Origin of the sequence: Rhizobium leguminosarum, from assembly GCF_019798305.1 — a bacterium.
Taxonomy (GTDB): Bacteria; Pseudomonadota; Alphaproteobacteria; order Rhizobiales; family Rhizobiaceae; genus Rhizobium; species Rhizobium leguminosarum_U.
The window spans coordinates 107359-162963 of the sequence record NZ_JAAXDD010000015.1; the positions used below are offsets into that span (position 1 = coordinate 107359).

Consider the following 55605-nt stretch of genomic DNA (forward strand, 5'->3'; position numbering starts at 1 on the left):
AAGATTTACGCCGATACCTATGCGGGCGACGGCATCCGCATCAACAACGTGCTGCCAGGCTGGATCGACAGCCTGCCGCCGACGGAGGAGCGCCGCGACAGCGTGCCGATGAAGCGCTACGGCACCAGCGCCGAAGTGGCGGCGACGATTTCCTTCCTGGTTTCCGAAGGGGCAGGCTATATCACCGGCCAGAGCCTCAGGATCGACGGCGGCCTTACCCGGTCCGTCTGACAGGATCGCTTTCAACGCCCAAGGAAAACAGCGATATGCTTCAACTGGAACGTCAAGGCCGGCGAGATAAAGAACGCGGAGGCGACAGAGTGAATCTCGCCGAGGTCGATGCATCGGCCTGGGCCGAGCTGGAAGCTGCTGCCGCCGACCCGCAGTCGGCCTTCCGCTACCTGAACCTCTGTTCGGTCGATTCCTACGGCCGGCCGCAAGCCCGCATGGTGGTGCTGCGGCGTGTCGATGTGGCGCGACGCCTCCTGGAAATCCATACGGATGTCAGAAGCCCTAAATGGCAGGAAATATCGGCCGATCCTCGGGTCACCATCCTCGGCTTTGGCCCGCAGCCGAAAGTGCAGCTTCGCCTTCAGGGATCGGCCGAACTCCATGGACCGGCAAGCGAACGCGCGGCCGAAGCCTGGAGCTTGCTGCCGCTGTCGACGCGTAGCACCTACATGGGCGGGCCGCCGGGCGACGAAATCGGCGAGCGGCCGGCAAGCGAGGCGGCCGTCACAGACGCCGATGGACAGGCCTTCTTCGGGGTGCTGATATTCCGGGCCGAGACGCTGGACTGGTTCCAGCTGCGCCACGCCGAGAACCGACGCGCAGTCTTTGCCTACGATCATCTGGGCGCGCAGACCTCCTCCCGCTGGGTCAACCCCTGAACGCCAGACGACATCGACGCCGCCCGTCGGTTCGCATCGTCCGCCACATCCGGATGATGGGCAAATACGCAGGGCACAGGAATGGGAAAGCGAGACTGTCGGTTGGATTGCAAGCCAGGCGATTTTCCTCAAGACCTGGGAGACCGAACAATGTGTCGACCGCCTGTTCTGACGCACCCTTTGACGCGCGGCTTAGCAGCTTAGCCGCTCAGCCTTCGAGCGAACATGATGCTCCAGCCATGCGACAGCGAAGCTGCAGATCGCGGCCGCGTCGACCAGCACCGATCCGTCTCCGACCAGGCCTTGCGCACCCTGCCCGCTGGCCAGAAACGCCCGCACGATCCGGCCGAAATAATCGTCGTCAAGGCCCAGCACGACCGGGTCGCTTGTGTCGAACTCTTCCAGCATCCGCCACACCACGCCGGCCGATGTGGCAAAGGGCGCCTCGTAGCGGCGGAGGCGCTTGTTCGGAATTCGCGCCAGGTGTTCTGCATGGTGGAGCAGCGTCATGTTGTCGAGCGGAGCTCCGGCCATTAGAACCTTGCCGCCTGCCGCCACCAGCCTGCCGAGCGGCGATGTCTCTCCGTAGCCGTAATCAGGCGGGTGGTCGGCGGTGAGCCAATCCGCGCGCGCGCCGATCGCCGCGACCGATGCGCCCGGATTGCCGCTGCGTCTTGCCCCTGAGGTCGTTCGAATGAATTCGGCGAGCACGCCATTATCGCGGGCAGCACGGGAAACAGCCGGATCGAACGGCGCGATATGGGCGCGCCATTCCGGCGGGACGCAGCCATTTTCATCCAGCAACGCATCATAGTCACCGTTCCAGTCGGTATAGGCGACGATGGTGCCGGCAGGCCACACGGCATCGCGAAGCGCTTCGATCAGTACATCAGGCCCGTTGAGCAGCCGCCCCACCCGCTTCATCGCGGCGTGGACCATGACCATGTCGCCGGCGCGAATGCCGAGACTGTCGAGATCCCTGGCCAGCGAGAGGCGAGTATGAATGCGCGGAACGATCATCGGCAGATGATCGTAGGGGTCGCGTGCGGGAGTCAAGCGATCGCGACCCTGCCCTGATATTCACCTTCAGCCGACGACCGCGGTGCACCTGCGTTCGGACTCGTTGCGGCAGGCGCTACGCACATCTTATTCTGGTGGTCCCACGTCACATATAGTCGCGGAGCGTGTGTCACGCTGATTTCACGCGATTTCGACGGTGGATTTTACTAGGTTTCTTCACGGCTTCGCCGGCACGATTTGGTTGGGACGCATGTCTTCTGGATCGCGTTTCGGACAGCGCCGGCCGCCGAAATGGCAAAGAGTTTTCGTGCCGATCAAGTATTGTCCTCGAGGATGAGCGGCGGTCGGTCATTTTCATTGGTCATGCTGCAGTGCAGGAGGCAGCTGAAGATGCAATTTCTGGTCCATTCAAAGACGATCGCCGAACTTGAATATGATAGCGAGACCTGCGTCTTGCGGGTGCTCTACAAAGACGGGCGAGTGAGCTCTGTTGCTGATGTCGCTCCCACGCTGCTGATGAAGATCGTCGCGCGGGTTCCCGTCGAGAAATCTCCTTATCTCATGCAGACCGCGATCTAAGACCTCTGCGAAAAGTCACGACCGTCGGAAAGGACGGGTAGCGCCGTTCTGATCCGCAATGAGTCGCCGGCCTGTTTGGAGCGTCGCCACCGCCCGCTTCTGCGGGCATCATGCTTTAGTAAAGTGTCCTTCGGTAGGCTTGTTCCAGGTCTTCGTCCATCTTTCGCATTTCATCCCCGTCCTTCGGCGCCCCTGTCGTCTCATCCAGAATGATCTTCATGAGCGAGGGCATCTCGGTGCGGTCCTGGAAATGATCCGGGCTCCACAAGCGGGACCGTCTGAACGCCTTGGCGCAATGCATGAAAACTTCGCTGACCTTGACGATGATAGCGAGTTTTGGGAGACGATCGGCAACGCTCATGCTCGCCAACAGTTGAGGATCATTGGTCAGACTTGCCCGCCCGTTGACGCGCAATGTGTCGTCGAAACCGGGGATAAGAAACAACAGCCCGACGTTCGGGTTGGCGATGATGTTGCTTAGGGTATCAAGACGATTGTTGCCAGGTCGATCCGGGATCGCCAGCGTGCGCTCGTCAAGAACCTTGACGAACCCCGGAGGGTCGCCGCGAGGACTGACGTCGGCCTTTCCCTCCGAACTCTGCGTGCCGATGCAGAAGAACGGCGAGCGCCGAATGAATTCCTGCGCGTGCTCGCCAAGAGAATTCTGACACTTCACGATTGCCAGAGCGTGGGTCGGCTCGAACAGCGCCCGAAGCGACTGCTCATCGGCGATGGCAAAATCTGGATTGAGTTGTAAGGTCGTCATGTTCCCCTCCCGAAACCCCTCTCATCGCATGGCCGAACTGCAGGTCCGGAACTCGCAACACTCGTCTTCGCCCGCAAGCCATGGATCTGATGTACGTACCTCAAAACTTATACACGAGTTCGTATCCGGGATCAATGCGGGATTGATCGCCGCATCGCAAGGCAAGCCGCGCTGATAGGGCCGGAACAGGAGGAGATTATGAGGTTCGGCCCCGGCGTGACGTCCAACGTCTGGAACACCTCCTCCGTCTCTCGGTCGACGACGACATCCCGGTATCGGCGATCGACGCCCAAGGCCGACGCTTCGTGCTTCGTGAAGGTGTAGTCCTTTCGGGTGAGCAGCGGAACCGCCGAACCCTCAGGCGGTTTGAGAGCCGGTCGCTCGGCTGGTTTTCACCCCGAAAACCGCTGTCTCCTGCTAAGCCGGGCGGCCGCCCCGGCTTAGCAGGAGACGGTCCTCTTGACCGATGTTGCGGATCCTCCAATTGAAAGAGGACGACAGCTCACCTGCTTCACCGATGCTTGCAGCGCCCGCGCCCGGCTTGCAAATCGATCACGGCATCGAGGCTATTTCCAAGAATTTCTGCCAAAATTCTCTTTTCCGTTCAACATGCTAACAGATTTCGGGCCCGTTTTATTCCAGGTCGCACATACCGCCTTGCCCGCGTCCCTCCCCCCCTTCCAGGTACGGCATAACGTGCTGCCAGAAATGTGCCACACGCCGTCAATAGAGATTACCTCTCCGGAATCGAGTTTAACCTGACCATGTGCGGTGCCGTCCTTGAGCACAGAAAGCTCCCCACTGTAGCCCTCTTCTGGGCCGCCCAGCGCAATCACTTTGCCGTCTGAAAGCAGGGCCTGAAGCTCCTTTCCTATCATCGCGGTAGCAGCAATAGCTTGGGTTCCGAGAAACATCATAGATAGTCCAGTCAGTATAGTCCTGTGCATTGGCCGATTTCCCCCACTTCCGTCAAGCACAGTTTCTATCCGAGATATTTGAACTGCAAGTCATCTCTTGTAATTAGCTAAAACTCGCTTTGCCGGAAAAGCCAAGTCTCGTGATAGTTTGATAGTTTTCGGCAGATTTCTTAAAAAGTTAGTTCATAGGTTATTGTTTTATTGAAAACTCATGATTTATGTTCGAAATAGTTTGTGCAGCGCAATTAATTCGCCGTCCCAGAAGACATCCCCTTTCCTGATCCCCGCTCCAGCGGGGTTTTTCTTCTCTGAACTCAGCGTTGCGCAAGTACAGATTAACCCAAGCATCGGTGCGGAAGCGCACAGGAACCTTTTCGACCAATCGCTGTTTGGCCATAAGGATCGTACAGGTGGCCCCAATCCCGGGGCCGTCCGCCATCCCTTCCTTCCTGTACGATCCGTCCCTTCCAGATTGCCCCGTTTCGGCGGGGCTCGTTTTTTTGATCCGGGGCGAGCAACGTGCAACCAGCCCACTCCGCCGGTCGAGATGTCGCGCTCGAGATTGGCGGATTTGACAGCTGATATGCAGCAGCAGGAATTGGCGGCTGCGAAGACCTCGATTTCGAGTTCAAGCTGGCCGCGCGCTATCATGTCGAAGTCATCCCTGAACGCCTGGTTGGATACAGGCAGTATCCGGGCAACATGTCGTCCAATCACCTGCAAATAGGCCAAAGCGCTCTGGTAGTTGTCAGGCGTTCGCTGGCCGCAAATGCTCCGCTTCCAAAATACGCAACGAAAAGCGCAACCGACGCTACCGAGAAGTATGCATTTAGGGAATTTCGACAAGCCAGGAACACATCTCTGTCCATCTGGCTGTAATGGCTAGTCGTTGCCAAGCGGCGGCCCAGTGAAACGAAGGTGGTGCCTGCCGGCAGATTCTGCGATGCGATCCATATCCTGCGGAATCTGAAACTTGCCTGCCGCCATATCGGCAAAAAAATCTTCGAATCCCCCCGGCGTCAGGATCACCAGATGGCGCGAAGGCATGCCACCGATAACCCGGAAGGTATGCTCCATTCCGCGTGGCACGAAGACAGTTTCGCCGGCCTTCTTCGTGAACCTGTCGCCTTCCACCCAGAACTCGCACAAGCCGGAAAGAAGGACAAAGGTCTCGTCCTCTCTTTCATGGATGTGTCGCGGCGGCCCGCTTCCGACGGGAGACAGGCTGTCGACGATGGACATCGCTCCGCCAGTTGCTGCATTCGTTAGAATAGGCCGGTAAGAAACACCGAGCCATTCAATGGTATCGGGGCATTCCAGTAGATCAATCATCGTTTCCTCCTTGGTTGGGATGAAACGAAAGCGCTTTCGTGTTGTGGTTTTTACCATTCTATCCATTATTAAGAAAATCGTTTGATCATATAGAAACTATCGGTGAAATGAATTTCGCGACCTTTGATCTCAATCTTGTACGTGTGCTCGACGCCTTGTTGCGGGAAGGGTCGACCGTGAAGGCCGGTGAGAAACTGGGAATGTCTCAGTCAGCGGTTTCCGGCGCACTTTCAAGACTGCGTCATGCGCTCGATGATCAGCTGTTCGTCCGTCATGGCCAAGGTTTGCGCCCGACGGACTATGCAAGAGGTTTAGCCATGCCTCTTCGTGAGACGCTCGACAGGATGGAGGCGCTGTTCAGTGGCACCTCTTTTGATCCCGGTAGCGCCAGCCTCACTTTCAAGCTTGCAGGAAGCGATTTCTTTGCGGAGATGCTGATGCCGCGGCTGGCGCGTGAGATTCACGAACGTGCTCCGGGTATTCGGGTGCAATTGGTCGACCTCGTCCCAAACAGCTACATCGACTCTCTTGAGCGGTATGAAGCCGACATGGCTCTCATTCCTGATGCAGAATTTCCAGACTGGATCGACCGACGTGCGCAATTCCGGTCGTCCTTCACAACTATCGCCCGAAAAGGAAACGCAGCAATCGAAGCGGCCGGAATAAAATCTGGCGCAACCTTGCCGATCGATCTTTTTTGCGATCTCGGGCACATCCTCTTCTCGCCTGAAGGAAAAACAAAAGCCATGGGTGATGCGGCACTGGCCAAGATTGGACGAACTCGGAAGGTGGTCATGACGGTTCCTGTTTTCTTCGGCGTCTGCCGAGCTGTGAGCGAGAGTGATCACATCGCACTCGTCCCTCGACAATTGGCAGAGCGCTTGGCGGATCTTTTCGGGCTCTCCCTCTATAACGCTCCCATGCCGCTTCCGCCGGCCCTCATCGTCGGCGTGTGGCACAAGCGCTCGACAGGGAACCCCGGCCATCGTTGGATTCGGAATCTGATCGCCGAGATATTGCTGCCACTTAATGTCGGCGAGCAGCCCCTGCCAAATGAAGTGCGCTGACGGTTCTTTCCCGCGTCGATCGGCAAGAACGAGCCCATGCTCCAATACATATCGAAGCTGACGTGAACGTCGGATTTCGCGCAGCTGCACAGATGAGAACGCTGCTGAAGGGTCCTTTAAGCTTGCGTAGGAACTCCGTCCAGATCGGCCCAGTTTCGCAGGTGCCGATTTCCATGCCTACGACGTCGCGTCGGCCACACGCAGCGCCCAACCTCGGCGCCTAGAGGGGCAACAATCGCTTTCGTCTCGTGGCCATACAGCAAACGGTCAAGATCCACTGCGAATGAACAGGCCGAAATTCGACCCGCAAATTGCCCCTTCCGCCGTCGAACGACCGGACGAGACCACGCAATTTCGACGTCACCTGATGCGGCTGATAGAGGTGGATGCCAAGCTGAGTTCAATCCTTGAGCCCCTGGCGAACGGGTTCGCTCCGGCGGCTATAAATCACAAGCCCCGTCTCCGCAGCCGGACGCGAAAAGCAGACATTTGAGCCGGCATCCCAGCGGTGGTTTCGTGGAGGCCAGAGGGCGGCCGTTGCAAGCCGCCCGCAACATAGCTTCGGCTACTTCGCCATTGCGGCTCTAGCCGCCTCGATTTGCGCCTTGACGGCGTCGAGGTTGAAGCTTGCGCCTTTCTGCATCGGCGGGAATTCGATGGCGGTTTCCGCCAGCTTCCCGACTTCCTGCTGGACAAACACGAAGCGCCAGAATTCGAACATGAACCATTCGTTGAAATACCCCTGTGCGCCGTCCAGCGTTCCGTTTGCGGGCGTGCCCAGGCGTTCGAAGGGATCGAGGCGCAGGTTCGTGATTGAGGGCGCGTCGACGTGCTCCTTGGCTCCGAGCCAGCCATTCGGCTGCTCGATAAAGCGATACTTGTAGTCATCGATACGCACCGCGCCCAGCGTGCTTTCGCCAAAATAGAAGATCTCGTGGCGCTTCGACGGGCCCTTGCCAGTGAGCAGATCTAACTGGTTGTAGCCATCGAGATGGTTCTTATAGGTCCGGTCTCCGATCTGCTTTCCCTTCAACAGTTCGTCCGTGATGTTCGGATTTCCGGCAGCGGCCACGAAAGTCGGCAGCCAGTCCAGTCCGGAGATCAGGCCATTCTCCACAGTTCCGGCAGGAATCTGGCCGGGCCAACGAATGAACGCCGGCACGCGGAAGCCGCCCTCGTAGATCGTACCCTTCTGCCCCCGAAAGGGGGTGTTGCCGCCGTCCGGCCACGTGAATGTCTCCGTGCCGTTGTCGGTGGTGAACAGGACGATGGTGTTGTCGTCGACGCCTAGATCCTTGAGTTTCTGCATCACCAGGCCGACGTCGTCGTCGAGTTGAGCCATGCCGGCTTCCTGGAGCGACCAGCCATTCTGCGCAGTCCGCAGCGCCTCATACTTCGGCGAAAGATGAGTGATGACGTGCATGCGGGTGGGATTGAGCCACAGGAAGAAAGGCTTGTTCTCCGCCTTGGCCTTCTCCACGAACTTCAAGGCTTGGTCGCGGATCTCGTCGTCCACCGTTTCCATCCGCTTCGGATAGAGCGTGCCGGCGTCTTCGATTCTCTGCTTGCCGACCTTCCCCCAGCGCCCGTCTACGGTCGCATCGTCTGTTGTCGTTGCCCAGCTATGGACCATGTTGCGCGGCCCGACTTTGTCCAGCAAGTCCTGCGGGTAGTTGGGATGCGCGGGATCTTCCATTGCGTCGAGGTGATAGAGATATCCGAAGAACTCGTCGAACCCGTGAACCGTCGGCAGGAACTCGTTGAGGTCGCCAAGATGGTTCTTGCCGAACTGGCCGGTGGTATAACCCATGTCCTTGAGGGCAGTCGCCAACGTCACGGCTTCCGCCGGTAGGCCGGTCTTGGCACCTGCCTGTCCGACGGTGGTCATGCCGGTACGGATCGGAAGCTCACCTGTGATGAAATTCGCCCGGCCCGCCGTGCAACTCGCCTCGGCGTAATAGTCGGAGAACAGCATGCCCTCGGCGGCGATCTTGTCGAGGTTCGGCGTACGGCCGGCCATCAAGCCGCGGTGATATGCACCGATGTTCCACATGCCAATGTCGTCGCCCATGACGACGACGATGTTGGGCTTTTGCGCTTCTTGTGCCTGCGCCGGGACAAGCGCGCCCCAGAGAACAGCCGAAGCAGCCAGTGCTCCGATGCCGTAGATGATCTTGCGATACATGTGACTCCTCCGTTGTGATTTCCGGCCGAACGATGAACCATCCGAACGCACGGCAGCAAAATTCAACGAGCGCCGCAGTCGCGTATTCACTCTGAATTCTATCGAAACAACTGGAGCAATTTCAGTATTGGACGCCCTTCAATTGGGAACGGCGCCGCCCAAGCGTGAGGTCCCTTTTGTTTGCGAAAGGAAACTCACAGCGCGCAGCCTACCTGATGGCGGTCCGCTGCGATATTGGACCTTGGGGCAGCCGTGGCCGTTCCTTTTCTTGAAAGGAAACAGATATTTCTTTCGACACTCGCTGTTCGCGTGCCGATAGCAGGCAAGTTGGCGGTAGAGCAGGTCGCCTGAATTCGTGACTTGTCACAAAGACAAGTGGTCGACCCGAAGCAGCGCCGCCCGCGTCAGAAGCCCTCACGGAGCGCAAAATCATCGATATCAGACAGGCTCAACTGAAGCCCGCGCTACTCCTGTCGGCGCGAGCGTCAGCCCGACCCCCTATCATCATGGTGGGCCGCCGCGACTTCCTGCCGATTGTCGTGCTTGCCATGTTTGGAGAAGGCCCATTGGACCCGAGAGCGATCGCTATTCCGTTATTAGTTGACTAACATACTCAAGGATTGTGCGCGCTTCGGGCAATTTTCTGCCAATCCGAAGCGCGATCATGACCCCTGTCGACCTCTTTTCCGAAATCGCTCGCGCCGATGATCGCGCCGCACTTGTCTTCGCCGATGGACGGACGCTCTCCTACGCCGAACTCAACGCCCGAACGCTGCGTTTTGCCGAGCGGCTGGGACGGGCGGAAAAGCGGCTTATTGCGATTTCGGCGGAAGTCTCGGAACATGTGATCGTCGCATATCTCGGCGCGTTGCGTGCGGGTCATGCGGTGGCCATGCTGCCACCCTGCGACGACAGGCTGCGGCGAGATTTTCTTTCAGCATTTCAGCCCGATTTCACCTTGCGGTCAATCGACGGCCGCTGGCGCCTCGTCGAGGAAGTCCGGTCTGGAGATGGCACCGAGCCGCTTCATGCCGATCTCGCGCTCCTGCTCATGACCTCCGGCAGTTCGGGCGCTGCAAAAGCAGTTCGCCTTTCCTACGCCAATCTCGACGCCAATGCCCGTTCGATCGCGTGCTACCTCGAACTCTCGTCTGCCGACAGAGCTGCCTTGATCCTGCCGCTTCACTATTCCTACGGTCTCTCTGTCGTCCATTCCCACCTTGTTGCCGGTGGCAGCATCTTCATTCCAGGCGTCTCGGTAGTCAGCGACGATTTCGTGAAGATCATCGGCGAAAGCGGCTGCACCAATCTTTCGGGCGTGCCTTATTCCTATGAACTGATGGAAAAGACGCGTTTCCGGACAAATGAGCTCAAGGCGCTGCGTTTCATGACGGTGGCCGGCGGACGGCTGACACCCGAGCTTATTCGACTCTACCGAGACCACATGCGCGTCAGGGGCGGCCGCTTCTTCGTCATGTACGGCCAAACCGAGGCATCGGCCCGCATTGCCTTTGTGCCGCCGGAAAGCCTGTCGGACAATGAAGAGCGGATCGGCGTTGCCATTCCCGGCGGCAGCTTGAGCCTCGTCGATGATGAAGGACATCCGCTCGACCGATCGGGTGTCGCAGGAGAACTCGTCTACACCGGCCCAAACGTAATGATGGGCTATGGCACGGATCGCTCAGATCTCGCTCGAGGCGCCGAGGTCACGGCACTGCACACTGGCGACATCGCCATGCGCGACGAACCGGGTTTTTTCCGAATCGTTGGACGCAAGAGCCGCTTCGCGAAAGTCGCGGGGCTCAGGATAGGCTTCGATATCATGGAGCAGGTTTTAGCTGAGGAGGGGATTGCCGCCGCACTCGTGGGTGACGATGAAGGTCTGCAGGCTCATGTGACCGATGCGCGTGTGGCTGAACGGGTGCGGCGGATCCTCGTCGAGGCGAGCCATCTGCCCGCGAATCTGGTTTCCGTCCTCGAGCGAAGGGACCTTCCCAGACTTGCCTCCGGCAAAATCGACTATGCCCGCCTCACCGAGGAGATGCTGGAAACACGCAAGAAAAGCCACGCAGCAGCCGTCAGCACGCTGGATGCCTATGCGCGCGTGTTCTACCCACATGCGGTGAACCGCAACGACAGCTTTGTCTCGCTCGGCGGCGATTCCCTTCGCTTCCTGCAATTGACGATGGAACTCGACTGCCTTGGCGTCGCACTGCCGGAAGGCTGGGAGCACAGGCCGATCGCGGAGTTTGACATGTGGCCGCAAGTCACACCCTCAAGCCGTATCGCAGAGATCAGGGCGCTGCCAACCGATCTGGTTCTGCGGACGATCGCCATCCTGCTCGTCGTGGTGCATCACGAGATGCTGTGGCCAATTCCCGGTGGATCGGGAGTGATGCTGCTTCTCGTCGGCTTCAGCCTGGCCCGCTTCCAATCAGGCCATTTCCTCACCGGCAACTTTCGACACGCGCTGCGGCCGGCGATCAACGTTCTCATTCCCTACTTCCTCATTGTCGTCGCTTACGCGCTGGTCTGGCGGGCGGTTCCCTGGGCCTCGATCACCCTCACCGGCAATTTCGGCTATGCGGAGCCGGCGCGTCACGAGATGGTTCCCTTTCTCTACTGGTTCATCGAAGCCTATGCGCAGACGCTGCTGGTGTTCTCGCTGATTTTCGCAGTGCCTGCTGTGCGCAGGCTCGCGCGGGCGCAACCCTTTGCCTTCTCGCTCGTCTTACTGGGACTGGCAATCCGGCGCGTTTTTCTCTGCCGCTGCTCATCGAGATAGGCCAGCGGCAGATTTTCACGATCTATTGGGGTCTTCACCTCGGCATCTTCGGCTGGTGTGCCGGCATGGCCGGCAAGCCGGTGCAACGGATCATTCTGGCGGCGGTTGCTGCGGCGGTGCTCGGCTATCTCGCCTTCTGGGAAACAGTCTGGATCGGAACGACGATCAAGTATCTGACGATCTTCGCGGCACTCATTGCCCTTCTTTATATGCCGCGCATTCGCTTGCCTGCGTACATGGGCCGCCTGATGACCCTGATCGCAGTCTCTGCATTCCCCACTTACCTGCTGCACCGCTTCGTACCGGAACTGCTGATGACGCCGGCATCGGGCGCGCTGCCTATTCCAGTCTTTCACTTGCTGGCGATCTCCGGCGGCCTGGCGGTGGGCGTCATCGTCAACAAAAGCTGGGCGCAACTCCGGAACGGAATGGCAATGGCGCGAAACTCGGTCCGCCTCACGCAGCTCTATCGCCGCAGCGCCCCTTTCTTGAACGGCGCAAACGCTAACAGCAACCCGACCAACATTGAACGAACGGTGGCTGGCGGAGCGCCTCATAGCGCATGAGCTGAAGTGGCTATCGCGATGTTGGAGCGTGGTTCTGCTGCAGCGATTGAGCGGGCCGCGATACGAAGTCGACGCGCGCCCAACGGCAACCGCGGTGCCCGATGCCTTCAATTCCTCGCACCTCCCGCCACGACAACACCGTCTGGACAGCGCATTCGTGAGATTTAAGGATGCCCGGTGAACTGCGGCGGTGATGCCGCTTCGTGGACCGCTACGGGCGGCAAAGTCACGATATCAGACAGGGCGAACAAAAAGTGTTCAGTCGCTCCTGCAATGCCTCTCTGGACGTTTTCTAAAGTCTTGCCATGTCTGTCGAATAGCCTGTCGACAGGCGACCGATGGCTTTTCAGCCCGAGGAAATGGAGGGAGCAGCTTGACAGCCATTACGATAGCGATCGTGGACGACCACCCTCTTTTTCGAGAAGGGGTGAGCCGCACTCTGTCCGAAATGGAGGATTTCGTCGTTGTCGGTGAAGGGGCAAGTGCCGATGACGCGGCCACGCTGGCGGTGTCCCAAAGGCCAGACGTCCTTCTGCTCGATGTGTTCATGCCCGGAGGAGGGATCGAAGCGATTTCCGCGATTGTGGTGCGAAGCCCAGAGACAAAGGTCCTGATGCTGACCGCCTCGGAGGAAGTCGACCCCCTTCTCGCGGCGCTACGCCGAGGGGCAGCGGGATACGTTGTCAAGGGTATCGGATCACGCGGACTTGCAGACGCCATCCGAACGGTCGTTGGAGGCTCGAGATTCATCTCGACGACCATGCGGGCCAAGATAGTCGAAAAAAGTCTCTTCGGCAGACCGGCTTCACTGACTCCCCGCGAAACCGAGGTGATAGAATTGGTAGCCGAAGGACTTTCAAACAAGCATATCGGGCGCCGCCTGAATCTGCAGGAGAAAACGATCAAGCATCACATGACCGAAATACTGCTCAAGCTTGGCGCCAGCAATCGGACGGAAGCTGCAATCAGATGGCGCCAAGGCGACTAGTCTTTACTGCTTAACACAAGCGTCAGAGGAGCGAAGTCCTCCCACCTCTAATCGGACGAGGAGCATTTCCGGATCCGTTGCGGACATCGGACGCTCGACAGTGGTCGATAACTTGACGCGTCATCAGGGAGGTTTTGACTGGAACTCAGCGACATCGCTAAAACCTCCCTGATGTCCTTTCAACAAGGATCAGGAGAATTTAAGCCGGATCGTGCCTAGGGAAAGCTGGACTTAAGTCCGGCTGGCGACGTCAGGACACGCTGCTCATATGTCATGAGAGGTAACGTGAAGGTCCGTGGAGGGGCGGATAGGAGGAGAATATGAAGTTCGGCCCCGATAACTACAATCACGAAGAGCGCTGCTCGCAAGGCCATAGTTCGGCGTCGACGATCGCGACAATCGAAGCAGCCCTTTCCGCTGATCCGGATATCGACAGCAGTGCCATCGAGATCAGGATGCTCGGTCCTGTCGTCCTGCTCGAAGGCTACATAAGCAACGCCGCAGACCGCGAGAAAGCCATCTCGCTTGCTGCGATGTTCGTCGGCGAGGAGAACGTCCAGGATCGGATGCTGAGCCGTTTTCCAACGCAGTAGACAGCCGAATCCTACGGCTCGGACCAACGTCTGACCAAGCCCGGCATGAGGTCCTACGTCTGGAACACTTCCTCCATCTTTCGGTTTGGCTTCGCCGCGGATACCCGGGATCAATGCGCCGGCGGCAGAGTTACACTGCGGACCGGCTTAGAGTATTTCCGTTTTTCTTCAAATCACGAAAATACTCTATCTCTTTGTTTTCACGCAATTCCGGACGCAAAACCGCTATGCATTTTTACTGGATTGCTCTAGCCGCGACGCCATCGCGCGTGCAATCTCCGCAGGGGTTCGTCAGGAATGGCGAAGACGGAACTGACGTTGATCTCGCAGAGAACGTAGGTGTCGTTGCCTGCAGCGTCCGGTGACCCGTAAAGGAAATCGGCGTCCCAGATAATCGGCAACGACGCTTCCTCGATCCCAAGCGTCGACATCATTTCCGGCGTCCACTCACGTTCCATTCTTGTCCTCAAGGTCTGGAACGGTTCTGCGGATGCTGGATGCATGATCCGCGGACCGGGCTGAAGTGGTTCCCGACCCGGTCCTGACGGTGGCGTCACCAGCGCCTTGACCAGCTGTTGTCCGAAGCCCACGACCCTGCCTCCAGACATGTAGCAGCGGATCATGCCCTCGGGCAGACGGGACTGAATCGGCTGATCGACGATGCAGCCATCCTCGGTGAAGTAGGTATCGCAGCGGGAAATGAAGTCGGACAGGTCGATGGTTTCAGGGACACTGCCTGATTTCGCTTCCAGCACACTGATCAAGGTCGCATCGCCGGCGGGCGTTCCAGCGAGTTCGACCTTCCAGATACCTTGGCCGCCGTTGCCGCGGTTCTGCTTCAACACGCGCGGCCCGGCTGCCAGGAACGTTGGAACGAACGCCTGGCGAAAGTCCGCGGCGGTGCGATAGAGACGTGTGTCGACGCCCCAGCCGATATGCCTGGTCTCGTAGAGCACTTCCTTGACGCCCATCTTGAGGATCACGTCCGGATGCGCACTTACAATTCGGCCGGTTTCCGCCACCTGTCGCAGAAGCGGATCGAGGATCTTTCTCGTCTTCCCGGCGTCGAGCGGGTTCACCCAGACAAGCACGGCGTCGACGGCAAGGAGCTGTTCGAGGACCTCGTCGGCGAATTCTTCGTCGAAGACGGCGGGCTCCGGCGCAAGGCCCAATGCCGCGAGTTCTTCGAAGATCCAGTGGAAGCGGTTGTTCTCCGGCGTCGCCGCGCGCCGGGCGTCGCCGTCGCCGCGCCAGACGATCGCAATCCTTGAGGGCAAGTTCTTCATGGGTGCAACTCGAACGACAGACGATAGGTGAAGACGCCTCGACTGAGCTTGAGTTCCTGCTGGCAGCGGACGTCTATCAGCGTCTGGGCGCGGGGGCCGACGATCCGATTCAGCTTGTCAGGTGTGATTTGAAGAAATGACGGCATTGCGCGTCCTCCGTTTGTGCGGGTTCAAGGACGCGATTCTTCGGCCATAGCCTCGTGGGGCGATCGCTGCCCCATGATCCAAAGCTCTCAAAGCAGGATCGCCATGTCAAGCCGCTTCAGTTTTCAATCTGCTGCTCGGCGACGACGCCCGCCACAACCTCGTCGGTTCCGTTCGGATAGATTGGAAGGTCGATCGTTAGCGCTTCCTTCACGCCCTCGCGCTCGATCGCAAAGAACTTCCGCACTCGCCCTTGTCCCTTCTGCTCTCCAGAAGCCCGTGCTGCTCCTGTCGACGCGAAACTCCGTTCGAATGGCGTTTGTCGAATCGCTCCGGTCATTCCCTCTTATTCCGTCTCGATCCATACATTCGTTAGGGCAATTCTGCCCGAAATTGCCAATTTAGAAAAAAATGTCGATTCCGCCTTAGGTGGGAGGAATGTGGTCACGCCCCTCTGGTTTTCCTAAAGTTTTCAGTAGATGCATATCGCTCTAGTTGTAGAAGGAATAACTCGCGGTGCGCTAGATATTAATACTGCCACATTTTGGGCGAGTCGAGATTCCGCAAATATTTCAAAGCGAAACATCGAAGTGATTCGGATAATGTGGCAGCAAGATGGCTATGCTTCTCAAGTACTTACCGTCGCGCTGCGGTTGCGCCCTCCAGAATGTCGTCCTATAACCCGCCGCCGTAACGCCTAATTAACTAAAAATAGTAACCAGCAAACCAGAACGCTGGGGTTGAGGAACAAGATCATGACGACATACTACGTAGCGACGACCAGCAGCGGCGGCGGTAACGGAAGTGCCTCCACTCCCTTTCGCACGATTGGCGAGGCAATGGCAGCGGACCTTAAGCCCGGCGACGAGGTTGTGGTGCGCGCCGGCGTCTATAATGAGTCGGTGAACATGTACAAGGATGGTTCCGCCGCCGGCAACATTACCTTGCGGTCGGAGGTACCGGGTGGAGCGGTGATCCACTCAGCATCGGGCGGCGCAAATGGTATAAACATCACTGCTAACTATGTGGCGGTCGAGGGCTTCGAGGTCTACGGGAGCGATTCGCACGGCATTGTTGGTGATGGCGTCCACCATGTGAGGATCGCCAATAACGTTTCCCACGACAACGGTGCGTCCGGCGTCGCCTTCGCCGGATCCGACTTCATCACGATCGAAGGGAACGAGACTTACAAAAATGCGAGTTCCGGCTGGTTTTCAGGCATCTCTCTCTACCAGAACCGGAATATCACCGGGGCGCCGGACGATGGCAGCTTCCGCAACATCATCCGGAACAACATCTCGCACGACAACGTCACGAAGACGGGTGCGCACACCGATGGCAACGGCATCATCATCGACGATTTCCAGAGCACGCAGACGAGCGGTCATCCGAACTACACGTTTAAGACCCTGGTCGACAACAACCTCGTCTATGAGAACGGCAGCAAAGGCATCCAAGTTACCTGGAGCGACTCCGTCACGGTGAAAAACAACACCGCATACCACAACAATCAGGACCTGCTGAACGACGGCACTTGGCGCGGCGAACTCAGCAACGCGCAGTCGAGCAACAACACCTGGGTCAACAACGTCGCCGTCGCCGACCCGTCGGTGAACAAGAACAACACCGCGGTCGATAACACGTCGTACGGCGGCTATACCAACGCCAACGTCGTCTGGGCCAACAACAACACCTACAACGGCACGGCCGGCCAGGCCTCGGTCAAGACCGACGGCGGCAACGCTATGCCGAGCACGGCGAACGGCAACAAGCTCGGTATCGACCCGCATTTCGCGGGGGCAGCGAGCGACGACTTCCACCTCGGCTCCGGCTCGGCGGCGATTGACAGCGGAACCGCCAAGTACGGCGTCGGCTCGACCGATCTGGACGGCGACGCTCGCGTCGTTGGAACTGTCGATATGGGTGCCTACGAATCGGGCTCCGCCCCGGTGTCGGGAACACCAACGACGCCGACGCAACCGACAGAGCCGACCACGCAACCGACAACGCCGACCACATCGACGACGGTATACACCGGCACCGATGGTAACGACTACCTGCCACACACCGGTCAGTCCAACGGCGGCAACGAAACCTACAAGGGTCTCGGCGGCAATGACGTGTTGAAGGGCGGCGCCGGCGCAGACCTGCTCGACGGCGGTAGTGGCAACGACACGGCCAGCTATGACGGCTCCAGCGCGGTCAACGTCAACCTGGCGACTGGCGCCGCATCGGGCGGACATGCCACCGGTGACAAGTTCGTCAGCATCGAAAACTTGACTGGCTCCAGCTACGACGACGTGCTGACCGGCGGCAATGGCGGCAGCAACGTTCTCAATGGCGGGGCCGGCGCGGACAAGCTTAGCGGCGGCGCCGGCGGGGACGTCATCAATGGTGGTGCCGACAACGACACGGCCGGCTATGCGGGCTCCGGCGCCGTCAACGTCAACTTGGCGACTGGCGCCGCATCGGGCGGGCATGCCACCGGTGACAAGTTCGTCAGCATCGAAAACTTGACTGGCTCCAGCTACAACGACGCGCTGACCGGCAATAGCGGCAGCAACGTTCTCGATGGCGCGGCCGGCGCCGACCAGCTGAACGGCGGGCTCGGAAATGACAAGCTGATCGGCAAGACCGGTGCTGACATTCTGACCGGCGGCGGCGGAGGCGATACCTTCGTCTTCGATGTGAAGCCCGACAATATCAGCGTCGACAAGATCCGGGATTTTTCCTCCGCGGCGGGCGACAAGCTGATGCTCGATCATTCGATTTTCGCCGCGCTCAGCCTATCCGGATTTTCGGATGAGAATTTCGTTCTGGGAACGAAGGCGCTCGAGGCTGACGATAAGCTGATCTACGATCAGGCCAGCGGCCATCTATCCTATGACGCGGATGGAAGCGCAGCGGGCGCGGCGGTCCATGTCGCCGATCTCGACAATTCCGCAGCACTTCACTTCAATGACTTCCTGCTTGTCTGACCCCGTCGGCCCGTCGCCTTTCAGGCGGCGGGCCAACAGCATCACGGGTAGTCGCATCTCCTCCTCTTGCCGGCGCTTAAATCCCGGCCACATTCTCCGTTGACGCCACTCGCGCAGGTCAGGAGAAGCCTTCGCCCTGGATCGCCTATATCGCCCATTTCATCGCCGCGGCATTTCCGCGACCAACGGCATCCCACATTTCGTCGCTCCTCCGCGACGGCCGACTCTCTTCAAACCATGGACGACTTCTCAGTATCCTGAGGGCTGTCACCCTTTTAGACGGTCCGTTCTGTTGATTATCCATCCAGGTCAGACCGTCATCGGGTCCCCATTTACCGATGCCGCAGCGCTTTGCTTCGACGGCGAACTAGTGCATCTCGAGGATCTATTCTGCAGGGTGCGCGCACGGGCACGCCCAGTGAGGCGTACCTTACTAAAAAAGCCGCATCGCATCGAGGCGCGGCTCTTTCCTGGATGCCCGCCGGAGACCGGCGGGCCGATGTTTCTGAAGGGTATTAGCCGCGGAACAGCGTGAGGATGTTCTGCAGCGATCAAGGTCTGGCGGCATAAGCCCACACCAAAAATCAGGCGAAAACGATCTCATGAAGAGCGACGGCCACGAGGATCACGCCGGCCGCGGCCTCGATGGATTTCGAAACCACCGCCAGTAGCCGCGGCCGTGTGCTCATCAGGCGGGCGAGCTGTTCGCGGAACATCACGGCGAGGAGTGCGACCGCCGAAAGCGTGGCGCAGACCCCGAGCATCATAGATAGGGCAAAGAGCAGGCCGGTGATGATCACCTGATGGATCATCGCGAAGGTCATAACGAACAATGTCAGCGGACAGGGATCAAGCCGGCCATGAAGCCGACGGCAACACCTTCGCCGCTTGAATGGGTATGTGCGCGTCGAAACAGGGCGCTCCATACCATCCACAGACCGATGAGGCCGAGCAAGCCACGGCTGACGGCCTGAAGCACGGGAGCCGACCCTGCATCGACGAAGGAATGTGACGCCAGCGGCAGCGCGAGCAGTGCAATCAGCACCGCCATGCTCACATGGGTGAACGACAGAGCCATCGATACCAGCAGCGCCTTGTGGGCCTTCATCGAGGATCCCGTCAGATAAGTGGCGAGCACGGACTTGCTGTGGCCGGGCGTCATTGCATGGACGGCGCCGAAAACGATGCCCATCGGCAGGAAGGCGAGGAACGACGCCCAGCCGCCGCCCGCAGCAAATTCCTTTATGTGGCCGGCGAAGGCGAGGTAGATCTCACGCTGCACGTCGACAATCTGCTGGAACATTACGCAAGCCCCGTCGTCGCTGCTGCAAGCACGATATAGCGTCCCACTTTGGCGATGGACACCAGCAGGACGAATGTCGGCAGAGGTTCGCGCATGACGCCCGCCACGACGGTTATCGGATCGCCGACGATCGGCAGCCAGCTTGCAAGCAGCGACCACTTCCCGAAGCGGCGATACCAGCCTTGCGCACGGTCGAGCGCTGCCGGGCCGATCGGAAACCATCGCTTTTCCCTGAAGCGTTCGATGCCGCGGCCAAGCAGCCAATTCGACAGCGCGCCGAGCACGTTGCCGAGGCTCGCGACGGCAAGGAGCCAGAAGGTGGAAAACTTTCCGGAGAGGAGAAGGCCGACGAGAACGGCTTCAGACTGCATCGGCATGATGGTCGCCGCCCCGAGCGCCGCGGCGAACAATCCGAGATAGGCCAGCAGGTCGGCCATGCCGTCAAAGGTACTTGGTGATCGTCTTGAACTCATCGATGGACTGCCGCTTGTCGCGCGGCAGGGCGCCGACCGTCTCTTCGAGGCAGTGATCGAGATGATCCTGGATCAGCGTCCGTTTGGCGTTGATGATCGCCTTCTCCACCGCGGAGAGCTGCTGGGCGATGTCGAGACACGGCTTGCCTGCCTCGATCATCGTGATGACGCTCTTCAGATGACCCTCGGCCCGCTTCAGGCGCTTGACGATCTCCGGATGGGTGGCGTGAGTGTGAGGTTCGGTCATCGTGTCCATATTCTCGATCCTTCCGAGGAGAAGGGCGCTCGACCTTACGCCGGGGACCGCCTCCGGGACAAGTCAGTGATGATGGCCTTCCGGCTCTTCCATTCGAAACGGAAGGTCGTCGACGTCGACGCCTGCCATCAGCTTCAGCACCGCGTCGAACTCGTGCGGCTCGGCCGGAGCGACGTTGCTGATCAAGGCGTGATGATCGGTCGGCGAAGGGAGCAGCGGCAGCCGCTCGACGAGACCATCGCGGGCGATCTCGACGACGGCCTCGAGTCCCCTAGCGTGTTTCGAAATGGAGAGCCGCATGCGCTCACCCTCCGGCGTGTCGACAATCTCCAGCAATCCAGTCGCCAATCGGGAACTCACCGTGAACGCGGCGGGTGCGTGGTGATGCCCGTGGCCGCGATGACTGGTGGGCGCTTCGGCGGCGGCCTCGGCGATCTGGATGGTCGCCGTACCCAGCGCCGGAAGATGTGCCTGGAGCTCATTGCGAAGCGTGGCCACGATGACCTTGGCATCCGCGACGGGCTTGTCGCCACTAACCGAGATCGTAACGTCGGCATGGAGTTTATGGCCGATCCAGCGCGCCTTGACGTCCGTCAGACCACCGATGCCCTCGACATGCTCTGCGGCATGACGGATCTCGTCGGTGATCCCCGGCTCGACGCCGTCGAGGCTGCGGGTAATGATGGCGCGCGCCGATTGCCAGACGATGCCGAAGATCGCGATGGTGATCAGCAGGCCGATGATCGGATCGGCGAGCGGAAAGCCGAACCAGACCCCAACGGCGCCGAGCACGACCGCCAAGCTCGTCAGACCATCGGTGCGGGCGTGGTAGCCGTCGGCGATCAGCGCGGCGCTATTCATCTGCCTGCCCACACGGATGCGGAACACCGCCACGGCCTCATTGCCGATGAAGCCGATGACGCCGGCGACGGCTACCGCCAGAAGCTGGGTGATCGGCTGCGGGTTCAGCAGGCGATCGATTGCCTCATAGCCGGCGACGATGGCGCTGAAGAGAATGATCAGCACGATCAGCATGCCGGCAAGGTCCTCGACCCGGCCGAGGCCATAATTGAAGGTTTTCGACGGCTTCCGCCTGACCAGCGTGAAGGCGATCCACAGAGGAATTGCCGTGGCGGCATCGCCGATATTGTGGATGGTGTCGGCCAGCAATGCCACACTGCCTGAATAGAACACGACGACAAGCTGCAGAGCCGCGGTGATCGCCAGAATGACGAACGACCACTTGATCGCCCAGATGCCGCGCTCGGACGAGGCGATGCTGGGATCGACGACGCCGTGCGTGTGACCGTGGCCCCCTGCCTCTCCATGCGAGTGGCCGTGCGAGCCGTGACTGTGGCCATGGGATTGACCGCCTTGGCCGAAGCCGAACCATTCCCTGATGCTGACGAACATTGCAGACCTCTGATTGATTGTGCCGATCACCTATCCCCCTGGAGGGGATGCGTCAAGTTGGTTTCTTGTGTGCGGATCCGAACAAGGTTATCAAATGCGGCATGATTCATCGCCAGGACAACAGATCGAGCATGCTCGCCGCCTTCGTGGCCGCGATCGGCGTTTTGCTGTATGCGTTCGTTGCATTGGGATCGCATGACCCGGGACTGCACATGGCGTCGAACGTCATCGCGGCCGGCGACCATAGTCATGCGGGCGGCGGACACTCGCACGACGACTTCGACGTTGAGCCAGAGGCGAGCGCCAACCACGACCCCGATCATCACCATGCCGATCATACCCACGAGAAGGCCGGCCTGCTCGGCTCGACCGGATCGAGCCTGCGGTCTTTGACCGCGGTTTCTTATTCGGATCATTCGCGCGCTCTTTCGTCCCGACCTCCCTACGGTATAGAGCGGCCGCCGCGTCCGTGACCTCGTTCTAACCGACGCCGCTCAGGCGGCCGTTTCAACGATTTCACGGAGCTTCCAAATGAAGCAATCCACTTCCGGAGGCGGAAGCCGCGCGCTCGTGCCGGGTTTCTCCGTCCTCCAACCTTTGCTTGCGTTGCTATCCCTCCTTGTGATGGCTGGTGCAGCGGCAGCCCACGCCGTCGCAGAAGGCGACAAGGGCTATATCTAGGAGATATCGGGGACCAATCTGATCCCGTTCATCTACTTGGGCGCCAAACATATGGTGACCGGATACGACCACCTGCTGTTCCTGTTCGGGGTAATCTTCTTCCTCTACAGGCTGAAGCACATCGGCATCTATGTCAGCCTCTTTGCCGTCGGCCACTCGACGACGATGCTGCTCGGCGTCTACTACGGCTGGAACGTCAGCTCCTATCTGATCGACGCGATCATCGGCCTGTCGGTCGTCTACAAGGCGCTCGACAATCTCGGGGCGTACCAGCGATGGTTCGACGTCCAGCCGAACACCAAAGTCGCCACCTTGATCTTCGGCTTTTTTCATGGCCTCGGTCTGGCGACCAAGATCCTCGAATACGACATCGCCGAGGACGGGCTGATACCGAATCTGCTCGCCTTCAATGTCGGCGTCGAGATCGGCCAACTCATCGCCCTGACGATCATCCTCATCGCCATGAGTTACTGGCGCAGGACGTCAAGTTTCCTGCGCCACGCCTATACCGCCAACGTCATCATGATGACCGCCGGCTTCGTGCTGATCGGATATCAGCTCACCGGCTACCTCGTCGCATAATCACGGAAAGGAACCCACATGTTCAATTCACAGGCACCCGCTCTCGACGACCTTCCTTCGTCGAAGCAGCTCATCAGGTCGACCGTGATCGCGGCGGCGGCAGCGGCCGCCATTCTCGTCACCGTCGTGCTTCCGTCGGAATACGCGATAGATCCAACCGGCATCGGCTCGGCACTTGGACTGACCGCGATGGGGGAGATCAAGACCCAGCTCGCCGAGGAAGCAGAGATGGATCGCGTGAACTCTACCGGGACAATGCCGGCGAGCCCGCAGCAGGGATCGTCGCTGATCGACCGCATTATTCGTGAGTTCGGCATCTCGCGGGCCCAGGCCCAGGAGATGCGAAAGGATGAGATGTCGGTGACCCTACAGCCCGGCGAAGGCGCGGAGATCAAGCTGACCATGGTCAAGGGCGCCAAGGCCAATTACGCCTGGAGCGCGAATGGCGGTAAGGTCAACTTCGACACCCATGGCGATGGCGGCGGCGAGAACGTCAGCTACCAGAAGGGCCGCGGCGCTGCCGATGATTCCGGCATCATCGAAGCCGCCTTCGACGGCAACCATGGCTGGTTCTGGCGCAATCGCACCAGCGAACCGGTCACGGTCACGTTGACCACGGATGGCGCCTATACCGAGATCAAGCGCATGATGTGATCTAGCGGGCCGCGTCTTCGGGCGCGGCCCATTCATGACCAGCAAACGTTTGGCCACGAAGAACCAGAAAATAGCCGACCGTGCCAGAAAGGATTGCAACAATCGTCGCCGCCGCGAAGGCCTGGCGCATGAAGTCGTATTCAAACATGATGTTCTTCCCGGTTGACGGCTGACGATCGCATCCATCGTGATCATGCCGGTGTGGCTGGTGCTCGACATCTTGGCCACCAGCCATCACGAAAATCCGACCATTGACGTGCATCACGTCGATCTGCGACCCGTAGAGCCGCGACAGGATCGGTGCCGTGACAACGTCCTCCACAGCGCCGAGAGCAGCCTGGCCTCGTCCGACCGGCTCGGTCTGCCGTTGAAACAGTTGCTGCTTGCTGTCGATGATCTCTCAACCAGCTTCCTCTTGTGGAAAGCAGGGTATAAAATGTGATTTTGGCTGCAGGCCCGGATCGGCCCGATGCCGATGGGCGGATCTGGCGCTCATGCTCTCAGTGCGGACGAAGCTGATGACCCGTATCACCGCCATGCTCATGGCAGCGCTTTTTTGCGACTGCGGCGCCGGTCACGCCGAAGAATAGCTCTCGGCGTTCGACCTTTTCAAGAGTCGCTGCTTGACCAAGGGCTCAACCTTCGACCGAACGGCGTCGATTGCGCGGGCGCGGGGTTGGCGACCGCTACCATTCGATCTGGTGATCAGCTTGGCGCCGATGGAGAACGCAGATCTTGCCGAAGGTTGGATGATTGGCCATCGCGGAAACTCGCAATGGCAGGCGATTGTGGTGACGAGGGCGACGGTTAGTGGCACCGCTGTTGAAAGTTGCACGGTCGCCGCCTCGGGCGTTGATAGCGCGGTGTTCGAAAGGGAGTTTTTCAATCTGACGGATGCTGAGCCGGTTCGCGAAGAGCGCAGCCCGAGCCACGTTCATAAGCTGTTTACCTTAAATCCAGCGGGGCGACGGGAGACGATCACCCTAACCTTGCCAGTCGAGCCGGCGGGACGGGATCCGCTGGTGGCAAGTGTCGTCGCTGAGGCGCAATGGGAGAACTGAGCCTGACGCGTTCAAAATCAGCTACCGGCACTTCATGAAAACCTCGTGCCATTACCGGAACCGAGTGCCGGCTTCGATGCTGCGGAGCGGTTCACGAAGGATGGCGCTTACCACCTGCATCGGTGGGGGCGTCTAGCGCCGTCTTCACCCCATCGAAAACCATTTGCTGGAACGTCCGGTCGATATCGGCGGGGGAGATGTCGGCATCGTGATCAAGCCACCAATGCATCACCTCTAAAAGTGCGCCGACGACGAAGCGCGTGGCGATCTCAAGCTCGATGCTACTTTCGCAGTGGCCGGAAAGATCGGTCAGTTCCCGGCGAACCTGCTTGCTGATCCAGTCGTGGATCTCTTCTGGCGTTTCGCGCTTCGACCCGCCGATCAAGGCGCGGTGCATCGCCCGCGTTGCGAGCGCGTGCTCGAACACCGAACGACTGAAGGAGAAGCCCTTGGTATCTGGCTGCGAGCCACGCCTTGTGTCGCTTGTCCGCAGGGGCTTCAGATGCTGGTCGATCGCTGCTTTCCTTAGGCAATCCTTGTCGGGATAGTGGGTGTAGAACGTCGAGCGTCCGACATTGGCTTGCCTGCAGATGTCTTCGACGGTGACTGCCGCATATCCCTTCTCGACAATCAATTTGACAAGTGCCTGCTGCAGAAGGCCGCGTGTGCGGGCAACACGACGATCGATCGATCCGACTGGCACCGCGGGCGTCCTTTTCCGGTCATGGGACGGTCAACCGTCCAGTAATGGGCGCATCTGCTGGTCGCGACCAGTAAAACCGATACTGGACACAGTGTCCACTATCGTATGCTTCTCCTCGTCAGAAACCGATCGACAGGAGACGATGTGATGCATCAACGACTTTTTGGAAGAATTCATCAGCGGCGGACGCAAACGGCGGTCATCCTCATCAAGGTGGCGGTGGTGGTTGGCGCATTCTTCCTGTTCGGACAGGCGAACGTGCTCTTCTCCTTGGGCATTCCCGCCCTGGTGCTCCACGCCGGCCTGCTCGCCGCAATCGCCATTCTGGCGATGTGGCCGAAGGTTCACGGCCGGATTGCCGTGCCGGCTCAGGAGTCGGCTTCCGCGGAGACGAAGGCGCCGCATGTTGGCATTCTGCTCCATTCTGCGGCCCGCTACGACGCGTTGGCGTGGCTTCTGACCGGCGGCCGCGAGCGTGCTTTCCGTCAAAGGATCCTGAGCTTCGCCAGGCTGAAGCCGGGAGACACGGTCCTCGATGTCGGCTGCGGTACCGGCACCATCGCGCTGCTTGCCAAGCAAAGGGTCGGACCGAACGGACGGGTCGGAGGGATCGACGCGTCTGGCGAAATGGTCGCACGAGCCATGGCGAAGGCCGAGCGGGCAAAGCTACCAATCGCGTTTTCGACGGGAACGGCTCAGGACCTGCCCTACGAGGATGGGGAGTTCGACGTCGTCCTCAGCACCCTGATGTTTCATCACCTGCCAAAGCGAGGCCGCGAAGAATTCTGCAGGGAGGCGCTTCGTGTGCTGAGGCCGAATGGTCGCTTGGTCATCATCGACTTTGCTAAACCGCTGCACCGAAGAAGTTTCTTTCGTTTCCACCGCCATGGCCAAGTCGATGTCGACCGGGTCGCGATTGACCTCGAAGAGTCTGGGTTCAACATCGCCGAGCGCGGTGAGGTCGGGACCAAGGGGCTGTGTTACCTCGTTGCGCAGCCGGTCTCCAGCATGCCAAGTCAGGAGGCCACGCAAATGGAAAACGGAGGCAATTAACTCAACTTTCCTCAGGTGGCTTGAGGTGTCGGAACTGCCACAACAGCAGCAAGTCGTAGGTAATTTTCAAAGAAGCGCAGATCAGGAGCGGCCACGCTCGAAACGACGCAGCGAAGAGAGCACCGGCGAGCGCGGGGCTTGCGGCTGCAGCAAGGCTTCGCGGCACGGATGTGAAGCTTGCCGCCGCAGCGCGCTCGGCCTCCGACACGACCGCCATCACATAGGAAGAGCGGGTCGGAACATCCATCTGCGAGAGTGCTGCCCGAACGAGCAGCAAAGCGAGCGCCAGCGGCAAGGTCGGCGCGAATGCGGCGAGGCCCAGGGCCAAACTGGACGGAATGTGGGTGAACACCATGGTGTTGATGAGCCCGACCCGCTTCGAGAGCCATGCAGCGACCGGGAACGAGAAGGCCGACAGAACGCCTGTCCAGAAGAAGAACACCCCTGCCTCGGCGAGCGAGAGATGGAAGCGTGAAAACAGCCACAGCGCGAGCAGCGACTGAACCACGAACCCGCCAGCGAAGGCATCCAGACTAAAGAGAGCCGCGAGCTTCAAGACGATGGCGCGCGAAGGTCCGAGTGCCGCCGGTTTGGCGTCTGCGTGACTCACTGGACGAGGTGGTATGCGAGCATAAAAGAGGCCGCCCACGACGCCAACGACCGCGTAGAGAACGAACATCAGCTTGATGGCGGTCAGTTGCATCAACCCGAACGGTGTTATGAATTCCGGCAGAGCGGCGGCCAGCGCGCCGACGGCGCTGGCGAGCGCTCCGACCAAGCTGTAGCGGGCAAACATCTTCGTTCGATCGAAGCTGGTCACCTCGCGGGCGAGCACGGCGTGCTCAAGCGGTACGAAGATGCTGACGCTACCGGCCGACGGATTGATCGTGCCGGCAAACGCGACCACCAGGAGCAGCGCATAGTCGTTGACCATAGACATCAGGAGGCCAGTCGCCACCATCAGGCTGGCGGCTGCGATCAGCAAGCCCCTGAGATCATGACCCGCCCCGAGAAACCCGATGGCGATCGTCAAGAACGCAGAGCCGAAGAGGGATGCGGTGGCGATGATGCCGACCTGCAAGGGCGAGAATCCGAGAGCCAGCAGGTAGACCGGCAACAGGATGGCCACGAAGCCGTCGCCGAAATCACGCAAGGCCCGCGCCGCGAAGAGAGTGGTGGTCGGTTGGAGGACTTGCACGGGTGTGTTTGATCTCCGTCGGCGACGATGTTCTTGGAAAAGCCTGCGCGTCCGCACGCACCCTTTGGCACTGGGCTGAGCCTGCGCGCTTAGCTCATCGGTTTATGCATGTCGTGATCCCGACACCGCTCCTCACTCCCGGCCGGCATGCATTAGACCCAGCCCATCAGTAGCCCATACAGCAATCCAGCGAGTGAGCAGGCGGCGAGCACCGTCAGCATGCCAACTTTGAAGCGGAACACAGCGATGACGGCGCCAACAGTCAGGAGCAGCGACGGGACATTGACGGAACTCAGCACCGGGAGATCGACGGCTATGCCGAGGCCACGCGCTTCTTGGAGATCTGTAAACAGCACATGTAGCGCAAACCAGATGGCAAGATTCAGGATCACGCCGACGACGGCGGCGGTGATTGTGGCCAACGCGGCGGAGAGCGCCTTGTTGTTGCGCATGGTCTCCATGAACGGCGCGCCAAGGAAGATCCAGAGAAAGCAAGGGACGAAGGTCACCCAGGTGGTCAACAGGCCGCCTAATGTACCGGCCAGCAGCGGATTGAGAGCTCCCGGCGCGCGATAGGCGCCCATGAAACCGACGAACTGCGTCACCATGATCAGCGGGCCAGGTGTGGTTTCAGCCATGCCGAGGCCATCGAGCATCTCGCCGGGCTTCAGCCAATGGTATTGCTCCACCGCCTGTTGGGCGACATAGGACAGGACGGCATAGGCACCGCCGAACGTGACCATCGCCATTTTCGAGAAGAAGATCGAGATGTCCGTGAAGACGTTGCCCTGTCCGAGAAAAAAGAGAAGTGCAAGGACCGGCCCGCCCCAGAGCAGCAACCCGATTGCCGCGACCTTGAGCGACCAACTGGCCGGTGGGCGGGCGTGGGCGGGAACCTCTTCGCCGAGGACGCTATCGGCATCGGCGACCTGTTTGCCGCCGACCTTGCCATGGCCATTGCCTGCGCGGAATGCTGCCCAGCCGGCCCGGCCGCCGACATAGCCGACGATGCCGGCGGCCAGCACGACGAGCGGGAATGGGGCGTGGAACAGGAAGAGTGCGATGAATGCAGCGGCGGCGAGTCCGATCATCACCTTGTTCCTCAGGGCCCGCCGGCCAATCCGCAGTACGGCTTCAAGCACGATCGCCAGAACCGCGGCCTTCAATCCGAAGAACAGCGCCTGAACGGCCCCGACGTTGCCGAAGATGGCATAGATCCAACTCAGCGCCATGATGGCGACGACGCCGGGGAGCACGAACAGGATACCCGCCACCAGTCCGCCCCTGGTCTTGTGCAGCAACCAGCCGATATAGATCGCAAGCTGTTGCGCCTCTGGTCCCGGTAGCAGCGTGCAGTAGTTCAGCGCATGCAGGAACCGGGTTTCGCCGATCCAGCGCTTCTCCTCGACGATGATCCGATGCATGACGGCAATTTGACCGGCCGGGCCACCGAAGCTCAGGGCGGCCACGCGCGCCCAGACGCGGACTGCTTCGCCAAATGTTATCCCGTGGGAGGGCGTATCAGCGCGCTGGACTGATGTGGCGTCAAGGCTCTCGATCTTGTTCATGATTGGTGTCCGTGTATCAGTCGCGCTTCGCGCGGAAATATTGGTAGAGGTTGTCGAAGATCGGGCCGCCCTGGGCGATCCGTTGCTCGTCCTGCGGATTGGCCGCGCAGATCCCGGCGATCAGGCTGGCGATGCCGGTTGTCTCCTCGCGCCCGAATTTGGCGTCCTTCAGATCGATGTTGTGAACGATCTCGGCGATCGCCTGGAGTGCCGGATCCGTAATACCGGCCCTGGCGAGCAGGACCTCGAAACTGCAGTGGTCGCCTTCATGGGTGATCTCGCCCTCGAACATGTCGAAGCGAACTTCGCCCGGATTGGGGACGTAATCTTTGCCCGGCACGAAGCGGATAATCGCATCCGGATCGATGAAGCGTCGGATGAGCCAACCGCAGGCAATGCGATCGACGTGCACGCCCTTGCGGGTGATCCACACGCGTCCCTTCAGATCGGCCGGGGTGAGCGGCGTCATTTTGGGGTCCTCGTTGATCATCTCCATGTCCTCTGCAAGTCTGCTCTCAAGTTCCGCGATCAAGCTCTCCGCCGAGAGGCGGCCGGTCGCCCCGAAGAAATCGATCGTGGCGATGTCGACGATTCGCTTGCGCAGCCGGCCGGTTTGTGTCCGAAGCTCGGCCTTTTCATCGGCCGTGGCTGTCTCCAGCCGAGCTGAAAGCGTCCGAGCCTCGTTGGCGATCGCCTCATAGTCCTCGTCCCGGGCTGCATCGAATAGGGAGCGCGCCTGAGCGTCGGAAAGGCCGTCGATGAGGCGCGCCTCGCACACCATGGCCTCGCCACCGCCTTCGAGGATCTCCTTCAAAAGCCATTCGAAATCCTCTTGCGTCTCGGCGTTTGCAGGCAGCGCGTAGACCGTGCTCTTGACGGCGATGGCGCCGAGGCGCTGCAGCCGCCGCCAGATCTTCACCCGGAAGTAGGCCGGTTTGCTCGGCAGTTGATGGATCAAAAGCAGCCAGCGTTGCTCCACCGGAATCGCGTTGTCATTCATGTTTAAAGCGTATCATCAAAATCTCAGAAAGCAACACTTGTATCATTTCAGATTCGGGCGTAGCCTTCCGCCAGTCGTGTTAAGTGAGGGCGCCATGCACCGGATCATGCCACTACCTTTCAAGCCGCCACGTCTCGACGGCCTCTCCGAGCGGCTGTTGGCCAGCCATTACGAGAACAACTATGGCGGCGCAGTGCGCCGCCTGAATGCGATCGAGCGACGGCTCGATGAGCTCGACTGGAGCGCGGCACCCGTCTTCGACATCAACGGGCTGAAGCGGGAGGAGCTGATTGCCGCCAACTCGGCCATCCTCCATGAAATCTACTTCGACGGGCTCGGTGGGTCGGGCGATGCGGCCGGCGATCTCGGCGCGGCGCTGGAGCGTGATTTCGGCAGTGTCGCCGGCTGGCGCAATCGGTTCACGGCTTGCGCCAAGGCACAGGCGGGTGGGTCGGGCTGGACCTTGCTGGTCTGGTCCGAGCGCCACCGGCGCCTCATGATTCAGTGGGGAGCGGATCACACCAACTGCCTCGCCGGCAGCGTGCCGATCCTGGCGCTCGACATGTACGAGCACGCCTATCACATCGACTTTGGCGCCAAGGCGGGCGTCTATGTCGATGCCTTCATGAAGAACATCCATTGGGAGCGTGTCGGCGCTCGCTTCCGGCGGCTGACTGAGCGGCTGCCCGACATTCCTACGATTGAAACCGTGGGGCAGGATGACGTCGCGCCGGAGGATCTGCTCGCTCGCCTCCAACGCCAGGAAGAACTTGCCGTGCTCGACGTCTGTCTCGCGGAGGACTTGCCGAAGCGCGGCGACATGCTGCCGGATGCGATCGTACGGCCTTCCGAAACGATCGCCGGCTGGGCCGACGAACTGCCCCGGGACAAGCCAATCGTCGTCTATTGCATCTACGGCTTCCAGGTCAGCGGCGATGCCGTCGCCGAACTCCGGCGCCGCGGTCTGGACGCACGGGCCCTCGCCGGCGGAATTGCCGCCTGGCACGCGATCGGCGGTCCGACCGTCCCGTTCACAACTGCTGAAAACCGTTGAAGGAGGTGAGTGCGATGAAATGGGTTACCCGCGAACGTCCGGTCATCGACCGTATCGCCTGCCCTTGGCTGATCGCGCGGTTCATCGACAAGGAGCCGGAGTTCCTGTTCGTGCCGCCGGACCAGGTGATCAAGGTGGCGGAGGAGACCGGCGCCACACCCTACGATGTGCCCGGCGTCGAATATACGCATGTGGGTGAGGGTTGCAGTTTCGATACCTTCGTCGACAAACATGGACTGGACAGCGATCCGGCAATCGTCATTATCGCTGCCATCGTCCGCGGCGCCGACACCGACAGGCACGACCTGACGCCGCAATCGGCAGGGCTGCTGGCAATCTCGATGGGGCTTCGGGACGTAACGCCTGACGATCATGAAGTGCTGAGGCATGGCTTCGTCATCTATGACGCCCTCTATGCCTGGGGCCTCACGCCGCAAAACCGAGACACACAGCTGGCCACCCGCTATGAAGCCGACCGCAGCTTGAGCTCGACAAGGTGGATGTGGCGCGGCCGAGCGGCGGGCGTCGCGTCAGCCATCGCTTTTGCCACGCCGTCCGCCTTCGGCGGGAAGTGCTGGCGAAGGCGACTGCGGACGCTTCGAAACTGATCATACTTTGCCAGATGGCAAGACAGAGAGGGACTTTCACGGTATGAACTCGCGAGCGGTCTCGCGACAGTCTAAGATGCGGATAATCCTTTCGGGTAGTCGACTGCCGAAATGCCGCGATGGCATCGGCGGCGACTTCAACTTAAATCGGACGCAATCATCACGACATTCGCATCGTGTGACATCGTTCCGCCAGCTGGTCTCCATCAATCTTTGCGTCCTCGCCGGGCTAGCCGTCGCCGGTGCTCCGACAGGCGCGGAGGCCCACCCTCATATCTTCGTCGACGCGATGTTCGAGGCGGTCGCGGGCGGAGACGGTAGCCTGGTGGAACTGCGAGACAACTGGCGCTTCGACGAAGTCTTCTCGTCATCGGTGCTTCTCGACTACGATAAGAACCGCAACAACACTCTCGACCCTGCGGAGATAGCGGCGGTCGCGAAGACGGTGCGGGAATCGCTTGGCCAGTACAACTACTACACAAACATGACGATCAACGGCAAGGCGGTGGCGCTGGCTAAGCCAGATGTCGTGCAGGGCACCTATGAGGACGGCTCCCTCACGCTATCGTTCAGTCAGAAGCCGGTGCAGAAGACGCCGTTGAAAGGGTTGATCGTATTCCGGGTCTTCGACCCGACGCTCGATACCGCCCTGGACTTTGCCGACGACACGGCCATGAAGACGTCAGGCGACAGTTTCGGCCGATGCACGCGAAAGGTCGTCAGGCCCGGTTCTAAGGAGATCCTCGCGGAAAACCAGGCGATGCTGACCACTATGTTCTTCAACGACCCTACGGGGACCGACTATTCGCAGATCGTTGCCACCCGGCTCGAGGTTCGTTGTTAAGCATTCTTCAATCGTGATGGCGGACCTTCGCAGATCTGATTCGGGAGGATATACGTGAATCCCCAGCTCAAACTTCTCAAATTCTTCGGACTGCTCGCAGCCGTCGCCTGTTTATCGGCGACCTCCGATTCCTTGGCGTCAGAAGGGGCGTCCCGGCTTCCGGATTGGCTGAACGCGCATGTCGGCGCCGGAACCGGCGAGATCGCACCAGAGGTGCTGGAAAGGGCGCGTGCACTCTACCTGGAGCAGGTTTCGCAAGGCAAGGTCCGAAGCGCCTGCTACTTTGCCATGGACGCAACACGTCCGAACGATCTGACCGATGGGGCGTCGGGAGGCCGGTTCTATATCATCTGCGAGGCAGAGCGGTCCTTTCGGGTGATTTCCTCGGGTCATGGCGGTGGCCGCAACCTGCAGGGAGTCGCCAACTTCACCAACGGACGGCGGTGCGCCAAGAACTTCGGTAATGCCCTCAACTCCAATCTGACCGCAGGAGGAGCCTACCTCACGAGCGAGATCAAGACCTCCTTCAAGGGCTACTACAGCGTTTCCCCAAAGCAGGATGCATTGCTGACCAGATCGTTCGTGCAGTTCGACGGCATTGGCGAGACCGGCAACGCCAGGGAGCGCGCGATAGGCGGACATGCCTCCGCACTTGTCTCAGGCATCTGCATGTTGAAGAAACCGGACAGTCCATACGCCAACAGCGACGGATTTGTTCCTCGTGGGAAGCTTGTCACCTATGCGGGCGGCCGCAGCGACGGCTGTACCAGTTGGTCGCCTTCGGAGACGCCTCAGGTGCTGTCGATGGTGAAGGACAATCCGACGACCCTCTACATCTATCCCGGGTCAAAAGACATCGCCGCGGTCTCCAAGGCCGTGGCGGCGGGCCAGTCGCCCACGCGTCTCGGCCTGTACTGGAACGCCTCTTGTCTGCAGGAGATCGGCGTCCCAAGATTCTGGCCGAAGGAGACGCTGGAGCCGATCATCACCAAGTTCGTCCAGGATCATCCCGCACCGCCGCCGCGTCCGGTTCCGATCTGTGAACGGTCACCTTGAGTATATGCGGGGCCGAACCGAAGGACGTTAAGATCCGTCTTCTAACGGGATTTTCACCTGCTGGTCGGACACCGGCGTTGCGACTCAGCGGATTAATACTTTGAAGTCAGGGCGGCCGCGTCCGATCGGGCGACGCTCCGACCGGCGCGTTCCAGGTTGCGGCGGGCGCTGACATCGTCGCGCAGTCTTCGCCTACGACCATCTCGGCGCCCTCGCCTCCCCCGCGGGGTCAATCCCTGAACGCCGGACGACCACGCGTGAACGCTAATCCGAAAACGTGATGAAGGCGGCCGGTTTGCGCAGCCGCCTTCTGTTTTATCAGGCCGTCCGTCTGACCATTCTCGCAACAGCGATGAGGATGCAGGCTCCGATGAAGCCCGCGATCAGATAACCCAGCCATCCGCCAAGGACGACGCCGAAGAGCGACAGGATAAAGTTGGCGACAATGGCGCCGACGATACCGAGAATGATGTTCATCAGCACGCCCATGTTGCTCTTCATGAGCAATTCGGCGAGCCAGCCGGCAATGCCGCCGATGATGATGGCGGCGATCCAGCCGATACCTGCACTTTCCATAGCAATTCCCCCTTGTGAATGATGAGCGGCCGGCGCGTGCAATCACGTCTCGCTGATCCGAGCTAAACCGATTGGCAAGCGACAAGACTATAAATCTTCACCGCGACAGTTGGTTCCATACGCGCCTCCAAGAGAGTCGCGTGCTCCTCCCCGATCGGCTTCAGGTCACTTGTCGGCCGCGGGCCAATCGTTCGCAGGCTCCTCTATGACGGCGGCGTCGTCCTCCGCAGGGTCGGGATCGCGCTCAAGGGCTGCGCGCAGATTGCCGATCTGCTTGATGATCGTATCGAAAACGTCCTGCTGCCTGGCCCCGGCCACAACGCAATCGTCGACGAGATGCTCCAGCTTCGCGCGAAGCCCGGCCTTCCAATTATTTTTGCTCATGACCTTCTCCTCCTCTGATCGACCCACACTGAGCATGGTCGCTCGCGTGTTCCACCGCCTTTGGGCGGGCGGCGGCTTCCGCGCTCAGACAGTGATCGATGCGTGGCCCTGGTTGACGGTTCGATCCTCGCGAAGCCTGTTCTCCGGGATGAGATCGCGGCGAACGGGTAAGGTGCTCGCCTGGCAGTTCGTTGCCCGCACCGAGAAATCGGAAAAACCGGTGCGTTCACCATCTCCGTCACGTCCGATTGGCACGCCGCGACCTCGGCGGATTAACCGATAGCCGCAGCAACGGTTCCGCCAGGCCTGGACTCTTTGCGTCGGTGAAACTGGCTATAGGCTGGCCGTGTCTTCCCGAACCTTTAGAATACGGTCGATAAGACCCCATTCCAGTGCCTCTTCCGCCGTCATGAAGCGGTCGCGATCCATCCCGCGCTCAAAGTCTTCATAGGAGCGTCCGCAATGCTCCGCGTAGAGCCGCGTCATGCGCTGCTTGGTCTTCAGAATTTCTTCGGCATGTATCAGCATGTCGGAAGCCTGCCCCTGGAAGCCACCGGATGGCTGGTGAATGAGGATACTGGCATTGGGCAAAGCAGCTCTTCCGCCGGCCTCGCCTGCCATCAGCAGGAACGATCCCATGGAACGGGCTGTCCCCATGCAAAGCGTATGAACTGGCGCGCGGATGAAGCGCATGGTGTCGTACATGGCGAGGCCGCTGGTCACGGCGCCGCCCGGTGAATTGATGTAGAGATTGATCGGCTTGTTTGGATTCTCGGCCTCAAGGAACAGTAACTGCGCGCAGACCAGAGCGGAAACGGTATCGTTGACCTCGCCGTTGAGGAAGATGATGCGTTCGCGCAGAAGGCGGGAGTAAATGTCAAAAGACCGCTCCCCTCTGCTGGATTGTTCTACGACCATAGGGACGAGTTGCATCGCTTCGCGCATCGGCGAACTCCAATCTTCCAGAATTCAAAGGGGAGCTTGCCGCGTCAGGCGGCGAGCATGAGGGCCGGACTGTTGCTGTTCGCGGCCGTTTCCGCCATCCGCTCAAGTCTCGCGTCGGTGAGCTCGTGGATAATGCGCAGGCGGGTGCCGCCGGTCGCGTTCGGGACGATCGTGAACGTCACCGTGCTTTCAAGGAAAGGTGGGGCGTCGTCGCGCAGGCTATAGCGGACTTCCTCGCCAGGTGTGATCGTGGCCGGGGTGGGATCGGCCAGAGCGTCTTTCGGCAACCAGTTTTGCCGAAATTCCGGAATGCTGATTGCACGCCAGACCTTTTGCGGCGGTTCATCCAGATCGAATTCCAGTTCGATGCCGTCTTTCTGCTCCTTGGCCTTTTGATCGTTCATTGGTCCATATCCTTCAGCAAGACCTTGAGAGCTTCGATGCGGGCAGGCCAGTAGGCGCGATATTTCGCCAACCATTGTGCGATGAGAGCCAGCCCCTCCGGATCGACTTCGTAATTGACGAAACGCCCCTGCCGTTCTTCCCTCACGAGCTTTGCGCTCCGCAAAACCGAGAGGTGTTGCGACATTGCCGGCTGGCTGATCTCCATGCCCTTACGCAGGGCACTGGCGTTCATGCCGCCCGCCGCCAGCTTCTCGAAGATCGCGCGGCGGGTCGGGTCAGCCAAGGCTCGGAAAATGTCATTCTCGATCATGCCTACACATAAGCACACACTTATGCGATTCGCAAGTCCATTTCGCGATGGCTTTTCCGTTGTCGCGCCACTCCTGACTTTTGCGACACTCCAGTTTCTGCCCGTAGCATACGGTAAACTACCTTCCTTGCGAGAACGCGATGCCGTAGCGTTACCTTCGGGCAAGACCTTGGCCCTGGATTTTCAACAAGCAGCACCGCCCATGACTTCCAGGCGGAGACTTCTATTGGGTGCGTCGGTTCTCGCCGCGGTTTCCTATGCAGGCGTCGCCCGCCGCACCTATCGGCGAGCTGTCTGGTACTAAGGGACCAACCGTGCGGGGACGGAGCCGCCCGTTTTGTCACGGCGCAGCGCTGAAATAACCAAGACATCTGCAGGGGACAACACGCCTAAAGATCCAACCACATCAATGGGAAGCGCAGGAGGCTTGTGATGAAATCTCGCACGTTGTTGCTAACGTCATTTCTGATGTCAACCGGATTCTACATTGCGCCAATCCACGCGCAGACCATCACCGGCACCCCGGGCTCGCCCAGCGCCACGACGACCATCGACGGGAGGTACCTTCCCAATCCGCCGGAGACATTCGGCGGTGAGATCAATCTCAGCGCCAAGGACTCGAAGCCCTATTGGCCGCCGCAAATCGTGCCGCCCAAGGGCGCGCCGAACGTCCTCCTGATCATGACCGACGATGCCGGGTATGGAGTCTCAGGCACTTTCGGCGGCGTCATACCGACACCGGCGCTCGACCGGATCGCGCAGTCGGGACTGCGCTACACGCAGTTCAACTCCACGGCGCTCTGCTCGCCGACACGGGCAGCGCTGATTACCGGACGCAATCATCATTCGAGCGGCTTCGGTGTTATTTCCGAGCAAGCCACGGGCTATCCGGGCTACGATTCGGTCCTCGGCGTCGAGAACGCTACGATCGGCAACATTCTGAAGCAGAACGGCTACGCCACGTCATGGTTTGGCAAGAACCACAACACGCCGTCTTTCCAGTACAGCAGCTCCGGGCCTTTCGACCAATGGCCGTCCGGCATGGGTTTCGACTATTTTTATGGCTTCATGGGTGGCGACACCAACCAGTGGCAGCCCTATCTCTTCCAAGACCACACGCAGATTTTCCCCTGGGTTGACAAGCCCGGCTACAACCTGATCACCGACGAGGCCGACAACGCGATCAACCACATCAAGCAGTTGAACGCGTCAGCGCCCGACAAGCCGTTTTTTGTCTACTATGTTCCCGGCGCCACGCATGCACCGCATCATCCGACGCCCGAATGGATTGAGAAGTTCAAGGGCAAGTTTGACAACGGCTGGAACGCCATGCGTGACGAGATATTCGCCAACCAGAAGCGTCTCGGCGTCATCCCGCAGAATACACTGCTGACCGCCTGGCCGGACGACCTGCCGAAATGGGAAACGCTCGACCCCGAGAGCAAGAAGCTCTTCGCCCGGCAAGCCGAGGTATTCGCCGCCTACGTGGCCTACTCCGACAACGAGATCGGTCGGGTGATCCAGGCGGTGGAGGACGTCGGCAAACTCGACAACACCCTCATCATCTACATCGAGGGCGACAATGGCACGAGCGCGGAAGGAAGCACGCTCGGCACGCCGAGTGAACTGATCACCATCGAGGGCCTGACAATTCCGGTTGCCGAGCAGATGAAGTTCTATGATGCGTGGGGTTCCGACCAGACCTACCCGCATATGTCGGTGGCCTGGTCATGGGCTTTCGACACGCCGTTCAAATGGACCAAGCAGGTCGCCTCGCATTTCGGCGGCACGCGGCAGGGCATGGCGATGTCGTGGCCGGCCCGCATCAAGGATGCCGGCGGTGTCCGCAACCAGTTCCACCATGTCATCGACATCGTGCCGACGATCCTCGAAGCCACGGGCATTCCGGCGCCGATGATGTTCAATGGTGTTGCCCAGAAGCCGATCGAAGGGGTGAGCATGGCCTATACCTGGGACAAGGCTAGCGCCGAAGCTCCTTCCGCTCGACAGACGCAGTACTTCGAAATGTTCGGCAACCGAGGCATCTACCACGGGGGCTGGTATGCATGCACAACCCCACCAGCCGCGCCCTGGCTGATGGGGCAGTCCGCGATGCCGGAAGTCGTCAACGGCTATAAATGGGAACTCTATAATCTCGCCGAAGACTTCTCCCAGGCTAACGACCTCGCAGCGGTCAATCCCGACAAGCTGAACGAAATGCAGGAGCTATTCCTGCTGGAAGCCGCGAAGTACGGCGTGTTCCCGCTCGACAACTCTATCCTGGAGCGCCTCACGACACCCCGGCCAAGTGCGACCGCCGGACGGAACGTGTTCAGCTATTCGGGCGTCATCTCCGGTCTGCCTGGCAGTAACGCCCCGAACATCGTGAACAAGTCCTACACCATCACCGCGGAGATCGAAGTTCCGGCAGATGGCACCGAGGGCATGATCGTCACCACGGGTGGCAAATTTGCCGGCTACGGCCTCTATTTGCTCAAAGGCAAGCCGGTGTTTCTCTACAATTTCATGGATATGGAGCGGTTCCGGTGGGAGGGCTCCGACGTGCTGACGCCGGGCAAGCACACCATCGTGTTCGACTTTAAGTCGGACGGACCAGGCATGGCCAAGGGTGGAAGCGGCGTTCTGAAGGTGGACGGCGAGGAGGTTGCCAGCCAGAAAATCCCGCATACAGTCCCTGCCCTGATGCCGTGGGACGAGACATTCGATGTCGGCTTGGATACGCGCACCGGCGTCGAGGACAAGGACTATCGGGTTCCGTTCGAATTCACCGGAACCATCGACAAGCTGACCGTGCAGTTGAACTGAGTTGAGCTGTTGGCGGCTCTGACGCGAACCAGGGCCGCCAATGGCGAGACCGCTGAAAGAAGGAAACTGAGTGCAAGCGCAAAGCCAGTATTGTTATGCTCCACTCAGACTGCAACGAACGAGATCTTGACGGAGGCAAAGTTCTGCGGCTTGCCGGTCGTTGCAGTGGATTGGTCCGACCGACTGCTCTGGGTCGAAAGCAGATCCATCGCCCCATCATCATCCCCCCATCATCATTTCCCCATCATCATCCAATGGCGAAGGTAAACCGACGACCACCGATCGAGCCCTGCCGCTTCCCTTCTCTCGCTTCGAAGAGCGAGTAAGGAGAAGGACCCACTTTCGCCATTGCTGCGGTGAACGTCCCCTTCGCTCGACCTGGCCCTTGGTCGATCACAAAGGCTCCGCCAGCAGGCCTGCCGCCAAGGCATGGAAAGCCTCGACCGCCTTTGGCATCACGCTCTCTGGGTCTTCGCTGGCGGCGATCCAGAGGGCGGCATTGAGAGCCGCGCCGCTCAGCAACCGGGCCGCCGCCTCCGGGTCGAGCGGCTTGAGGATGCCTTGGGCGATCAGGCGCTCCACGGTGCTCCTGGTCACCTGCAGGCAATTGTTCTGGCTCGGCCACTGCGAGGGATCGCCCAGCACCGCAGGTCCGTCGAGCAGAACGATGCGCTGGACTTCCGGATTGAGCGCCATCTCGATATAGGCCGCACCCTCGGCGAGCAGGCCCTGCCAAGCATCCCCTGCGCGCGCGCCGATCTCTTGCGCGCGCACCGCCATCTCGGTGTCGATCTGGTCGACCACCGCCGCCAGCAGCCCGCGCTTCTCTCCAAAATTGTGGTAGAGCGCGCCGCGTGTCAGACCGGCGTCGGCCGTCAACTCGTCCATCGATGCTGCGGCGTAGCCCTTTTCCGCAAAGGTTTTGCGTGCCGCCGCAATCAGCTTGACGCGATTTTCCTGCATCGTTTCGCTGCGTTTCCTGGCCATGCGATCCCTCATTTCAGATACGGAGCGTATATGGACTTGACATACGATGCGTATCCCTTACATTTCACATACAAACCGTATATCAAATTGGGCGTGAGATGTGAAGCGATACCTCGCGCTCGACGGTCGTTGTCACAATGAAGAGAGATCAGAATGACCCAACGCGAAGCAATCTTTCCAGCCAACCGGCACGCTCTTTACGAGAAGCACGGCTATTCCGCCGCGATCCGATCCGGTGATCTGCTGTTTGTATCCGGACAGGTCGGCAGCCATTCGGACGGGACTCCCGAACCCGATTTCGAAAGCCAGGTGCGGCTTGCCTTTGAAAACCTGAAGGCGACGCTGAGCGCCGCCGGCGCAACGCTGGACGATATCGTCGACGTCACCAGCTTTCACACCGACCCCGAAAATCAGTTCAGAACGATCATGGCCGTCAAGCAGGAGATGTTCAGCAAGCCGCCCTACCCGAACTGGACTGCCATCGGCGTCAACTGGCTCGCCGGCTTCGACTTTGAGATCAAGGTCATCGCCCGTGTTCCGTGAAGTCACTGACATCGGCGGGGCCGCATCCGTCGCCGCACGAAGCGCCCGGCAGAAGAGCGGCCCCGCCCTGCCACCTCCTGACCATTTAACGGTATCACAACTTTAGATTTAAAGTTCCGATCTCACTCTCAGAAGCTTCCTGGAAGCGCGCCATGGATCGCCGGATATCCCTTCCATTGTTGTCTGCTTGCATTGGCCCGGGACGATAGAGAATAGTCCGCCAGGTCGTCTGCGTTGCCATATGTCTAGAAAAATCAAGTGGATATTCTCCGGGAACAAAGATCTCCTTTGCGTGTTTTTACCGCAAGGATCGTCATCTGATCCGCAAAGTGGAGGAACACGTATGAAGAAGATCGCCTTTGCGGCGACCATTCTCTGCGCGTCTACAGTTGCAGCCCTTGCCCAGACAACACCGGCTCCATCTGCGGATGGAAATATACCTGTGGTTGCAGCCCCAGACACCAATAATCCGACTGCGCCCGTTGAGGGCACCAACAGCCTTACCGAAGCTCAGGCGAAGGATCGTATTGCGGAAGCGGGTTACGCCGATGTCAAGAATCTCAAGCTCGACGACAAGGGGATCTGGATGGCCTCCGGCATGAAGGACGGGAAAGCCGTCTCCATTGCCCTCGATTATCAAGGCAACATCGTCGCCAGGTAGCCCAAGGAGAAGCATGATGAGAACTGTAACCGGAGTTTTCGACGACTATTCGGACGCTCGCTCCGCCGTCACCAAATTGGAAGCGGCAGGCATTCCCTCGAACGACATCAGTATCGTCTCCAACAAGGCTGGCCGCGTCCGTCGCTCCGACGTTGTCGAAGATGCCGCGATCGGCGCCGGCATCGGCGCTGCCGTCGGTGGCGCCGGCGGCCTGCTCACCGGACTGGCCCTGATGGCCATTCCTGGTGTCGGACCGGCGGTTGCCGCAGGCTGGCTGGCCGTGACTGCGGCCGGGGCTGTCGCCGGCGCCGTCACTGGCGGCGCGGTTGGTGGCCTGATCGGCGCCCTCACCGACTCGGGCGTTTCGGAAGACGATGCCCACCTTTATGCCGAAGGTATCCGCCGCGGCGGCAGCCTGGTCACGGCCAAGGTCGACGACGCCCGCGCCTCCGAGGCGCAGGCCATCCTCCAGGGGTCAAACTGGGTCGACCCGGTCGACGTCGGCGTGCCTATAACGAGCACGGATGGACCCTGTTCGACGACGCGCCCGATCGCTGCTCCCCCCAACAGCAGATCGCGCAAGAGCGCGACCGGTATCGGCGGACAGCCATTTAATCGGCCTTGAGCTCAACCCTCCTTGCACGTCGCAGGGAGGGTTGAAGCGTTGATCTCACGCAGAGCAGCGGATACCAATCCGCTCAGTTTCCGGTGGCCAATCGTCACTGGTCGTAACTGGCTCAGGTGGTCTTGAGCGTGCCGTTCATCCCTTCCGGATAGAAGCCGCCCTTGCTCACTCCGTCCTTGTCAGTGAGGTAGACGATCCGGAGCACCTCCTGCGGCGTTCTGGTGAACGCGATCGCATCGGGCGTCGAGGGAACGATGTTGGCTTTTCCGTCCCGCTGGATCCCCTGGTCCTTATCGTCTGATCCGTCGATTTTGTCTCGGGCATCGGAGACCGCGTTGGCGGCCTTCCAGGCTTTCTCTCCCTTTCGGTATAGCGTCGATCGCGCCATTCCCATGTGATAGGCCTCGACCGCCAGGATGCCTGCGGCTGCGGCGAGGAAGTCCTTGTTTTTCAGAACTGTCGCCGCACCGGCATAGGCAGTGACGCCGACATCCTCGAACACCATGCCCCCGAGAACGAAGTTCGTCTCGTTGCCGAAGGGGTCGAAGTCCGGCCCGAGGCCCGCCGCTTCCGCGACGGCTTTGAAGCCGGCATCGAAATCGATGGCCGGCCTGTCAACCGCGTTGGTTCCAAGCGTCTTGCGGTAGAAGCGGACGTGCGCGAGTTCGTTTTCCGCGACTTCCTGCATGAATTCGCCGATGGCCGGCGTATCGAACGAGACTTGCTTGCCACCAACGACGTCGCCGGGTTTCGAACCGGCGTCGGCTGCGTCGACGCCCATTCCGGTGGTGCCGCGGAGGTAGTATTCAGCCTCCATATATTCGAGGTTAAGCGCAAAGCGGAAAATGTCCTCGTCCGATATGTCCTGTGCCAAGACCGGCGAACGCCGCGTAATTCCGCTGAGTGCCGCTCCGGCACCGAGTACGATAAGTCCCTGAAGCGACTGACGCCGGGATAGGTGAAGTGCGCCCTGCATGGCGGTCTCCTATGTTTGTTGATTCAACACCGCTGTCAGCACCGCGGCGCCGAATGCATTTGCCTGACGATTAGATGGTCCGGGCCGGCAAAATATTCCCGTGTCCCGCTACAAAGGCCCTGCGAAAGGAGCCGGCGTAATCTCGGCGTGGACGACGTCTAGAGCTCAGTCGCCGCCTTCAACAGATGCGTAGCCTTTCGAACCAGGCGAATTGCCAGCCGATCGAGGACTGATTGCGCGAGGCGGTCACAACGAGCGCCAGCGAAGAGAAACGTATCCGTGAACACGGCGGCGAGCTTGTCCCGCAGCGCTTCGCGGAGCAGCCGGCGTGCGCGATAAAGGCGGGTGCTCACTGTCTGAGGTCGCAATGCCAAAAGAAAAGCCGTTTCCTCAATGCTCATTTCCTCGACGTCCCGCATGACAAAGACGATGCGAAAGGGCTCCGGCAAATCACCGACGGCTCGCTCCAGCAGGCCGCGGATTTCAGCGAGAGCGGCCGCCTCTTCGGGATCAGGCTTGTGTGCGCTGAACGGAGCGACCATGCCTTCGATGGCTTTCGCGTCTACGGTGGGCCGCCTTTTCCGGCGGCGTCCCAGCGCCTCGTTCAGCGCGATCCGGGTGAGCCAGGTCGACAGCCGCGCCTCCGCGCGGAATTCGGCCAGATGGGTGAAGGCGTGGATATAGGTCTCCTGAAGTACGTCTTCCGCCTCGATGTCGTCATTCAGGACGGCGCGGGCGACCCGGTGAAGCCGCAGATTGTGACGCTTGATGATTAGCCAGAATGCGGCAGGGTCAAGCTGTCGCGCGTGTTCAACCAGCCCCGCGTCGTCAAGGTCCTCGATCCTCACTGCCTCGGTGGATCCGCTCGGCTTCATCATAGGCGCTCCAGATGCATCAGCTTACTGTGAGATAAGCGTTTTCCGGCTTTTCGGTCTGCGGCCAGGTGGAGACTTGGGACTCTAGCGGACCGGAGGTCTGCTGACCAAGTAAATCGGACTTGTTGCGGAGCAGTTCTATCTTCCGGTTTGGCGCAACTGAAACTACCAGCGTGGTTGCCGGCGATGACTGCTTTCAGGAAACGGCAAAGATGATCTCTACGGCCGACATGAGGGCGCAAAGCAGCCTTATCCTTCGATAACCAAAAAGGTCCGCTCAGAAGCCGGAAATACGGGCAAACACTTCGCCCAGCGATCGGAGCCATCATCCGGCGAACAGATTGGTGGCCATATAGTCGACGAACACCCGAACCTTGGGGGAAAGATATCTGTTTGTCGGCCAGAGGACGCGAAACGTCCCGGTGTCGGCCAGATAATCATTCAGCAGCGAAACCAGTTTGCCCTCCGCGACCTCGGAGGCAACGGCAAATGCCGGAAGACAGGTGATCCCGTAGGATCGCTCCGCGAGATAGATGAGCGGCTCCAGGGTGCTCGCGACCGTCGTCACAGGCAGGTCGAGTTTGACCTCATCTCCATCGCGGGCCAGCGGCCAGGGCTCGAGCTTGCCGGAATTGGCGAAACGGTGGTGAAGGCAACGATGCTCCAGAAGGTCTTCCGGCACTTGCGGATTGCCATAGGCCATCAGGTATTCCGGTGCGGCAACGATCCTGTGCCTGAACGTTCCCAGCTTCCGGCTCATCAGCCGGGTGTCCCTCACCTCGCCGGTGCGGATGACGGCGTCAAAGCCTTCTTCGATAACGTCGACGAGACGATCGGAAAAGTCGAGGTCGAGGTTGATGTGCGGATAGGTTTGCATGAAAGCGGAGATGGTCGGCATCAGCAGCATGCCGGCCAGCGGAAGGCTCACACGCAGCTGCCCGCTGGGAATGAGCTGCGCATTCGACAGCCGCGACTGGGCGGACTCGTATTCCGATTGAATGCGCCAGCACGCCTCGAGAAAGAACCTGCCTTCCTCTGTCAGGGCCATGCTGCGGGTCGAGCGATTGAACAACCGGACGCGCAGCTCGTCTTCGAGCCGGGCAATCGCCTTGCCGACGGCCGAGCCGGAGAGGCCGAGGCGGTGGCCGGCTGCAACGAAGCTTCCAACTTCTGCCACCTGAATGAAGATGCCGAGCGTGCCGAGCTTGTCCAATGAACATCCTATTGCGGAATTTTCATCCGGTGTGTTGCGAATAGGCGCCCGTTTATCCGCTATCTCCATCCCAATATCCAGATGTCGCCGCGGCCGCAATGGCCCGAGCTTCAGATGGAGACACACATGGAAACGAACCGCATTGCCGCCTTTGCCGGCCCGCCCGTACCGACGACCTTCATCGTCAATGTCATCCACGTCCATCCGGGAAAGCAGCAGGAAGCCTTCGCCATCATCCAGGATGTCGTTCACTACGTCGCCGATCGGAAAGAAGGCTTTCTGTGGAGCAGCCTGGCAAAGAGCAGCGACGGCCAGACGGTGGTCAATGTCGAGGCGATTCAGGGCGCCGGCAACGTCGACGAATTCTTCTCCGATCCGGTCTTCGTCGAGAAGTTCCGGAGGCTCGATGCGGTCTCCAAAGGCGAATTCCACACCTACACGGTGGGCGATCTCGTGCTGCCGAGACGTGCAGCGGCGGTGTGACCGATTTCATCGGCGGCAAGTTAAAAACTCCGTCATGGGGATGCCGGCGCCGCTCCCCACCCTCCGTCATCCCAGGCCTCGAGGCTGGGATTCACTAGGCCAGCATTTGCCGCCGCCCTCACCGCGTCGAATTGCTCGTCTCTTCGCTGACGCCGACCCGGTGGCGATACACCATTTCCCAGCCTTTCCAGCCGTTGAACAACAGCAGGACAACGGCGATCAAAGACAGCGCCAGCCCGGTCGGCACGATGAAATCAGGGCCTTGTACGACCCGACGCCAAAGGCTGACGGCCTCGATCAGAACGAGGATGATGTTGCCGATCATGTGGAACCACGCAGCCCGCAAGCTGCGGATGCGGCTGTCGCCGAAGAAGTCGGTCAATCCGGCGAGTGCTGCCAGGGCTGCCATGACGAGGCCGGCCGCCAGCATCCAGTTCGACGCCGCCGGCCAGAACGGGTCGCCGGATTGGCTGTGGAGGATATCGGTGACAAGCGTTCCGACGAAGAAAGCGACCGGGAACGGGATCAACATGGGATGGATCGGATGGCCGGCAATGCTCAACGTGCTTTTCGGGTTCATGTGCTCGCTCCGACGTGCTCAGCTTATGTACTGTGAAAACAAGCGACTGCATGTTCGGTTCCCGGCACGTCGGAGGTGACGACAATTTCGAGCAGGTTTGCGAAGGCTTCAGGTTTTCCAGGGCTGATCGCTCATGACTACGACTTTGAGGTCACGGCTGGACCCCGATCGTGATCACGGCTGGCCGCGATCGTGATCACCGACCCCGGTCCTGACGTCCTTCTGTTCGATCATGTCAATGCCGGAGGCAGCTTCCGGGCTAGCGCGCGACGATGGCATGCTGTCTGCCTGGGCGCGCCCGACCGGACGAACCACCTCGGATTCGGCCCGTCGATCAGCCGCTGGTACGCCTGCTCGGGGACCCCATAGCAGCCGCCGGCGATCTCGATCGGCTTGTCGCGATCCAGGATGCGGACGTCGCCGCAGGGTCTTGGGACAGCTATCGCAATCTGCAATCGATAATTGCCGACCGATTCAACCAAGAGTATGTAGAGCGGCTTTGCGGCATGTCACCTGCAAATGCTCTGGATCATTTATGTCGAGCTGGTCCCATGGTACCAATATCTTGCTGCCAGGTCCTGCCGCCCCCAGGGCGGTCAGAACGGCGCGGCCAATGGCCAGGGCAGACAGCCGTTCAAAAAGGCCGTAAGCACCGAGGTGATACTCGAGCACGTAGAAATTTTCACCGCGTGCTTCGGCTCTGACCTCTTCCATACGCCCCACAGGCTTGCCGTCAAGGTCGTAGACCTGTTTGCCCAGAAGCAACTCGAGCTGGATCTCTTTCATGATTGTCCTCCCGGAATCCGGTTGATCACGTGCTGCACCAGCCATTCCTGGCATTGCCCCAACGGCGTCACGCGTCGATCCACGTCCACTTCGATGTCGACGCCCACGTCTCTCACTTTTGCCCATGGCACACGAAAAACCTCGGCCGTGCCCTCTGCACCTGCGGCCCTGCGAATCCAAAGCATCCAGCGATGGGGCCGGCGGCCCAGCCGCCGCGACAGCGTCAAACTGCCCATCTCAATGAACGCGACCTCGGGCGCGTTCCCGTCAGACAGGTACAGGACGATCCCGTCTGCCTTGCCGATACGATTTTGCTCTTCGTCGACCATCTGCTTGTCAAGAACGTCGCGGATCAGAAGCATATCATCCTCCGAATATTTGCAACGGAATGGTTATGAGAGCGACGATAAACGAGAGGCCGATGATGACCAGCACGGCGGTGTTACTGATCCATCCATTGCCATGATCGCCGACATAATTCCGATCGTTCATCAAAAACAAAAACGGAACCACGCCAAAGGGCAACGCCAAGGCCGTGATCGCCATCGAAAAAATAGTGAGTTGGAGAGGATCGACCCCAATGGCGATCGGCATGAAGGCAACTGCGATGAAACCGGTATAGACGAGCGAGAAGGCCGGGTCGGTCCTCGGCTTGGCATCTTCCGACCAGTTCCAGCCGAAACCCTGGGCAACCAGATAGGCCTGACCCAGGCTTGCTTCGAGCGCGGCGCCTAAGCAGGTGATGCCAAGGGAGGCGGCAAACAGGTAAAAGCCCCATTTGCCCAAAGCCGGTGTCAAGATCGGCGCAATTTGGTCATACCCTTCGATGTCGGTGATGCCGCGCGGCGGATAGGCGAGTGCCGCCACGATCAGGATTGCGGCTGCGATGACGGCGCCAAAGCTCATGCCGAGCGCCGAGATTACGCGATTGGCGCCAAAGAAGCTCTTGTCCCATTTTTCTTCGATTGCGCCCGACGAGTAGAACAGGAACAGGAACGGAGCGATGACGGCACCGAGAATGCTGACGGCAATGAATCCATAGTGCAGCGGCTGTTTGTCCGGCAGCGTCGGCACCAGACCTTTGGCCACCTCCAGCCAGGGCGGATCCATGACGAATACCCCCACCACGAAGCACAGCGCTACCAGGCCCAGCATAGCGACGCCGTCCTCGATCATGCCGAACGTGCCCTTCCAGAGCAGAAGCCACACGATGAAGGCTACAGGCAAGGCCCACCACTGATAGCCCACGCCAGTGACGAACTGCAATGCGAGGGTAACGCCGCCGATCTCCGACGCCAGGACGAGAAGATTGACGATCGAAACGATCAGCAGCGTGAGCAGAAAATAGTTCGATCCAAATCGTTCTCTCATTCCATCCGCAACGGTGTGGTGGCTGGCGATGGCAAATCGCCCGGCCATTTCGATCAGGAAAATGAGGCAGACTGTACCAATGGCAATGGCCCAAAGCAGGCTGAATCCATATGCTGCGCCGGCCTGGGCCGAGGTCGCAATCTGGCCGGTTTCGATAAACCCTCCGACGCTGGTTACGATTCCAAGTGATATCTGAAGCAGCTTTTTCATCCGCCCGCTCCAAGGGTCGAACGCTGTTCGTCCTCATAGCGGTGGAGCTCGGCGATGTGCTGGTGCCCCTGTTCAAGGCGGCCATGGCCAATCTCGTCATGCGCCGCAGAGATCAATCCATTCAGCATGAGGACGGACTCTCTGGCGTGGGCGGTTCGCGCCGTTTGCGGCAGCTGTGATGCGATATCGGAGATCTCTTTCTGGCATTTCTCGACTGCGTGATCGGTGAAACCTTCTGGAACATTCTTACCGATGCGGGCATCGAGGATCATTTCGGCGCTGGCACTCCAGGAGAGGATCTGCTGCATTTGCTTTTCGAAACGCTCATTCTCGTTCGTGCAGGAGACGACGGACATCGATAGAAACGCCGATAAAGCTGTTTTCCAAAATGGAGGAAACCTTCCTCGCCTCTTATGCCGCGAAAGTTGTGACATCGAAGCTTTTGCAACGTCCGTAGAGGTGCTCCGCAACAAACACTGGATCAAAATGCATCTCCTCACTGCAAAGAATGCAATGTCATAAAAATTCGGTCACCAACTAACCCGCTATCGATCGTCTAAGTTCCAAATTTGTACGCAAGCGCAGGGGGCACCTTTGGGTGGGCCGCCGAGCAGATGCTGCGGAGGTTGCCGAACTAAGCGGTCGTGAGAACGCGTACATCTCCCTTGCGACCCACGACGTCTACGACGACCTGTCGGCCGGACCGGCGAATAGTGACGTCAGCCGAACCGGATCCAACTATAAGATGCCGCAGGGTGATCTCATCCAGGAATGCCGGCAGGCGCGGCTGGTTGAAGCTGATCTGCGAGGCGTTCGGGTCGAAATCCAGACCGAGGCACGATTGCAGCAACGACAAAGGCGCTGACGCGGCCCAGGCCTGCGGGGAGCACGCCACGGGATAGAAGGTCGGTCCATGCGACCGCCGCTGGGCAAAACCGCAGAACAGCTCGGGAAGCCCGCGTAGATCGATATAGGTCGAGGCTGCGAACAGACCTTCAAAGATTTGCGCTGCCGCTGGCTTGAAGCCGTAGCGCGCAAGCCCCATGGCGATCAGACAATTGTCGTGCGGCCAGATCGAGCCGTTGTGGTAGCTCATCGGGTTGTAGCGCGCCTCGGTGGCGGGAATGGTGCGAATGCCCCAGCCGCAGAAGGACGAGGCGTTCATCAAGGTGCGCACTACCTGTTCAGCTCTTTCGGGGTAGGCAATGCCGGTCATGAGAGCATGGCCGGCATTCGAAGAGCGAACCCGACAGGCTCGCTTGTCTCCGTCCAGCGCCAGCACGAAGGTACCGAGTTCCTCGTCGAAGAAACGGAGGTCGAAAGCACGCCGGAGCGCTTCTGCCTTCGCCAGCAATTTCGCCGCGCGCTCGGGCCGGTGGAGCCGGCGGAATATCTCCGCGCCCGCTTGCCACGCGCCATAGACATAGGCCTGTACCTCGGCAATCGCGATCGGTCCCTTGGCGAGTGTCCCGTCCGCATGAAAGACAGAATCGTGGCTATCCTTCCAGGCCTGGTTGATCAGGCCCTCCAAGGTCTGGCGCCCGTATTCGACGAAGCCGTCATCGTCGCGGTCGCCATATTCGTCGATCCAGGTCAGCGCCGCCTCGATATGCGGCAGAAGCTGATGAAGGGTGGCCGTGTCACCGGTGCGGTCCAGGTAGCTCCCCGCCAGCATGACAAACAGCGGGGTCGAATCGACGCTGCCGTAGTAACGGCGGAACGGAACCTCCCCCAGCTCGGCCATTTCACCGAAGCGAACCTCATGGAGGATCTTGCCGGGTTCGGCATCCGAAGCGGGATTGATATCGGTCGCCTGGTTGGCTGCGAGATGACAAAGTACCCCCTTTGCGATGGCGGGATCCAGCCAGAGCGTCTGCAGCGCGGTGATGATCGCGTCGCGGCCGAACACCGTGCTGAACCACGGCGTCCCGGCATAAGGGTACGGCCCTTCAGGGGTGTCGGTGATCAGCATGTAAAGGTCGGACACGCTTCGCCGCGCAAGCTGGTTGAAGATCTGATTGGAGCTCGAGACCGATGCCGCCCTTGTCATCGACGATCGCAATGCCCGTCGAGCATCGCGCATGGCGAGGAAAAAGCCATTGACGCGGCGATCCTTGTCCGAACGGTCGCAGTCGATCTCGATGAAGATCGAGCGGCTGCCGCGCGCGCTCAAGTGGAGGTCGTACACGGCCAGATCCGGTGCGAGTTCATCGGGAGCCGGATCGAACGAGACGCGGGTTGTCCGTGTTTTTTCATCGAGCCCGATATAGGACAGAAGGACGCTTCCATCTTCGATGACGGCAGGCTGGCTACGGCCTCTTTTTGCCCGCACGGTGCCTCGCACCTCGAAGAGGTCGGCAAAGTCCGAAAAGAATTGCAGCTTCATCCGCAGATGATGATCGCTGTCGTCATAGTTCCTCACTGCCAGGCGCTCATAACAACGCCCCGCCCATAAAAAGCGTGTCCTTCGAATGTGGATGAGATCATGCTCGAGACGCAGCTTTCCATCTTTGCCGAGGAAGTCCGGGTTCGTCAGATCGCAGGTGAGCGTGGCGTTGTCGTCGCGCATTGTCGACGACAGCAGCATCGGACGCCGATCCTCGAGCGTCAGGTAGAGATGCGAAAGATATCGCGTGTCGCGGTGAAAGAGCCCATCGGGGCTTCCCGGTCCCGAAAGAGCATCGCCATTGTGATCGAAGACCGCGAATGTATCGCCGTGCTTTAATGTCCGTGGTTGCCGCTCCTGCAGCGACGCGGCAGCGGGAATAAAGAACTGCGCAATCGGCGCCACTTGCTTCGTTGCTGCGGGATTTGAATTGCCGCCTGCAGATGTCGTCACATGTCGCCTCCATTTTTTATGCCACAACCTGGCCAATCGATATCGGGCGGTTCGCGCGCCGGCGCTGCGGGGCTTTTGCGCGGAATCCTTGCAGCTGGCCGTAGATGGCGAGATAGTCCCTTGCCATGCGTCCCGCAGTAAAGCGTCTCTCGAAGTTCGCCCGCACCTTGCGCCGATCAAGCTGCAGTGCCCATTCGACGTTCTCGACAGCTTCGGCAACGGTATCGACCAAAATACCCGAAATCCCGTCGTCGATCACCTCCGGCACCGAGCCGCTGCGGAAGGCAAGAACCGGTGTGCCGCAGGCCATCGCCTCGATCATCACAAGCCCGAAGGGCTCAGGCCAGTCGATCGGGAAAAGCAACGCGCCGGCATTGCCAAGGAAGTCCGCCTTCTGGCGATCGTTGATCTCGCCGATGAACTCGACGTTCGGATGGCTCATCACCATCGGCTGAATTGCCGCTTCCCAATAATGTTTGTCGACATTGTCGATCTTGGCTGCAATCCTCAGCGGCATGCCGACCTTGGCCGCGATTTCAATCGCCCGGTCAGGCCGCTTCTCCGGAGTGATCCGTCCGAGGAATGCGAGGTAACCGCCCGCCGGCTTTTCCGTGAAAGGCAGGAGGCCAGCGGGAAGGCCGTGATAGACCGTCCCCAACCAGTTGACCGGCGGCATCGGGTGGCGTTGGTCATCGGAGATCGATACCAGGGGAATATCTGGAAAAGCCTTGTAGAAAGGCCAGAGATCAGGCAGGTCGAGCCGCCCATGCAGCGTCGTGACGGTGCGGTCGGCAAAATGTCGGATCAGCGGGAAATGCAGCAGATCGACGTGGAAATGCATGACATCGAATTCGTGCGCGCGACTGCGGATTTCCTCAAGCATAAGGATCTGATGCGGCAGGTGGTCCTTGATGGCGGGATTTAGCCTCAGGGCAGTGTTCGAGCACGGCACGAGGCAGGCATCTGTAACGGAATCACCGCTGGCAAACAGCGTCACATCGTGGCCTTGGGCCACCAGTTCTTCGGTGAGATACGAAACAATCCGCTCGGTTCCCCCGTATAATTTCGGCGGAACACTTTCTGCAAGCGGGGCAATCTGAGCGATCTTCATCGGCAAAATCTCCTCAGGTGAGCAGAGAGTCGACCGCAAAAATCGGAGCCGCATACTTCAAGGCATGCGGCAGTTGAATCCTAGCTTTTGCAACGGCTGCTGTTTCCTGCGTGCTCCTTTCCAGTAGGCCTTTCTCGTCCAATCAAGATCGAACTTTGCCAAACTCAGCGAGCGTGTTTTGGTTCCGCCCGCAATGGCCCGCTATCTGGTCTTCTTCCGCAACAGCGTTTCGCTTTCTCAGGCAGCCGCCGAAGTCGTCTCCGACGTGTGGTCATCGCGAAGGCAGGAAGCCCGGTCGAACCCGTCGGCAATTGCGGATGGCTCCAGGGCGTTGAACGCCTGCCAGGACATCTGCTTTCAACCGGACGGATCGAGTTGGGCAACGCGCGCCACTCGGGCCTCCCTGGGCCGCGGCGATCACCTTCGGTGCTAGATGCCGGAGACATTTCGATCGCTGAGCCGTCGCAGGTGCAGGGGCACGTCTTCTATGTCGGCGAGCTTGCCATTCTTTTTGAGAAAGCGACTGAAATTCGCCGCGACGACCGACGCGGGAAGTTGCCGATTGGCTGCTTTCCGGCAGGCGTCCAACATCACCTCATAGGTGACATCGCGTTTCTCCTGTGGCCATTCGTCGAGAAAATCAAAGACATCGTCAAGCCCGGCGACCTCTTGCACGAAGTACTTCCGTTGTGCGTAAATCGGGTGTTCGAAAGTATCAAGTGCCATCGTTTACCTCCTTTCATGGCGTGAGTGCGGCTGATTTAGGCAACCGAATTCCGCTCTTCAAGATCGCGGTTGGCTGAGATCGTCACCGGCATGGCTTTCGTGCTGGCATCGATGTTTATCCCGACGCCTGATTGCATGGTGTCGATGACGATCAGGCCGAGAATATGCAGCTGTCGTGCATCGAGCGCTACGCGAACTGTGGCAAGTCGTCGTGTACATCGTACCATTCGGCCTTCGAGGCGACGAAATAATGCGCGGTCGGTGGCGCCGGCAACGGCGTGTCGAGCGTCCCCAGCCGCAAGCGCACGACATCCGGCATCGCATCGCGGCGACTGATGACGGGCGAACCGCAATTGGAACAGAAGAGGCGATGAACGCCTGGCGAAGAATCGAATGCCTTCAGCGCCTGCTCGCCCTCAATGAAGAGGTCACTGGTCGCGACGGGCGCATTGCTCGCGAACGCGGTAGCGGTCGCCTTGCGACAACGCGAACAATGGCAATAGATCGCCGCACCTAGCTCGCCGCGAACTTCGTATTTCACTGTGCCACAGAGACAGCTGCCTTTATGCATAAGAGCTCCCGTCATACGCCATCACGGCGTGAAATTAGTCTGAGGACTTCATCCTTATCGCTCACGCGGTCCCGGCGCGGTTTCGGGCTACGATTTCATCGTGAGTGAGGCTGCCGCCTTTGTCCATGAAGACCTTGATCAGGGCGTCGCGGTTGCCCGCCAAGCGGTTCTGATCAGCTTTTTCGAGCGCCGTTTGCAGCTCGTCAGCAGACAGTTCCGTGCAATAGGCAGGCGTGCCTGGCTGTTGTCGCCATGAGGTCGCGAGACCCCCGGCATCGAGGGCGTCGAAGCCCGTCGCCTCTACCAGTTGCATGACAATCGACTTCTTTTCGAGGTCATCACCCGCTACCGGAAGGGCGATGCGGCCGGGTTGCGACTTGTCTACGCCTTTTTCCGCGAGCGTCGCAGAAAGCACCGCATTCCAGGCTTTAATGATCGGTCGGTTGATCTGCTCGCTGACCCAGACCGCTTCCGGTTTGCCATCATCGACGTCGGTGATCGTTCCGTCACGGAACGGGTAGTAATTGGACGTGTCTACGACAACGACGTTTTCGGGAACATTTGCGAATAAATTGGCAAGATCGCGATGAGCCGAAAACGGCACGGAAAGGATCACAATATCTACCCCCCTCACGGCATCTTGCTTGGTCGTTGCCGTCGCACCAACGTCCGCGGCGAGATCGCGGATGGATTCCGGGTCCTTTGAGTTGGCAAGTTTGACCTCGTGACCTGCCGCCGCGAGCTTGCGTGCCAGCGTTGCCCCAATATTCCCTGCGCCGATAATTCCGATGTTCATACCATTTCCCTGCTGTGGATATTGCGTTCAACGCACTCCAACGGAGACGTGGGAAGCGACCTCGAGCGACGGTGGCGCCGGGTCGCCTACCCCACCACCTTGCGAACTCCAGGTTCGGACGACGAGATCAACCCATCTTCCAGCAACACTTTGGCTGCATCGCGGTTTGCGTCCACTATGGCAGGATCGCGCGTCGATTGTGCGATTACGATCGCGCCTTGGAAGAGCGACAGGATCTGGATCACGGCTCTTTCGGGATTGCTCAATGCCAAGGGCTCGATGAGTGATGCAACAAATTCATGCAAGCCCCTGAAATATGCACCGATGGTCGCCTGTACGTCTGGGGAGTTAGCCTCCGGTCCGAACTCGGCTAACCCCTTTACGAATGGGCAGCCGCGGAAAGAAGGCGCGCGGAACGGTTCCTCCATCGCGTCAAAAATAGCGAGGACGCGCTCCAGCGGCGACAGCCCGGCTCTTTCAGTCGAGCTCGCGAGCATCTGAAACCAAGTGTCAGTTTTGTAACGCAAATAGGTAGCGATCAGGTCTGCCTTCGATGGAAAGTGTTTGTAGAACGTCATCTTCGCCACGCCGCTTTCGGCAATGATGCGGTCGATCCCGACAGAGTGGATGCTGAACCGGTAAAACAGATCCGATGCCGTCTTTAATATACGTTCTCGCGGCGCGAGGGCATTAAGCGGTTGTCCCTCCACATCCACAAACTCAAGCACGCTGCTCGTTGGCATCATCAATCACCTCAGATTCTTTGTCCGTATATATACAGACTATTCTGTCAATTTTTGGATTGCAAGTACATACAGGTCTGTCTATATGGTGCGACGCCCCTTAGATTTCAGAGAAAGGACTTAAGATGAGCGGAAAAGTCGTTGTTGTGACCGGCGCGAGCAGTGGTTTTGGAAAACTCACGGTATTGGAGCTTGCAAGGCGGGGCCATACGGTGGTTGCGACCATGCGGGACGTCGAAGGAAGAAATGCCAAGGTCCGGAGCGAGCTCATCGACGCGGCGAAAGCTGAAGGGCATGTGCTGCAAGTCCTTGAAATGGACGTTGCCGACGAGGCGTCGGTCAATTCCACGACCGACCAGGTTGTCAAGCAGCACGGAAAGATCGATGCCCTGATCAACAATGCCGGAATAATGCCCGTCGGGGTCACGGAAGCCTACACTGTCGCGGACGTCGAACGGCT

The 55605-nt window shown here is 59.7% G+C and carries 59 protein-coding genes and 7 pseudogenes (2 of these 66 cut by a window edge); 27 read left to right on the forward strand and 39 right to left on the reverse strand.

What is annotated here, in order from left to right; genetic code table 11:
* The 3 genes and pseudogenes from HFO99_RS25265 to HFO99_RS33990 form a co-directional block, all read left to right on the forward strand.
* Positions 1–231, forward strand: the final stretch of a protein-coding gene (locus tag HFO99_RS25265) for an SDR family oxidoreductase (RefSeq protein ID WP_222364282.1). It extends 474 nt beyond the left edge of the window; only the last 231 of its 705 coding nucleotides appear in the window; the start codon falls outside the window, past its left edge; the stop codon is at positions 229–231.
* Between the two features lie 89 nt (positions 232–320).
* Entirely contained in the window at positions 321–890 is a 570-nt protein-coding gene (locus tag HFO99_RS25270) for a pyridoxamine 5'-phosphate oxidase family protein (RefSeq protein ID WP_222364283.1), read from the forward strand.
* A pseudogene (locus tag HFO99_RS33990) lies at positions 891–1062 on the forward strand (kinase); the annotation flags it as partial.
* 20 nt (positions 1063–1082) lie between these two features.
* Here the strand turns inward: HFO99_RS33990 and aac(3) are convergent.
* Positions 1083–1910 carry an aminoglycoside 3-N-acetyltransferase gene (aac(3), locus tag HFO99_RS25275; protein ID WP_222364481.1) on the reverse strand — a complete coding sequence of 276 codons (828 nt, stop codon included), beginning with the start codon at positions 1908–1910 and terminating at the stop codon, positions 1083–1085.
* A gap of 390 nt (positions 1911–2300) precedes the next feature.
* Between aac(3) and HFO99_RS25280 the strand changes: the two genes are divergently transcribed.
* Entirely contained in the window at positions 2301–2489 is a 189-nt protein-coding gene (locus HFO99_RS25280; RefSeq protein ID WP_222364284.1) for a hypothetical protein, read from the forward strand.
* A 115-nt stretch (positions 2490–2604) separates the two neighbouring features.
* Here HFO99_RS25280 and HFO99_RS25285 read toward each other — a convergent pair whose 3' ends face one another.
* Together HFO99_RS25285 and HFO99_RS25290 are read right to left on the reverse strand one after the other, a co-directional pair.
* The gene (locus HFO99_RS25285; protein WP_222364285.1) at positions 2605–3255 is read right to left on the reverse strand and encodes a pyridoxamine 5'-phosphate oxidase family protein; all 651 of its coding nucleotides are present in this window, start codon (positions 3253–3255) and stop codon (positions 2605–2607) included.
* A 566-nt stretch (positions 3256–3821) separates the two neighbouring features.
* Positions 3822–4202, reverse strand: coding sequence for a hypothetical protein (locus HFO99_RS25290; protein ID WP_222364286.1), 381 nt, complete (start codon positions 4200–4202; stop codon positions 3822–3824).
* 513 nt (positions 4203–4715) lie between these two features.
* Between HFO99_RS25290 and HFO99_RS33630 the strand changes: the two are divergent.
* Positions 4716–5042 (forward strand): annotated as a pseudogene (locus HFO99_RS33630) (glycosyltransferase family 2 protein); the annotation flags it as partial.
* Between the two features lie 12 nt (positions 5043–5054).
* Here HFO99_RS33630 and HFO99_RS25295 read toward each other — a convergent pair.
* Positions 5055–5504: a cupin domain-containing protein gene (locus HFO99_RS25295; RefSeq protein ID WP_222364287.1), complete on the reverse strand. Its 450-nt coding sequence runs from the start codon at positions 5502–5504 to the stop codon at positions 5055–5057.
* Between the two features lie 38 nt (positions 5505–5542).
* On the opposite strand from HFO99_RS25295, the gene HFO99_RS25300 reads away from it, so the two are divergent.
* Positions 5543–6571, forward strand: coding sequence for a LysR family transcriptional regulator (locus HFO99_RS25300; RefSeq protein WP_315860501.1), 1029 nt, complete (start codon positions 5543–5545; stop codon positions 6569–6571).
* A 565-nt stretch (positions 6572–7136) separates the two neighbouring features.
* Here the strand turns inward: HFO99_RS25300 and HFO99_RS25305 are convergent.
* Positions 7137–8756, reverse strand: coding sequence for an arylsulfatase (locus HFO99_RS25305; RefSeq protein WP_222298791.1), 1620 nt, complete (start codon positions 8754–8756; stop codon positions 7137–7139).
* A 664-nt stretch (positions 8757–9420) separates the two neighbouring features.
* Here HFO99_RS25305 and HFO99_RS25310 point away from each other — a divergent pair.
* The 4 genes from HFO99_RS25310 to HFO99_RS25320 all read left to right on the forward strand — a co-directional run bounded on the left by HFO99_RS25310 (position 9421) and on the right by HFO99_RS25320 (position 13688).
* Entirely contained in the window at positions 9421–11541 is a 2121-nt protein-coding gene (locus HFO99_RS25310) for an AMP-binding protein (RefSeq protein WP_261323320.1), read from the forward strand.
* A 65-nt stretch (positions 11542–11606) separates the two neighbouring features.
* Positions 11607–12107 carry a hypothetical protein gene (locus tag HFO99_RS33635; RefSeq protein WP_261323321.1) on the forward strand — a complete coding sequence of 167 codons (501 nt, stop codon included), beginning with the start codon at positions 11607–11609 and terminating at the stop codon, positions 12105–12107.
* Between the two features lie 373 nt (positions 12108–12480).
* On the forward strand, positions 12481–13095 hold the full coding sequence (locus HFO99_RS25315; protein ID WP_222364289.1) for a response regulator: 615 nt from the start codon (positions 12481–12483) through the stop codon (positions 13093–13095).
* A gap of 320 nt (positions 13096–13415) precedes the next feature.
* Complete coding sequence (locus HFO99_RS25320) at positions 13416–13688, forward strand: BON domain-containing protein (protein WP_222364291.1); 273 nt, start codon at positions 13416–13418, stop codon at positions 13686–13688.
* A 225-nt stretch (positions 13689–13913) separates the two neighbouring features.
* Here the strand turns inward: HFO99_RS25320 and HFO99_RS25325 are convergent.
* The 3 genes and pseudogenes from HFO99_RS25325 to HFO99_RS25335 all read right to left on the reverse strand — a co-directional run bounded on the left by HFO99_RS25325 (position 13914) and on the right by HFO99_RS25335 (position 15365).
* Positions 13914–14974: pseudogene (locus HFO99_RS25325) on the reverse strand (Cj0069 family protein).
* A complete protein-coding gene (locus tag HFO99_RS25330; RefSeq protein ID WP_155755873.1) occupies positions 14971–15120 on the reverse strand; it encodes a hypothetical protein in 150 nt (49 codons plus the stop codon). The pseudogene HFO99_RS25325 and the gene HFO99_RS25330 overlap by 4 nt, the downstream one beginning before the upstream one ends.
* Before the next feature lie 116 nt (positions 15121–15236).
* Positions 15237–15365 carry a hypothetical protein gene (locus HFO99_RS25335; protein ID WP_261323322.1) on the reverse strand — a complete coding sequence of 43 codons (129 nt, stop codon included), beginning with the start codon at positions 15363–15365 and terminating at the stop codon, positions 15237–15239.
* A 508-nt stretch (positions 15366–15873) separates the two neighbouring features.
* On the opposite strand from HFO99_RS25335, the gene HFO99_RS25340 reads away from it, so the two are divergent.
* Positions 15874–18096, forward strand: a complete 2223-nt coding sequence (locus HFO99_RS25340) for a choice-of-anchor Q domain-containing protein (protein ID WP_222364295.1) — start codon at positions 15874–15876, stop codon at positions 18094–18096.
* 584 nt (positions 18097–18680) lie between these two features.
* Here the strand turns inward: HFO99_RS25340 and HFO99_RS25345 are convergent.
* From HFO99_RS25345 to HFO99_RS25360, 4 genes and pseudogenes are all read right to left on the reverse strand, one after another.
* Positions 18681–19399: pseudogene (locus HFO99_RS25345) on the reverse strand (sulfite exporter TauE/SafE family protein).
* Positions 19399–19836, reverse strand: a complete 438-nt coding sequence (locus HFO99_RS25350) for a YqaA family protein (RefSeq protein ID WP_222364483.1) — start codon at positions 19834–19836, stop codon at positions 19399–19401. The pseudogene HFO99_RS25345 and the gene HFO99_RS25350 overlap by 1 nt, the downstream one beginning before the upstream one ends.
* A gap of 4 nt (positions 19837–19840) precedes the next feature.
* A complete protein-coding gene (locus HFO99_RS25355; RefSeq protein ID WP_024323399.1) occupies positions 19841–20119 on the reverse strand; it encodes a metal-sensing transcriptional repressor in 279 nt (92 codons plus the stop codon).
* A gap of 72 nt (positions 20120–20191) precedes the next feature.
* Positions 20192–21541 (reverse strand): cation diffusion facilitator family transporter, encoded by a 1350-nt coding sequence (locus tag HFO99_RS25360; RefSeq protein WP_222364298.1) that lies wholly within the window; start codon positions 21539–21541, stop codon positions 20192–20194.
* A 47-nt stretch (positions 21542–21588) separates the two neighbouring features.
* On the opposite strand from HFO99_RS25360, the gene HFO99_RS25365 reads away from it, so the two are divergent.
* From HFO99_RS25365 to HFO99_RS25375, 3 genes and pseudogenes are all read left to right on the forward strand, one after another.
* The gene (locus HFO99_RS25365; RefSeq protein WP_222364300.1) at positions 21589–22014 is read left to right on the forward strand and encodes a hypothetical protein; all 426 of its coding nucleotides are present in this window, start codon (positions 21589–21591) and stop codon (positions 22012–22014) included.
* Positions 22015–22072: 58 nt separating this feature from the next.
* Positions 22073–22804: pseudogene (locus HFO99_RS25370) on the forward strand (HupE/UreJ family protein).
* A gap of 18 nt (positions 22805–22822) precedes the next feature.
* Positions 22823–23458 (forward strand): transmembrane anchor protein, encoded by a 636-nt coding sequence (locus tag HFO99_RS25375; RefSeq protein ID WP_222364301.1) that lies wholly within the window; start codon positions 22823–22825, stop codon positions 23456–23458.
* Between the two features lies 1 nt (position 23459).
* Here HFO99_RS25375 and HFO99_RS25380 read toward each other — a convergent pair whose 3' ends face one another.
* Positions 23460–23606, reverse strand: coding sequence for a metal ABC transporter permease (locus tag HFO99_RS25380; protein ID WP_222336368.1), 147 nt, complete (start codon positions 23604–23606; stop codon positions 23460–23462).
* A 39-nt stretch (positions 23607–23645) separates the two neighbouring features.
* Here HFO99_RS25380 and HFO99_RS25385 point away from each other — a divergent pair, with 39 nt between their 5' ends.
* Together HFO99_RS25385 and HFO99_RS25390 are read left to right on the forward strand one after the other, a co-directional pair.
* A complete protein-coding gene (locus HFO99_RS25385) occupies positions 23646–23900 on the forward strand; it encodes a hypothetical protein (protein WP_222364302.1) in 255 nt (84 codons plus the stop codon).
* Positions 23901–24081: 181 nt separating this feature from the next.
* Positions 24082–24519 carry a hypothetical protein gene (locus HFO99_RS25390; protein ID WP_222364303.1) on the forward strand — a complete coding sequence of 146 codons (438 nt, stop codon included), beginning with the start codon at positions 24082–24084 and terminating at the stop codon, positions 24517–24519.
* A gap of 91 nt (positions 24520–24610) precedes the next feature.
* Here the strand turns inward: HFO99_RS25390 and HFO99_RS25395 are convergent, their stop codons facing one another.
* Positions 24611–25222: a TetR/AcrR family transcriptional regulator gene (locus HFO99_RS25395; RefSeq protein WP_222364310.1), complete on the reverse strand. Its 612-nt coding sequence runs from the start codon at positions 25220–25222 to the stop codon at positions 24611–24613.
* Positions 25223–25369: 147 nt separating this feature from the next.
* On the opposite strand from HFO99_RS25395, the gene HFO99_RS25400 reads away from it, so the two are divergent.
* Positions 25370–26275, forward strand: coding sequence for a class I SAM-dependent methyltransferase (locus HFO99_RS25400; protein ID WP_222364312.1), 906 nt, complete (start codon positions 25370–25372; stop codon positions 26273–26275).
* A gap of 1 nt (position 26276) precedes the next feature.
* Here HFO99_RS25400 and HFO99_RS25405 read toward each other — a convergent pair whose 3' ends face one another.
* The 3 genes from HFO99_RS25405 to HFO99_RS25415 all read right to left on the reverse strand — a co-directional run bounded on the left by HFO99_RS25405 (position 26277) and on the right by HFO99_RS25415 (position 30041).
* Positions 26277–27473, reverse strand: a complete 1197-nt coding sequence (locus tag HFO99_RS25405) for an MFS transporter (RefSeq protein ID WP_222364484.1) — start codon at positions 27471–27473, stop codon at positions 26277–26279.
* Positions 27474–27625: 152 nt separating this feature from the next.
* A complete protein-coding gene (gene chrA / locus HFO99_RS25410; protein WP_222364314.1) occupies positions 27626–29041 on the reverse strand; it encodes a chromate efflux transporter in 1416 nt (471 codons plus the stop codon).
* Between the two features lie 16 nt (positions 29042–29057).
* Positions 29058–30041, reverse strand: a complete 984-nt coding sequence (locus HFO99_RS25415) for a chromate resistance protein ChrB domain-containing protein (RefSeq protein ID WP_222364316.1) — start codon at positions 30039–30041, stop codon at positions 29058–29060.
* A 106-nt stretch (positions 30042–30147) separates the two neighbouring features.
* Between HFO99_RS25415 and HFO99_RS25420 the strand changes: the two genes are divergently transcribed.
* The 4 genes from HFO99_RS25420 to HFO99_RS25435 all read left to right on the forward strand — a co-directional run bounded on the left by HFO99_RS25420 (position 30148) and on the right by HFO99_RS25435 (position 33603).
* Complete coding sequence (locus HFO99_RS25420) at positions 30148–31095, forward strand: Fe-Mn family superoxide dismutase (RefSeq protein WP_315857821.1); 948 nt, start codon at positions 30148–30150, stop codon at positions 31093–31095.
* Positions 31096–31109: 14 nt separating this feature from the next.
* Positions 31110–31703: a chromate resistance protein gene (locus HFO99_RS25425; RefSeq protein ID WP_261323323.1), complete on the forward strand. Its 594-nt coding sequence runs from the start codon at positions 31110–31112 to the stop codon at positions 31701–31703.
* A gap of 76 nt (positions 31704–31779) precedes the next feature.
* A complete protein-coding gene (locus tag HFO99_RS25430; protein WP_222364319.1) occupies positions 31780–32547 on the forward strand; it encodes a DUF1007 family protein in 768 nt (255 codons plus the stop codon).
* Between the two features lie 54 nt (positions 32548–32601).
* Positions 32602–33603, forward strand: a complete 1002-nt coding sequence (locus HFO99_RS25435; protein ID WP_222364321.1) for a murein L,D-transpeptidase catalytic domain family protein — start codon at positions 32602–32604, stop codon at positions 33601–33603.
* 318 nt (positions 33604–33921) lie between these two features.
* On the opposite strand, the gene HFO99_RS25440 is transcribed toward HFO99_RS25435, so the two are convergent.
* The 6 genes from HFO99_RS25440 to HFO99_RS25465 all read right to left on the reverse strand — a co-directional run bounded on the left by HFO99_RS25440 (position 33922) and on the right by HFO99_RS25465 (position 36223).
* A complete protein-coding gene (locus HFO99_RS25440; protein WP_222022461.1) occupies positions 33922–34179 on the reverse strand; it encodes a GlsB/YeaQ/YmgE family stress response membrane protein in 258 nt (85 codons plus the stop codon).
* 165 nt (positions 34180–34344) lie between these two features.
* Complete coding sequence (locus HFO99_RS25445) at positions 34345–34563, reverse strand: hypothetical protein (RefSeq protein ID WP_222253254.1); 219 nt, start codon at positions 34561–34563, stop codon at positions 34345–34347.
* Between the two features lie 84 nt (positions 34564–34647).
* Complete coding sequence (locus HFO99_RS25450; protein ID WP_222364323.1) at positions 34648–34818, reverse strand: hypothetical protein; 171 nt, start codon at positions 34816–34818, stop codon at positions 34648–34650.
* Between the two features lie 78 nt (positions 34819–34896).
* On the reverse strand, positions 34897–35508 hold the full coding sequence (locus HFO99_RS25455) for an ATP-dependent Clp protease proteolytic subunit (RefSeq protein ID WP_222253252.1): 612 nt from the start codon (positions 35506–35508) through the stop codon (positions 34897–34899).
* A gap of 44 nt (positions 35509–35552) precedes the next feature.
* A complete protein-coding gene (locus tag HFO99_RS25460; protein ID WP_222336357.1) occupies positions 35553–35912 on the reverse strand; it encodes an SRPBCC domain-containing protein in 360 nt (119 codons plus the stop codon).
* Positions 35909–36223, reverse strand: a complete 315-nt coding sequence (locus HFO99_RS25465; RefSeq protein WP_222364331.1) for an ArsR/SmtB family transcription factor — start codon at positions 36221–36223, stop codon at positions 35909–35911. The genes HFO99_RS25460 and HFO99_RS25465 overlap by 4 nt, the downstream gene beginning before the upstream one ends.
* A 432-nt stretch (positions 36224–36655) precedes the next feature.
* On the opposite strand from HFO99_RS25465, the gene HFO99_RS25470 reads away from it, so the two are divergent.
* Positions 36656–39049: an arylsulfatase gene (locus HFO99_RS25470; protein ID WP_222364332.1), complete on the forward strand. Its 2394-nt coding sequence runs from the start codon at positions 36656–36658 to the stop codon at positions 39047–39049.
* A 393-nt stretch (positions 39050–39442) separates the two neighbouring features.
* Here HFO99_RS25470 and HFO99_RS25475 read toward each other — a convergent pair whose 3' ends face one another.
* Positions 39443–40036: a TetR/AcrR family transcriptional regulator gene (locus tag HFO99_RS25475; protein ID WP_222364333.1), complete on the reverse strand. Its 594-nt coding sequence runs from the start codon at positions 40034–40036 to the stop codon at positions 39443–39445.
* A gap of 153 nt (positions 40037–40189) precedes the next feature.
* On the opposite strand from HFO99_RS25475, the gene HFO99_RS25480 reads away from it, so the two are divergent.
* From HFO99_RS25480 to HFO99_RS25490, 3 genes and pseudogenes are all read left to right on the forward strand, one after another.
* A complete protein-coding gene (locus tag HFO99_RS25480) occupies positions 40190–40579 on the forward strand; it encodes a RidA family protein (RefSeq protein WP_222364334.1) in 390 nt (129 codons plus the stop codon).
* Positions 40580–40922: 343 nt separating this feature from the next.
* Positions 40923–41240 (forward strand): PepSY domain-containing protein, encoded by a 318-nt coding sequence (locus HFO99_RS25485; protein ID WP_222364336.1) that lies wholly within the window; start codon positions 40923–40925, stop codon positions 41238–41240.
* 16 nt (positions 41241–41256) lie between these two features.
* Positions 41257–41855, forward strand: a pseudogene (locus HFO99_RS25490) (general stress protein).
* A gap of 122 nt (positions 41856–41977) precedes the next feature.
* On the opposite strand, the gene HFO99_RS25495 reads toward HFO99_RS25490, so the two are convergent.
* From HFO99_RS25495 to HFO99_RS25505, 3 genes are all read right to left on the reverse strand, one after another.
* Entirely contained in the window at positions 41978–42739 is a 762-nt protein-coding gene (locus tag HFO99_RS25495) for a ferritin-like domain-containing protein (protein WP_222364485.1), read from the reverse strand.
* Between the two features lie 260 nt (positions 42740–42999).
* Complete coding sequence (locus HFO99_RS25500; protein ID WP_222364350.1) at positions 43000–43719, reverse strand: RNA polymerase sigma factor; 720 nt, start codon at positions 43717–43719, stop codon at positions 43000–43002.
* 322 nt (positions 43720–44041) lie between these two features.
* On the reverse strand, positions 44042–44929 hold the full coding sequence (locus HFO99_RS25505; RefSeq protein WP_222364352.1) for a LysR family transcriptional regulator: 888 nt from the start codon (positions 44927–44929) through the stop codon (positions 44042–44044).
* A 126-nt stretch (positions 44930–45055) separates the two neighbouring features.
* Here HFO99_RS25505 and HFO99_RS25510 point away from each other — a divergent pair, with 126 nt between their 5' ends.
* Positions 45056–45412: an antibiotic biosynthesis monooxygenase gene (locus tag HFO99_RS25510; protein WP_222364354.1), complete on the forward strand. Its 357-nt coding sequence runs from the start codon at positions 45056–45058 to the stop codon at positions 45410–45412.
* 118 nt (positions 45413–45530) lie between these two features.
* Here HFO99_RS25510 and HFO99_RS25515 read toward each other — a convergent pair whose 3' ends face one another.
* From HFO99_RS25515 to HFO99_RS25565, 12 genes and pseudogenes are all read right to left on the reverse strand, one after another.
* The gene (locus HFO99_RS25515) at positions 45531–45992 is read right to left on the reverse strand and encodes a DUF2231 domain-containing protein (protein WP_222364357.1); all 462 of its coding nucleotides are present in this window, start codon (positions 45990–45992) and stop codon (positions 45531–45533) included.
* Positions 45993–46222: 230 nt separating this feature from the next.
* Positions 46223–46414 (reverse strand): annotated as a pseudogene (locus HFO99_RS33640) (hypothetical protein); the annotation flags it as partial.
* Between the two features lie 52 nt (positions 46415–46466).
* Complete coding sequence (locus HFO99_RS25520; RefSeq protein ID WP_222364361.1) at positions 46467–46778, reverse strand: PRC-barrel domain containing protein; 312 nt, start codon at positions 46776–46778, stop codon at positions 46467–46469.
* Positions 46775–47140: a hypothetical protein gene (locus HFO99_RS25525; RefSeq protein ID WP_222298825.1), complete on the reverse strand. Its 366-nt coding sequence runs from the start codon at positions 47138–47140 to the stop codon at positions 46775–46777. The genes HFO99_RS25520 and HFO99_RS25525 overlap by 4 nt, the downstream gene beginning before the upstream one ends.
* A 1-nt stretch (position 47141) precedes the next feature.
* Positions 47142–48359 carry an Nramp family divalent metal transporter gene (locus HFO99_RS25530; RefSeq protein ID WP_222253241.1) on the reverse strand — a complete coding sequence of 406 codons (1218 nt, stop codon included), beginning with the start codon at positions 48357–48359 and terminating at the stop codon, positions 47142–47144.
* Positions 48356–48667 carry a hypothetical protein gene (locus HFO99_RS25535; RefSeq protein ID WP_222364364.1) on the reverse strand — a complete coding sequence of 104 codons (312 nt, stop codon included), beginning with the start codon at positions 48665–48667 and terminating at the stop codon, positions 48356–48358. Before HFO99_RS25535 ends, HFO99_RS25530 begins: the two co-directional genes overlap by 4 nt.
* A gap of 326 nt (positions 48668–48993) precedes the next feature.
* Positions 48994–51198 (reverse strand): amylo-alpha-1,6-glucosidase, encoded by a 2205-nt coding sequence (locus HFO99_RS25540; protein ID WP_222364367.1) that lies wholly within the window; start codon positions 51196–51198, stop codon positions 48994–48996.
* A 16-nt stretch (positions 51199–51214) separates the two neighbouring features.
* Positions 51215–52309, reverse strand: a complete 1095-nt coding sequence (locus HFO99_RS25545) for a glycosyltransferase family 4 protein (RefSeq protein WP_222336345.1) — start codon at positions 52307–52309, stop codon at positions 51215–51217.
* Positions 52310–52738: 429 nt separating this feature from the next.
* Positions 52739–53035 carry a DUF982 domain-containing protein gene (locus HFO99_RS25550; protein WP_222336344.1) on the reverse strand — a complete coding sequence of 99 codons (297 nt, stop codon included), beginning with the start codon at positions 53033–53035 and terminating at the stop codon, positions 52739–52741.
* Between the two features lie 187 nt (positions 53036–53222).
* The gene (locus tag HFO99_RS25555) at positions 53223–53606 is read right to left on the reverse strand and encodes a GFA family protein (protein ID WP_261323324.1); all 384 of its coding nucleotides are present in this window, start codon (positions 53604–53606) and stop codon (positions 53223–53225) included.
* A gap of 61 nt (positions 53607–53667) precedes the next feature.
* A complete protein-coding gene (locus HFO99_RS25560; protein ID WP_222336342.1) occupies positions 53668–54402 on the reverse strand; it encodes an NAD(P)-binding domain-containing protein in 735 nt (244 codons plus the stop codon).
* An 86-nt stretch (positions 54403–54488) separates the two neighbouring features.
* The gene (locus tag HFO99_RS25565) at positions 54489–55145 is read right to left on the reverse strand and encodes a TetR/AcrR family transcriptional regulator (RefSeq protein ID WP_222364372.1); all 657 of its coding nucleotides are present in this window, start codon (positions 55143–55145) and stop codon (positions 54489–54491) included.
* Between the two features lie 125 nt (positions 55146–55270).
* Here HFO99_RS25565 and HFO99_RS25570 point away from each other — a divergent pair, with 125 nt between their 5' ends.
* On the forward strand, positions 55271–55605 hold the start of the coding sequence (locus HFO99_RS25570) for an SDR family oxidoreductase (protein WP_222364374.1). The gene runs 544 nt beyond the window's last position; only the first 335 of its 879 coding nucleotides appear in the window; the start codon lies at positions 55271–55273; its stop codon lies beyond the right edge, outside the window.

Bases quoted from the DNA above. Each gene is read 5' to 3' on its own strand.
- HFO99_RS25280 (WP_222364284.1), top strand. From the start codon at position 2,301: ATGCAATTTCTGGTCCATTCAAAGACGATCGCCGAACTTGAATATGAT.
- HFO99_RS25285 (WP_222364285.1), bottom strand. From the start codon at position 3,255: ATGACGACCTTACAACTCAATCCAGATTTTGCCATCGCCGATGAGCAG.
- HFO99_RS25290 (WP_222364286.1), bottom strand. From the start codon at position 4,202: ATGCACAGGACTATACTGACTGGACTATCTATGATGTTTCTCGGAACC.
- HFO99_RS25295 (WP_222364287.1), bottom strand. From the start codon at position 5,504: ATGATTGATCTACTGGAATGCCCCGATACCATTGAATGGCTCGGTGTT.
- HFO99_RS25305 (WP_222298791.1), bottom strand. From the start codon at position 8,756: ATGTATCGCAAGATCATCTACGGCATCGGAGCACTGGCTGCTTCGGCT.
- HFO99_RS25310 (WP_261323320.1), top strand. From the start codon at position 9,421: ATGACCCCTGTCGACCTCTTTTCCGAAATCGCTCGCGCCGATGATCGC.
- HFO99_RS33635 (WP_261323321.1), top strand. From the start codon at position 11,607: ATGGCCGGCAAGCCGGTGCAACGGATCATTCTGGCGGCGGTTGCTGCG.
- HFO99_RS25320 (WP_222364291.1), top strand. From the start codon at position 13,416: ATGAAGTTCGGCCCCGATAACTACAATCACGAAGAGCGCTGCTCGCAA.
- HFO99_RS25330 (WP_155755873.1), bottom strand. From the start codon at position 15,120: ATGCCGTCATTTCTTCAAATCACACCTGACAAGCTGAATCGGATCGTC.
- HFO99_RS25340 (WP_222364295.1), top strand. From the start codon at position 15,874: ATGACGACATACTACGTAGCGACGACCAGCAGCGGCGGCGGTAACGGA.
- HFO99_RS25350 (WP_222364483.1), bottom strand. From the start codon at position 19,836: ATGGCCGACCTGCTGGCCTATCTCGGATTGTTCGCCGCGGCGCTCGGG.
- HFO99_RS25355 (WP_024323399.1), bottom strand. From the start codon at position 20,119: ATGACCGAACCTCACACTCACGCCACCCATCCGGAGATCGTCAAGCGC.
- HFO99_RS25360 (WP_222364298.1), bottom strand. From the start codon at position 21,541: ATGTTCGTCAGCATCAGGGAATGGTTCGGCTTCGGCCAAGGCGGTCAA.
- HFO99_RS25365 (WP_222364300.1), top strand. From the start codon at position 21,589: ATGCGTCAAGTTGGTTTCTTGTGTGCGGATCCGAACAAGGTTATCAAA.
- HFO99_RS25375 (WP_222364301.1), top strand. From the start codon at position 22,823: ATGTTCAATTCACAGGCACCCGCTCTCGACGACCTTCCTTCGTCGAAG.
- HFO99_RS25380 (WP_222336368.1), bottom strand. From the start codon at position 23,606: ATGTTTGAATACGACTTCATGCGCCAGGCCTTCGCGGCGGCGACGATT.
- HFO99_RS25400 (WP_222364312.1), top strand. From the start codon at position 25,370: ATGCATCAACGACTTTTTGGAAGAATTCATCAGCGGCGGACGCAAACG.
- chrA (WP_222364314.1), bottom strand. From the start codon at position 29,041: ATGAACAAGATCGAGAGCCTTGACGCCACATCAGTCCAGCGCGCTGAT.
- HFO99_RS25415 (WP_222364316.1), bottom strand. From the start codon at position 30,041: ATGAATGACAACGCGATTCCGGTGGAGCAACGCTGGCTGCTTTTGATC.
- HFO99_RS25420 (WP_315857821.1), top strand. From the start codon at position 30,148: ATGCCACTACCTTTCAAGCCGCCACGTCTCGACGGCCTCTCCGAGCGG.
- HFO99_RS25425 (WP_261323323.1), top strand. From the start codon at position 31,110: ATGAAATGGGTTACCCGCGAACGTCCGGTCATCGACCGTATCGCCTGC.
- HFO99_RS25430 (WP_222364319.1), top strand. From the start codon at position 31,780: ATGCGGATAATCCTTTCGGGTAGTCGACTGCCGAAATGCCGCGATGGC.
- HFO99_RS25440 (WP_222022461.1), bottom strand. From the start codon at position 34,179: ATGGAAAGTGCAGGTATCGGCTGGATCGCCGCCATCATCATCGGCGGC.
- HFO99_RS25445 (WP_222253254.1), bottom strand. From the start codon at position 34,563: ATGAGCAAAAATAATTGGAAGGCCGGGCTTCGCGCGAAGCTGGAGCAT.
- HFO99_RS25455 (WP_222253252.1), bottom strand. From the start codon at position 35,508: ATGCGCGAAGCGATGCAACTCGTCCCTATGGTCGTAGAACAATCCAGC.
- HFO99_RS25460 (WP_222336357.1), bottom strand. From the start codon at position 35,912: ATGAACGATCAAAAGGCCAAGGAGCAGAAAGACGGCATCGAACTGGAA.
- HFO99_RS25465 (WP_222364331.1), bottom strand. From the start codon at position 36,223: ATGATCGAGAATGACATTTTCCGAGCCTTGGCTGACCCGACCCGCCGC.
- HFO99_RS25470 (WP_222364332.1), top strand. From the start codon at position 36,656: ATGAAATCTCGCACGTTGTTGCTAACGTCATTTCTGATGTCAACCGGA.
- HFO99_RS25475 (WP_222364333.1), bottom strand. From the start codon at position 40,036: ATGGCCAGGAAACGCAGCGAAACGATGCAGGAAAATCGCGTCAAGCTG.
- HFO99_RS25480 (WP_222364334.1), top strand. From the start codon at position 40,190: ATGACCCAACGCGAAGCAATCTTTCCAGCCAACCGGCACGCTCTTTAC.
- HFO99_RS25485 (WP_222364336.1), top strand. From the start codon at position 40,923: ATGAAGAAGATCGCCTTTGCGGCGACCATTCTCTGCGCGTCTACAGTT.
- HFO99_RS25500 (WP_222364350.1), bottom strand. From the start codon at position 43,719: ATGATGAAGCCGAGCGGATCCACCGAGGCAGTGAGGATCGAGGACCTT.
- HFO99_RS25510 (WP_222364354.1), top strand. From the start codon at position 45,056: ATGGAAACGAACCGCATTGCCGCCTTTGCCGGCCCGCCCGTACCGACG.
- HFO99_RS25515 (WP_222364357.1), bottom strand. From the start codon at position 45,992: ATGAACCCGAAAAGCACGTTGAGCATTGCCGGCCATCCGATCCATCCC.
- HFO99_RS25520 (WP_222364361.1), bottom strand. From the start codon at position 46,778: ATGAAAGAGATCCAGCTCGAGTTGCTTCTGGGCAAACAGGTCTACGAC.
- HFO99_RS25525 (WP_222298825.1), bottom strand. From the start codon at position 47,140: ATGCTTCTGATCCGCGACGTTCTTGACAAGCAGATGGTCGACGAAGAG.
- HFO99_RS25530 (WP_222253241.1), bottom strand. From the start codon at position 48,359: ATGAAAAAGCTGCTTCAGATATCACTTGGAATCGTAACCAGCGTCGGA.
- HFO99_RS25535 (WP_222364364.1), bottom strand. From the start codon at position 48,667: ATGCAGCAGATCCTCTCCTGGAGTGCCAGCGCCGAAATGATCCTCGAT.
- HFO99_RS25545 (WP_222336345.1), bottom strand. From the start codon at position 52,309: ATGAAGATCGCTCAGATTGCCCCGCTTGCAGAAAGTGTTCCGCCGAAA.
- HFO99_RS25550 (WP_222336344.1), bottom strand. From the start codon at position 53,035: ATGGCACTTGATACTTTCGAACACCCGATTTACGCACAACGGAAGTAC.
- HFO99_RS25555 (WP_261323324.1), bottom strand. From the start codon at position 53,606: ATGCATAAAGGCAGCTGTCTCTGTGGCACAGTGAAATACGAAGTTCGC.
- HFO99_RS25560 (WP_222336342.1), bottom strand. From the start codon at position 54,402: ATGAACATCGGAATTATCGGCGCAGGGAATATTGGGGCAACGCTGGCA.
- HFO99_RS25565 (WP_222364372.1), bottom strand. From the start codon at position 55,145: ATGCCAACGAGCAGCGTGCTTGAGTTTGTGGATGTGGAGGGACAACCG.